Source organism: Bradyrhizobium sp. MI1.10, assembly GCF_055811035.1.
The window spans coordinates 1-55,558 of sequence record NZ_JBVVPN010000048.1 but is presented as its reverse complement, the minus strand read 5'-3'; the positions used below and the strand labels follow the sequence as shown (position 1 = coordinate 55,558).

At 58.3% G+C, this 55,558-nt stretch carries 30 protein-coding genes, 4 pseudogenes and 1 other annotated feature; of the genes and pseudogenes, 17 read left to right on the top strand and 17 right to left on the bottom strand.

Annotated elements, in window-relative coordinates:
- Nucleotides 1-74: 74 nt before the first annotated feature.
- A pseudogene (locus tag AC0L3K_RS33850) lies at nucleotides 75-488 on the top strand (FMN-binding negative transcriptional regulator); the annotation flags it as partial.
- Nucleotides 489-849: 361 nt separating this feature from the next.
- On the opposite strand, the gene AC0L3K_RS33845 reads toward AC0L3K_RS33850, so the two are convergent.
- Complete coding sequence (locus AC0L3K_RS33845; protein WP_473367640.1) at nucleotides 850-6,399, bottom strand: trifunctional serine/threonine-protein kinase/ATP-binding protein/sensor histidine kinase; 5,550 nt, start codon at nucleotides 6,397-6,399, stop codon at nucleotides 850-852.
- A gap of 1,294 nt (nucleotides 6,400-7,693) precedes the next feature.
- Between AC0L3K_RS33845 and AC0L3K_RS33840 the strand changes: the two are divergent.
- From AC0L3K_RS33840 to nolL, 4 genes and pseudogenes are all read left to right on the top strand, one after another.
- Nucleotides 7,694-8,923 (top strand): annotated as a pseudogene (locus AC0L3K_RS33840) (IS3 family transposase).
- Nucleotides 7,977-8,093, top strand: a sequence feature (AL1L pseudoknot). (Overlaps the previous pseudogene by 117 nt.)
- Before the next feature lie 832 nt (nucleotides 8,924-9,755).
- Complete coding sequence (locus AC0L3K_RS33835; RefSeq protein WP_473367639.1) at nucleotides 9,756-10,439, top strand: response regulator transcription factor; 684 nt, start codon at nucleotides 9,756-9,758, stop codon at nucleotides 10,437-10,439.
- A gap of 84 nt (nucleotides 10,440-10,523) precedes the next feature.
- Nucleotides 10,524-10,919, top strand: coding sequence for a response regulator transcription factor (locus AC0L3K_RS33830; protein ID WP_473367638.1), 396 nt, complete (start codon nucleotides 10,524-10,526; stop codon nucleotides 10,917-10,919).
- A 1,607-nt stretch (nucleotides 10,920-12,526) separates the two neighbouring features.
- Nucleotides 12,527-13,648, top strand: a complete 1,122-nt coding sequence (nolL, locus tag AC0L3K_RS33825; protein WP_473367637.1) for a nodulation factor fucose acetyltransferase NolL — start codon at nucleotides 12,527-12,529, stop codon at nucleotides 13,646-13,648.
- A gap of 51 nt (nucleotides 13,649-13,699) precedes the next feature.
- Here the strand turns inward: nolL and bioB are convergent.
- Nucleotides 13,700-14,373, bottom strand: a pseudogene (gene bioB / locus AC0L3K_RS33820) (biotin synthase BioB); the annotation flags it as partial.
- Nucleotides 14,374-14,805: 432 nt separating this feature from the next.
- A complete protein-coding gene (locus AC0L3K_RS33815; protein WP_473367636.1) occupies nucleotides 14,806-15,225 on the bottom strand; it encodes a DUF7694 domain-containing protein in 420 nt (139 codons plus the stop codon).
- A gap of 4,992 nt (nucleotides 15,226-20,217) precedes the next feature.
- Here AC0L3K_RS33815 and gmd point away from each other — a divergent pair.
- The 4 genes from gmd to tcuC all read left to right on the top strand — a co-directional run bounded on the left by gmd (nucleotide 20,218) and on the right by tcuC (nucleotide 25,945).
- Nucleotides 20,218-21,303, top strand: a complete 1,086-nt coding sequence (gmd, locus tag AC0L3K_RS33810) for a GDP-mannose 4,6-dehydratase (protein ID WP_473367635.1) — start codon at nucleotides 20,218-20,220, stop codon at nucleotides 21,301-21,303.
- Nucleotides 21,284-22,246, top strand: coding sequence for a GDP-L-fucose synthase (fcl, locus tag AC0L3K_RS33805; RefSeq protein WP_473367634.1), 963 nt, complete (start codon nucleotides 21,284-21,286; stop codon nucleotides 22,244-22,246). Before gmd ends, fcl begins: the two co-directional genes overlap by 20 nt.
- A 229-nt stretch (nucleotides 22,247-22,475) precedes the next feature.
- Nucleotides 22,476-24,302, top strand: a complete 1,827-nt coding sequence (gene glmS / locus AC0L3K_RS33800; protein ID WP_473367633.1) for a glutamine--fructose-6-phosphate transaminase (isomerizing) — start codon at nucleotides 22,476-22,478, stop codon at nucleotides 24,300-24,302.
- Between the two features lie 326 nt (nucleotides 24,303-24,628).
- A complete protein-coding gene (gene tcuC, locus AC0L3K_RS33795) occupies nucleotides 24,629-25,945 on the top strand; it encodes a tricarballylate/proton symporter TcuC (RefSeq protein WP_473297721.1) in 1,317 nt (438 codons plus the stop codon).
- Nucleotides 25,946-26,564: 619 nt separating this feature from the next.
- Here the strand turns inward: tcuC and AC0L3K_RS33790 are convergent.
- The 13 genes from AC0L3K_RS33790 to AC0L3K_RS33730 all read right to left on the bottom strand — a co-directional run bounded on the left by AC0L3K_RS33790 (nucleotide 26,565) and on the right by AC0L3K_RS33730 (nucleotide 42,013).
- Entirely contained in the window at nucleotides 26,565-27,422 is an 858-nt protein-coding gene (locus tag AC0L3K_RS33790) for an electron transfer flavoprotein subunit beta/FixA family protein (RefSeq protein ID WP_204513574.1), read from the bottom strand.
- A gap of 416 nt (nucleotides 27,423-27,838) precedes the next feature.
- Entirely contained in the window at nucleotides 27,839-29,593 is a 1,755-nt protein-coding gene (gene nifA, locus AC0L3K_RS33785; RefSeq protein WP_473367632.1) for a nif-specific transcriptional activator NifA, read from the bottom strand.
- A gap of 246 nt (nucleotides 29,594-29,839) precedes the next feature.
- The gene (locus AC0L3K_RS33780; protein WP_473367631.1) at nucleotides 29,840-30,676 is read right to left on the bottom strand and encodes an SDR family NAD(P)-dependent oxidoreductase; all 837 of its coding nucleotides are present in this window, start codon (nucleotides 30,674-30,676) and stop codon (nucleotides 29,840-29,842) included.
- An 859-nt stretch (nucleotides 30,677-31,535) separates the two neighbouring features.
- Nucleotides 31,536-32,555 (bottom strand): nodulation protein NodZ, encoded by a 1,020-nt coding sequence (locus tag AC0L3K_RS33775; protein ID WP_473297725.1) that lies wholly within the window; start codon nucleotides 32,553-32,555, stop codon nucleotides 31,536-31,538.
- A gap of 120 nt (nucleotides 32,556-32,675) precedes the next feature.
- A complete protein-coding gene (locus AC0L3K_RS33770) occupies nucleotides 32,676-34,688 on the bottom strand; it encodes a carbamoyltransferase family protein (RefSeq protein WP_473367630.1) in 2,013 nt (670 codons plus the stop codon).
- Nucleotides 34,689-34,886: 198 nt separating this feature from the next.
- Complete coding sequence (locus AC0L3K_RS33765; RefSeq protein WP_204513569.1) at nucleotides 34,887-35,675, bottom strand: ABC transporter permease; 789 nt, start codon at nucleotides 35,673-35,675, stop codon at nucleotides 34,887-34,889.
- A gap of 3 nt (nucleotides 35,676-35,678) precedes the next feature.
- Nucleotides 35,679-36,593 (bottom strand): nodulation factor ABC transporter ATP-binding protein NodI, encoded by a 915-nt coding sequence (gene nodI, locus AC0L3K_RS33760; protein ID WP_259219162.1) that lies wholly within the window; start codon nucleotides 36,591-36,593, stop codon nucleotides 35,679-35,681.
- Nucleotides 36,594-36,597: 4 nt separating this feature from the next.
- On the bottom strand, nucleotides 36,598-38,310 hold the full coding sequence (gene nodU / locus AC0L3K_RS33755) for a nodulation protein NodU (RefSeq protein ID WP_259219161.1): 1,713 nt from the start codon (nucleotides 38,308-38,310) through the stop codon (nucleotides 36,598-36,600).
- An 11-nt stretch (nucleotides 38,311-38,321) separates the two neighbouring features.
- Entirely contained in the window at nucleotides 38,322-38,951 is a 630-nt protein-coding gene (nodS, locus tag AC0L3K_RS33750; RefSeq protein ID WP_204513566.1) for a nodulation methyltransferase NodS, read from the bottom strand.
- Between the two features lie 23 nt (nucleotides 38,952-38,974).
- A complete protein-coding gene (gene nodC, locus AC0L3K_RS33745) occupies nucleotides 38,975-40,333 on the bottom strand; it encodes a chitooligosaccharide synthase NodC (protein ID WP_259219160.1) in 1,359 nt (452 codons plus the stop codon).
- Between the two features lie 14 nt (nucleotides 40,334-40,347).
- Nucleotides 40,348-41,007 (bottom strand): chitooligosaccharide deacetylase NodB, encoded by a 660-nt coding sequence (gene nodB / locus AC0L3K_RS33740; RefSeq protein ID WP_259219159.1) that lies wholly within the window; start codon nucleotides 41,005-41,007, stop codon nucleotides 40,348-40,350.
- Nucleotides 41,004-41,636, bottom strand: a complete 633-nt coding sequence (locus tag AC0L3K_RS33735) for a NodA family N-acyltransferase (RefSeq protein WP_259219158.1) — start codon at nucleotides 41,634-41,636, stop codon at nucleotides 41,004-41,006. Before AC0L3K_RS33735 ends, nodB begins: the two co-directional genes overlap by 4 nt.
- Entirely contained in the window at nucleotides 41,633-42,013 is a 381-nt protein-coding gene (locus tag AC0L3K_RS33730) for a response regulator transcription factor (RefSeq protein WP_473283312.1), read from the bottom strand. The genes AC0L3K_RS33735 and AC0L3K_RS33730 overlap by 4 nt, the downstream gene beginning before the upstream one ends.
- Nucleotides 42,014-42,490: 477 nt before the next feature.
- On the opposite strand from AC0L3K_RS33730, the gene AC0L3K_RS33725 reads away from it, so the two are divergent.
- The 8 genes from AC0L3K_RS33725 (at nucleotide 42,491) to AC0L3K_RS33690 (ending at nucleotide 54,682) form a co-directional block, all read left to right on the top strand.
- Complete coding sequence (locus AC0L3K_RS33725; RefSeq protein WP_259219155.1) at nucleotides 42,491-43,435, top strand: LysR family transcriptional regulator; 945 nt, start codon at nucleotides 42,491-42,493, stop codon at nucleotides 43,433-43,435.
- A 2,291-nt stretch (nucleotides 43,436-45,726) separates the two neighbouring features.
- On the top strand, nucleotides 45,727-45,930 hold the full coding sequence (locus AC0L3K_RS33720; protein WP_204513560.1) for a hypothetical protein: 204 nt from the start codon (nucleotides 45,727-45,729) through the stop codon (nucleotides 45,928-45,930).
- 115 nt (nucleotides 45,931-46,045) lie between these two features.
- A complete protein-coding gene (locus AC0L3K_RS33715; RefSeq protein WP_473367629.1) occupies nucleotides 46,046-46,765 on the top strand; it encodes a MerR family transcriptional regulator in 720 nt (239 codons plus the stop codon).
- Between the two features lie 648 nt (nucleotides 46,766-47,413).
- Entirely contained in the window at nucleotides 47,414-48,526 is a 1,113-nt protein-coding gene (locus AC0L3K_RS33710; protein WP_473367628.1) for a branched-chain amino acid ABC transporter substrate-binding protein, read from the top strand.
- Between the two features lie 674 nt (nucleotides 48,527-49,200).
- Complete coding sequence (gene hisC / locus AC0L3K_RS33705) at nucleotides 49,201-50,277, top strand: histidinol-phosphate transaminase (RefSeq protein WP_473367641.1); 1,077 nt, start codon at nucleotides 49,201-49,203, stop codon at nucleotides 50,275-50,277.
- A 214-nt stretch (nucleotides 50,278-50,491) separates the two neighbouring features.
- Nucleotides 50,492-51,520 (top strand): LLM class flavin-dependent oxidoreductase, encoded by a 1,029-nt coding sequence (locus AC0L3K_RS33700; protein ID WP_473367627.1) that lies wholly within the window; start codon nucleotides 50,492-50,494, stop codon nucleotides 51,518-51,520.
- A 1,239-nt stretch (nucleotides 51,521-52,759) separates the two neighbouring features.
- Entirely contained in the window at nucleotides 52,760-53,083 is a 324-nt protein-coding gene (locus AC0L3K_RS33695; protein WP_473367626.1) for a hypothetical protein, read from the top strand.
- A gap of 1,284 nt (nucleotides 53,084-54,367) precedes the next feature.
- Nucleotides 54,368-54,682: a hypothetical protein gene (locus tag AC0L3K_RS33690; protein ID WP_473367625.1), complete on the top strand. Its 315-nt coding sequence runs from the start codon at nucleotides 54,368-54,370 to the stop codon at nucleotides 54,680-54,682.
- Between the two features lie 696 nt (nucleotides 54,683-55,378).
- Here the strand turns inward: AC0L3K_RS33690 and AC0L3K_RS33685 are convergent.
- Nucleotides 55,379-55,558: pseudogene (locus AC0L3K_RS33685) on the bottom strand (hypothetical protein); the annotation flags it as partial.

The following is a 55,558-nucleotide window of genomic DNA, read 5'->3' as shown; positions in this document are numbered from 1 at the left end:
CCGGTCCATCCGGGCAACCCTCGTCGCAACATCGAGGGTGAGTCGCCTCATTTTGTGGGGGGACATACAGTCTAGCGATGGCTATTTTCACTGGGCCGCGAACCTATATCAGCCCTTCCTGGTACGTGACGAAGCAGGAGAGAGGCGAGGCCGTACCGACCTGGAACTAAGTCGCGGTGCATGCCTACGGGCCGGTCGACTTCTTCGATGATGCCGATCGACTGCTGGAGGTAGTCACGCGAGTGACCGATGCGCATGACCACTCGGCGGGCAAAGACCGCTGGGCCGTCTCCGACGCCCCTGCCGACTTCATCAAAGCGCAGCTTAAGGGGATTGTCGGTCCGCGATTGCAAATTACACGGCTCGAAGGCACGCGGAAGATGACTCAGAACCGCAACGCAGCGGATCGCGCCGGCGTGATTGAGGGCTTGTCCAAGAGCGACCGTGACGAATCTCGTCGAGTGGCTCACCTCATTCGGAAGGGATAACCAACCGCACGACGGGTTGTAAACGATCCCTTATCACTTAGATTTTCTCCATTTCCTCTATGGCCATTGACGTCATTCTCGCGAACACTCCGTCTACTGCCTTCGTCTGATTCCGCTTGACGCCCTGCGAGGCTCACGACGTTTGCAAAGAGCCTCAAACCGTCTTGAATCTGGCCGCTGCGGTCAGATTCAGATTTTCTGACAATTCGCGACAATCTGCGGTCGCTCCCACACTCGCCGACGGGACAGCAAGAAACGCGAATGTTTCACATTACGAACGTCACGCGGCTCGCTTCTGTCACATTGCCTCCCGGAGCACCCCTGCTCGACGTCGAAATCGAGCCTAAGACGTTCAAGACACCTATTCCACCCGATTCACGCCCTCCGGCGCAATGGGCATGCTGAACTGAAAGATCGCCCCGCGAGGATCATTCGGGCCCGCCCACATCCGGCCCCCATGCGCCTCAATAATAGAATGGCAAATGGCCAGTCCCATGCCCATGCCCTCGGATTTGGTGCTGTAAAAAGCCTCGAACACGCGGTCTGCGCTGTTTGGATCGAGCCCTGGACCCGTATCGCGAAAACTGACCAATACGCTATTCGCACCATCCGTCCGGGCACTGATCAGCAATTCGCGGTCGCCTTCCTTGATCACGCTCATGGCCTCGATGGCGTTCGTGATCAGATTGAGGATCACCTGCCGCACCTGAACGCGATCCGCTCGAACGAGCGGCAAAGCCTCAGGCCGTAGGGTCTGCACCCACACATCATTTTTTGCCAGTTCCGCGTGGACTAGGGCCAGCACCTCTACGATCAATTCGTCAATCGCAAGAAGCTCCGTTTGCATAGGAGCTTTATTCATAAGAGCGCGGATCCGACGGATCACGTTTCCTGCGCGCATACTGTCACGGACAATCAAACCGAAGGTCTGCCGAACCTCTTCCAGATTCGGCGGTTGAGCACCGAGCCAATTTAGCCCTGCCCCTGCATTACTGCTGATCGCGGCAATCGGCTGGTTGACCTCGTGGGCGATCGAGGCGGCCAGCTGCCCCATTGTCGTGATCCGATTGGCGTGTGCAAGGCCCATCAGAGTCTCGCGATAACGCCGTTCGCTCTCACGGGCTTCCGCTTCCGCTCTCTTTCGCTCTGTCAGGTCCAGGACGAAGCCAACACCTTGGTCGAGTTGCGCATCGAACGTGGCGAGGCCAATTAGCACTGGCACGCGACTGCCATCTTTGCGGACGTACTCTTTCTCGAACTGCTGAACAGCTCCGGTTCTTTTTGCTTCTGTCCGAGCACCCAATGTGCGCTCGTGCCATTCTGGAGGCGTCAGGTCGAGACCGTTGACTCGGCCTGCGAGGAGATCTTCTTGGTCGTATCCAACCATCGTGAGGAACGCTTGATTTGCCTCGATGATCTCGCCCCCTTCGTGAATGATAAAGATTCCGATGATGTTAGCGTCCAGCAAGCGCCGGATTTTCGCCTCCCGTTGGTGAACTTCGCTGTACAACCGGCTGTTTTCCAGGGCTGTTGCACCTTGAGAGGCAAGCATTTTCTGCAATGACGTTCGGGCAGCCGAGAATATGCGCGGGGCGAGATTATTCTCCAGATAAAGTACGCCGATCAGCTTGCCCTGCGTGATCAGTGGCAGGCAAAGAATAGAACGTGCTTTGCGCTCGCGGATATAAGGATCTTCGGCAAATGAAGGCTGGGCGACAGCATCTTCGAGAACCACGTTTTCGCGGACACGTAGCACGAAATGCAGCACGGATTCGGGAAGAGCCATCGGAGTTACGGGCTGTTCATCCACCTTTACAACGAGGGCATCTGCTACCGTTTTGCCTTCCGCTTCGATCCGTGGCTCGCCGCCATGCAGCAGAATCAACAAACCTCTTTCGGCGCCGGCCTGCTCAATGGTAGTCCGCATAAGCTTGTCAATTAGCTTCTGAAGCACAATCTCGCCGGAGATCGCCTGCGACACTTTGATCACCGTCGCCAGATCAAGATGCTCAACCGGAGCTCCGATCGTCATGCCATTCACGGCGAGAGGGGCCTCCTGATGCATGAGATGCGGATGCAGCTCCTCGAGTTGACGCACCTTACCATCCGCTCCCCAACGAAGGTAGCCGCGCCGCGCGTCCTGCAGGTAAACCCGGGAGATCCTGCCAAAACCGCGTGCAGCATAAAAGCGCGCTGCAAGTTCACAAGCGATCCCCTCGTGGTGGGGGAAACCGTTACGTCCTGCGGTTTGGATTGAGTGTTCGTACAGTCGCATTGCGTCTGCATCCCGGCATTCTAACCTCGCAATTTCAGCGCCGACCAAGGCAGCCCGATTCTCGAAGTTGTCGGGGCAATTCGTCGCCCATGTCTGCAGTTGCCTGTAATGGGCATCAATGATATCTCGGTGCGGCTGTTGTTCGCCTTCGCCCAGCCTGTCGCAATAACACGAGTGAGACAGCGCACCATAAAAGTGAAACTCCGCGGTCAAGGGCTCTGTTGGTATGGTCCATAGTTTGGGCTCGGCCTTCGAGCGAGCCTCAACAGCCGCAGCATAATCGCCGGATAGGAAGCGCGCCTGAAGTTTGCGGATCCAGTAAACGGTTTCGCTAGGTGACTCCGGACTTCCTGCCAACGATCGTTCAACGTCTAGCTCGTCAAATTGTTGGTCGTCGAAGCAACCGAGCGAGCGCGTGAGGCCGCGCATGGTTCTGACGATTGCGAGCTGAGCGGCTACCGCCTCAGCAGCAAATTGTACCTTTCTGTTCCGGATCGTAGCAGCGCTTTTCTCTAACTCGTTCTGTACCTCTTTCAGGTGATCTCCGGCCATCATCATACTTCCGGTTAGATGGACGGAACTGTACGCCTCATAAATGACATCACCGCTACTGACCGCGGCTTCGAGGGCTCGCCGGATCAAAACTCGGCCGTCTCTAAGCGGCTTCGTCCACGGGATCACGGTGCCTCCGACGGCCAAATAGACGTGAGCCCGAAAACGAGAGAACTCACCGCGATCAACCAGGTCGCAAGCAAGACGACCAAATTTATCGGCCGCTTGGTAGTCACCGAAGCGTCCGGCCGAGATTCGGCCTAACCATGCGTAATGGGCGCAGGAAGCATCAGTGTTGCCGTATTCGAGGCTGATGCTGACCGCTCGGCAGATCACTAAAGCGGATAAATTGGCGTCCGTGAAACCTGCAGCCGGAAGAATCCGCGTCAACACGGCGAGCGTGGCAAGCGTGGCCTGTTCTGTCATTCGAGGCAAACCAGCAAGATCCTCGATTGCGTCGGGCAGCTGTGACCACATCCGCTGATATTCGGCCAGCATTTCCTGGTCTGTCGGACGCTGCGACCACTCGATCCCGACGTCGCGAAGATATTCGAGACCTATGAGCACTGCCCGGCCGTGCTGACCTAGCGTCAAGTAAAGATCGACCCGCAAACATGCGACCGTTGCTCGTTGTGGCCCGTTCAAAGCTCGCTTCGACAGTGCGGACAAGAGACGCTCTGCAATCTCCAGCTGGCCTACCAAGAGTTCGCATTCGGCCCGGCTGGTCTCGAGTGCGAACGCGAGCTCGCGGCGCCTTTGCCAAGAATTGGGCGCGAGCAGCGCAGCACCGACGGTGAAATATGTGAGCGCCGAGGCGTAGGCCGCCGACGCCCTGGCACGCTGCCCTGCCATGAAGTTCAACTCGGCGAGCTGCTCTCGCTCCTGACCGGAAGCGATGAGCGCGACGCCTCGATTGAGCTGACTGACAATGTCGAAGATGGCCTCTTCGCGTTTGTGCGCAGGGATGTGTGCCGCGAGCATCCGACCGATCCGCAGATGGGAAGGAGCGCGCGAGGATTCCGGCATCAGCAAGTAGGCCGCCTCTTGAACGCGATCGTGGACAAAGCGGTAGGCTGTCCCATGCCGCACGATCAGTTCCAGCCGGATTGCCGGCCACAGGGTCGCGTGCACCTGTTCCTCTGAAATTTCGAGCACAATCGCAAGCTCCGCCGTTCCGGCGATGTTGCCGAAACAGGCCAGCTGTTGCAGCGCTTCCTGCGTTTCCTTTGGCAGCCGGATGAGCTTGCCGAGCATCAGATCGACGACGTTCTCGGTGTACGCTTTTGCGTGAATTCGCTGCAGATCCCAACGCCAGCGCGCCGACACGTGATCGAACGTCAACAGCTGCTCTCCGGCTAGTTCGGACAAGAATTGAACGGCGAAGAACGGATTGCCCATCGTTTTCTGATGCACCAACTTCGCAAGCGGGGCAGCGCGCTTTGGTCCGCAGCGAAGGGTATCCGCGACCAACTGCCCGACGTCCTCTGCGCTGAGCGGCGATAGCGTGATCTCCTGTAGATTTAGGCCGGCTCTCCCGATGGACTCGAGCTTGCGTTTGAGCGAATGATCTGCATCAACTTCGTTGCTGCGGTAAGCTCCAATAAGCAGCAGGTGCAGATCCGGCTGGGTCAGCAGATCCTCGATCAGGTCGAGTGTTGCGGCGTCATACCACTGCAAATCATCGAGGAAGAGCACCAATGGATGGGTTCGCCGGGCGAACACGCCAATAAAGCGACGAAACACGAGCTGGAAACGGATTTGTGCTTGACGGGCTGGAAGCTCAGCAACCGCGGGCTGCTCGCCGATAACCAGGCTCAGATCGGGGATCAATTCGACGATCAGCCGTCCATTCCCAGCGAGCGCCTCCCGGAACGCTTGCCGCCAGGTCGCGAGTTCGCCCTCACTTTTGCTGAGAAGAGGACGCACAAGGCTCTGAAAGGTCTGCACTAGTGTCGCATAGGGCACATCGCGCTTCACTTGGTCGAATTTGCCTGATGCCAAGAGCCCGCGATAGGGCACGAGTACTTTGTGTAGCTCCTGAACGAGCGAAGTCTTACCGATGCCGGAATAACCGGCAACCAGCACCAACCTCGGCGCGCCGCTCTTCACCGCTCGATCGAAAGAGCCAAGCAAGGTCTCGATCTCGCGGGCTCTCCCATAGAGCTTCTCGGGGACGATCAACCGATCAGGTGTGTCGTCTGCGCCAAGTTCAAAAGGCTCGATGCGACCATGGTTGGCCCATGCTGCCAGACAGTGTTGCAGATCGTGTTCAAGGCCAGCGGCAGTCTGGTAGCGTTCCTCGGCGGTTTTCGCGAGGAGTTTCATCACAATTTGAGAGATTGGCTCCGGGACATTTTGCGATTTCTCGAGGGGCGGTGTTGCTTTTCTTGCAATATGACAATGAATCCACTCCAACGGGTCTGAGCCCGTGAACGGCAGCGCGCCGGTCAGCATCTGGTAGAATATCACGCCAAGTGAATAGAGATCACTGCGAGAGTCGACTGAGCGATTCATTCGTCCGGTCTGTTCGGGCGCCATGTAGGGCAGCGAGCCGGCGATGAACTCGGCAGGCTCAGGCGGCACCCGCTCGCGCGAAAGACGGGAAGCCAGACCAAACCCAGTGAGCCGCACCTGTTCGTCCGGGCAATTGACCAGAATGTGAGCGGGTTTCAGGTCCTTGTGGATCAAGCCGTGCCGGTGAAGCTTGCCCACGGCCGTCGCGATTCCAACGGCGAGGCGCAGGAAGCGCTGGGGCTCCATGCGGGCTCTAACTAAGTTTAGAAGCGGCTCGCCGCATGGATCCTCCAGGACCAGCATGGTACGACCAGATTCCCGGACCAGTTCCAATGGGCGCACCGCCCATGCCTCGTCTAGCTCCTCCCTCAGCTCCCACTCGTGGACGAGGCGGTCGAGCGTCGCTGGGTGTTCCGTGATCGGCCGCACGACAAGCACGACAGTTCTGCTGCCATGGATGAGCTGGCGCCACGCACGGCAGAACGCGCGATCACCATCCTCCCACAGAGGCTGGAAGTCGCTGTCGAGATTTGAGCCGAACAAAGTCCGACTGAGAGGGTCCCGCGGCATTTGGCCACCCAGACTAGGAAGACGCGAGTCAAAATCTGACACATAAGGAACGCAATTGTGAAGGGGCTTCACAAAGAACGCCACAGGTCCGGATCAAGGCCGCCAAAGAATTCGTAGCAGGCAAAATACGACGGACGCACAGAGCCCGATCATGTCGATCGACCGCAATCCTGCCCCCAGGCTGGGGCCCCCAGCATGGGCGGCGGCTCCCGATCACGCAGCGTGTGCGCTCGGAAATATAGACCGGCTCGTGGCCGTTACCTGCCACCAGCGAGCCGCTGCCCGACGTGCAGCAGGGCTCCGGATAGCCGCTCTCGATCAGGCCATGACATGTGAAAGCCGATCGGTTTGCCCATGATCGAGGCAACGCGCGAGTCCAGGCAAGAGAAATGCCGCCGACAGGCGCGGTGCAATTTGCGAGATCGACAATCATTCTAAGCCCATTTCGTTAGGTGCAATGCAGTCATCGAATCTGAACCGCAGCATCAAGCGGCAGATATGCGAGCCAGTTTGAGCCAAACCGTGCCGATAGCTGTTCTGAGGATTCCTGCTTCCATTTTTCGAAAGCAACTGACCCGCGACAAGGCACTCCTTATGCTGATACAGAGCCCGTACAGGCCCTCACTCATCGGAGTGCCGGGCGCCGCCGTTCGCAGGAGGGGATTGCCGGCCATGTCGAAGCCGAGAGAGCAGCGAGAGTTCCCATACTTAAACCGGCGTTCAAGCGCGGCGGAAGCTATCCCACAACGGTCAAGAGAATTGCAACGAAGATGAAGAACAGCGGAACGCCTTCTCCTCGCCACGCGCAACGTAACAACATTTATCGCATTCCCTGCCAATTCCGCACTGCACCTTGTCGGACTTTGCCAACTCGACATCGCACAACGTGACGCTACGTACAATTCAAGCTCGTCGCCCTCGGTGTGGAGTAGCAGCCGGCCACTATTGAGTTTGGCTGCGGAGCGAGCCTCAGTTTTGCCATGTGGATTGCTTCATTGGAGGCAGCATCGCCACGGATGTACTGGCGATGTGGGGCGAACCCTGCGCACTTCTTCTCGAAGGAGTGCGCCGGGCCGCTTTGATGAGCTGCGTGGGAAGATCAATGAGCTAGTGGGGCGAGTGCTTCTAGGCTGACCGCTCGGCTCGCATTCTGTGCTATCTTGCGGGGTTGAGTAGATAAGCTTCGAACAGCCTGTTCGCCACGAACCTATGATGCCGCCAAACCGGTAACAGAACGATACCTTTGAACCGCCCCGGGTTTGCCGGAGGCTCCAACTCCTGAGAGGATGGAGCCATGACAAGCAAGACCACGAACAAGCTTTCGCCTGAAGTCCGCGACCGTGCGGTTCGGATGGTTCTGGATCACGCCGGCGAGCACCCGTCGCGCTGGGCGGCAGTGACCTCGATTGCGGCCAAGATCGGCTGCACACCGCAGACGCTGCATGACTGAGTCAAGAAGGCGAGATCGACAGCGGGCAGCGGGCCGGTGTCCCGACTGAGATGGCCGAGGAGCTGAAGGCCCTGGAACGGGAGAATCGTGAGCTGCGGCAGGCCAACGAGATCCTGCGCAAGGCAAGCGCTTATTTTGCGATGGCGGAGCTCGACCGCCGGTCCAAGCCATGATCGCCTTCATCGACGATCATCGTGGGGCGCATGGGGTCGAGCCGATCTGCAAGGTGTTGCCGATCGCCCCCTCGACCTACCATGCCCATGTGGCCAAGCGGCGCGATCCCGCCAAGCTGTCGGCGCGAGCCAGGCAGGACGCCGCGCTGAAGATCGAGGTTCGGCGCGTCTTCGATCAGAACTTCTCCGTCTATGGCGTGCGCAGGTCTGGCCACAGCTCAAGCGCGAAGGCTTCGATGTTGCCCGTTGCACGGTGTCACGACTGATGCGGGACATGGGCTTGCAAGGGGTAATCCGCGGCAAAACCGTCAAAACCACGATCAGCGACAAGGCCGCGCCATGCCCGCTGGATCACGTCAACCGCCAGTTCAAGGCGCCAAGGCCGAACGTTCTCTGGCTCTCCGACTTCACCTATGTCGCGACCTGGACCGGCTTCGTCTACGTCGCCTTCGTCATCGACGCCTATGCCCGCAGGATCGTGGGCTGGCGGGCCTCGCGCACGGCGCACGCCATCTTCGTTCTCGATGCGCTGGAGCAGGCCCTGCACGATCGCCGACCGGTCCACCGCGGCGGGCTCGTGCATCACAGCGACAGGGGCAGCCCAATACGTCTCGATCAAATACACCGAACGCCTGGCTGAAGCTGGTGTCGAACCTCTGTCGGCAGCGTCGGAGATTCCTATGACAACGCTCTCGCCGAAACCATCAATGGTCTCTACAAGGCTGAGGTGATCCATCGGCGCGGGCCATGGCGCAGCTTCGAGGCCGTCGAGTTCGCGATCCTGGAATGGGTCGACTGGTTCAACAACCGGCGGCTCCTGGAGCCCATCGGCAACATCCCGCCGGCCGAAGCCGAGCGCCGCTACTACGCCATGCTGGAACAACCCGCCATGGCGGCATAACTTAAACCAAATAGCCTCCGGCAAACCCGGGGCGGTTCACCTTTGCTGGACGAGCCATTGTTGAGCTGAGGTAGGAGGGCAATTGCACTGGCTTTGCCGAAGCGGTCGACAGCCGGGCAGCGAATGGGCCTCTCTAGTTAGATTCACCACCCATCTTGGGACAGGCGCTTAGAAGGAAAGGACTTGAATCGCACCTTGCGTGAGGTTGTACGAAGCCGATGCAAGATGCCCCCCCAAGCTCGCTAAAGACGCAACTCACAGGCGCTCTGACGAAGCAAAAGAGTTCATGTGCTGATGCCGCTGCTACTCGTTCTAATTTCCATCTTCCTTAGTACAAGCGCGATAGTCTACGCCGTATGCCGGCGAGCTCGGCGCATGTATAGGCAACATCGCGCGAATTCGCTCAACTCACGGCCGCGTATCCAACTACCAAGACGGCGGGCATTCTAATCCAGCCGCATAGTGAGGGTCCGCCGCCTCATGCAGCCTCCACTCGCGAGTGGCCCGCGGGGACGCGCCCCCATGCAAGAGCGAACGCCTCACTTTCTGGATTCGGTGCTTCTCAAACGGCTGCTGATTGATTATCGATGCCGCGGGCCTGTTCCCACGGAACGGAGGAGAGACCCGAAAGCCAGTTCTCGACCACTCGGGCGCTTTTTGTTAGACTTTCTTGGTAATGCATTACGCGCTGCGAACGGCTGACCCGGTCACATCCCTGGGAAAGTCTCACAGATTTGCAATGCGCGAAAGCTCCTAGGCAGGCCACGGCGATCAACCAGCGGTCGTCCTAGCACGGTATTTCTACTATAATTGCAAAAGTGAGGCTCTTATCGTGACCAAGCGCACTGAACCGCGGACGCAAGCCGCAATTGTCGAAGGGCCGGAGGTGAGACCGAGCGTGTTCGTCGTCGACGACGACCTCTCGATGCGCGAATCGCTGGTCAACCTATTTCGTTCCATCGGTCTAGATGTCGTTGCTTACGGATCCGCCCAGGAACTGCTCCACAGCGAACTTCCTGATGTTCCTAGCTGCCTTGTGCTTGACATCAGACTGCCGGGATTGAGCGGACTTGAGCTCCAGAATGAGTTAGCCAAATTGAAGGTTCATATCCCCATCATTTTCATCACCGCTCATGGCGATATTCCGATGACCGTCAAAGCGATGAAGAGTGGAGCAATCGATTTTCTCAGCAAGCCGTTTCGCGATCAGGAACTGCTCGATGGCGTCATCGCTGCTATCGAACAGGATCGTAAAAGACGAGGTGTAGACAAGGTAGTCAAGAGGCTGCAGTCCTTGTTTGAGGCCCTAAGTCCACGGGAGCAGGATGTGTTGAGACTTGTCGCCACCGGTCTATTGAACAAACAGGTCGCCGCGGAACTCGGGCTCGCGGAGATCACGGTCAAAATCTACCGCGGGCACGTGATGAGGAAGATGGGCGCTCGATCGCTAGCCGATTTGATTAGGATGGCTGAGAGGCTGGGAATTGGGACCGACCGTCTCAAGGTACAAACCTAAGTATGATTTTACAATTTCGTCGTACACGCGCACCCTTCAGCTGGCCGCTATGCTTCGGCCAGTGCCTTCGCCGAACGAGGACGGGTGGTCTTGTCTAAGTATTCAATTATCTCCGTCGTCGACGACGATCCTTCAATTCGTGCCGCACTGAACAATCTTTTAAAATCGCAGGGCCACATCGTTCATACGTTTGCATCGGCTGAGGATTTCTTGCGGTCGTCTCAATTGAACGATACGTCCTGTGTCATTACCGACGTGCAGATGCCCATGATGAGCGGCTTTGAACTTTTGGAACGGATGCGGGCCCAGGGCCACGCTGCGCCATTCATCTTGATTACTGCCTTCGCGGATGATCGCACGCGAGCCCGCGCGTTGAAAGCCGGCGTGACTGGCTTTTTTCCCAAACCCTTTGCCGGTCTGGAGTTGATAGCCTGCCTCGATAAAGCGCTGCACGAGCATCGTGACGGAACGGACGCCTGAAAGATGGGGAAGCAATCCGGACCAAGCCGCAACCTGCACGGCGCTTGCGATGTCTATCAATGGGCGATTACCCGCGCTTACAGCGTGCCAGTGGCAACCAACGCCTTTCCATCTTGCCGCATTCATATCGCTGTTATTCCGCTTTCGAAATCCCGTTGAAGCACTTGCAACATCGGTCTCCTGACAAGAAGCCCCTGTATGATCGCGCAATCCGACGAGGCGATGCCCCCTTCCCTTTCAATGACGGTGCACACCACCCTCGCAGCGGCAGGACGGTTTGCGAAGCGGTCGAACGTTTGCACCGACAGATTCGCCAACCTGTGTCCGACCCCAGCAACCCGAAGCACCCGAAACTTACGCATCCGTTGCGGCTGGCCGATGCGATCTCAAGCCATGCCTTTGTTAGCGAACGCATTCACGCCGCCGACACAACGGTCCGGTCCCCCAAAGCGCTCGGCTTGGACGCGCGATGAGCCCGCGTGCCGGACCGGATCCGCGGCGGCGGTGTCCTTTCTACTCGCCGCGACCGTGAGCGTGAGCATGCAATACACGCTTCCGGCTGGCGGGCTGCGTTGTCGCCGGGAGCGCGTCCGCGCCTCTGGTCACGATGACATTTTTCGGCCTACATCCTTCCCGTTTCCAAAGCTAACCGGGTGGTATGCGCCAATTCTTCGATCGCGCGCGACTGAGCAATCCTGGGGTCGGGAGCGACTCTGCGAGCTGCTTATCTCAGTTCCAGAATGAGGTCCGCCGAAGGTGACCTCGTTGGCGCGGAAACTTGCGCTCTCTGAACATCGCTCACTTGAACGCAATTGGTCATCCGACCAAGTACGATCTAAGTAGGGCCTACGCCGGATGCACACCAATCAACGAGCTTCAGCAAGAGATGGCACTCCACTCGCGCAGGCGGTTGCACGCCTGGTCCTGATGAGCCTGTGCCCATCACACGGGAGCGGAGTTTGTGAGGACCGCAGTTGTGCAGCAGCAATCCAGGCCGAGCCGTTTACAAGGTGCAGCAGGAATCATTCCGGCGGAGCTTTGCGAGGAAAGTCGTCTCGGGACCGGCGGTTCACGGCGTGAGTTACACGAAACCGAACGAGCATCTCAATCACGAAGCGTTCGTTCTCGGCTTTTGCTCTAGAACTGCTGAGCACCGCTATCCGCATGCGCGCATAGCGCCCCATCTTGGCGTGCCCGAGTTCAGTTTTAGAAGCCCCCATTAGCGTAAGCACCTCGTCGTCAAGGAGGTGACGGACCAAACGTCGATTGTTCTGGGCCAACAGAAGAAGCCCGACGCATCTGCCGGGTCTGAGATGCGTCGGGCTGAGTGGGAGGCTGAGCGCGACAGCCTTCCTCCCACAACCGCGCCTGCAAGTAGTATGCCGCGCCCGTTCTGCTACACCGGCATTTCCCAATTCGATATCTTTTCTCTGCCGCAAAGTTCCCTGAGGCAACAGACACGCTCGGCCCACAGCTAATTCTTCAAGGCCTAACACGCTGGGCTTATTCCCCTCCCAAAAGCTCCCGCCATCACCTTTCGCTTGGAACGAAAATGAGGCAGAAGAAGCGAACAATGGGCCGCCGGCTCGTCAACAACAGATATTTAGATGTTTGATACATTGCTATCCGTAACTGGAACGATCGTCCCGAGCTCGCGCGCGACAAAGGCAAGCGATCGAGATCTAAGCTTAGATTTCGCGAAAGGTGCGCTCATTGTTTTGGTGATCGTTGGGCACCTGATCCAGTACGTCATCTATCGAGACGACGGGTTTTGGTATTCGCCCTACTACAAATCGATCTATATGTTTCACATGCCACTCTTCATGGCGATAAGCGGATATCTTTCTTTTCGATCGCTGGTTCAAAAGTCCTTCGTTGGAGCCGTCAGCGACCGTGCGAAGCAGCTTTTGCTGCCGATGCTGTTTTGGTGGGCGTTAATGGAGACAGCTAAGTTAGCGGCATTGTGGCGCGCGACCAGCCTAACGAGCGGACTTTGGGAACTTGTAGACGATCTCGCCGGCACATACTGGTTCATCTGGGCCACGTTATTTTCCTACCTTCTCCTCAAGATTTTTACCAAACTCAGCCACCGATCTTGGGCCGTATCTGGCTCAGCCATACTGGTCGCACTCGCGCCTCTGACGTTCTCCATATCCCCTCTGATCAGATTCACTTACCCGTTCTTCTGCTTGGGATTCTTGCTTGCCGATTCGAGAGAACGATGGACGAGCACATCGCGAAATCACAAGCTGCTCCTGATTTTCTTTCTTTCGATAATGACTTGCGTATCCTTTCTAGCTTGGGGCAAGGACACTTATGTGTACAATAATCTTGGGGTCATTCACGATTTTCGGTCGGCCAAAGACGTGCTTCTGATGTTTGTTGGCGCTGCAGCTGCCTCGGCAATCGCTATCGAACTCCTGCTGCAATGCTGGAGCTTTGGCCATTCAAATCGAATTGCCCGGTTTATCGCTGTGGAGCTGGGTCAGACCACGCTGCTGCTCTATCTCGTCCAGGGTACCGTGTTCCGTCTCATGGATTTCATACAGTTCGGAGACTTTTGGGATCTCACGACGCGGTTGATCATCGCGGGTGTGCTCGGGGCCGCCATCGTTGCGATCGCGCTAACGGTCCGCTCCATCGTTCGCGGCGTTCCATATCTGTCTCAGCTGGTCCTTGGAATGCCACCACGCGCGGGGCTCCCGCAAGCCAAACCTGCAATGAACTAGCTGTACTTTTTTTTGTTTGAGTGCGGCAGAGTGTTGCGACGTCATCGACTAATCCGGATGGTTGCGAAGATTGGCCAGCAGTACAGCATGCCGAAACGGTCCTCGACGTGCTCACCCATACCAATAATGCCGCCGCAGCAGACTTTGGTGCCCTACCCACGCACGCGTGAAAGAGTGTCGCTGCGATCCTGCAAGGTCCGGGTAGTGATGATGCTGCGGTAGAACTCCGGAGAAGTGTCCACGTTGTGATTGTAGAAGTCGAGGCCGGCGTCGGCGAGCCGTTCGGCTTGCTTTGCGTGAGCATGCCGAGCGTTGCGCACTCTCCATATCAACACGTTTAATGGCAGCAATCATGTCGCAGACCTGATCGAGGTCGCGGTCCTTTAGACTGCGCCAGGCCGCAGCCAGCCAGAGGCGAGTCGCGCCGGCGGCCTTGGCGCGCTGCGCGGCGGCGACCACATCAACGCGATCCAGCAAGCGAGTTGCCTTCAGGCCAGTGTCGTAATGCACGCTCTGTGCACAGTAGGCGAAATCTTCAGGACAACCGCCGGTCTTAATGCTAAGCAGGCTTGCGGTTTCGACGTGATTTGGGTGGAAATCGCCGCGATGAACGGTGTGGGCCTGAAATAGGAGGTCAGCAAATAGAAGCGCGTAAACCCTTCCGCCGCGGCACGTTGCCAGGCGGACCGGCGCGCTGTGGTGGCGCTATTGCCTTCGCCTTCCACAGCATCCCCCGAGACTTTCGCTCGATCATACAGACGATACCGTCGTGCGTAGCTCCGCAAAGCAACACTCTTGCCCGGGATTAAACGGGAATAATCGCCGAGTTGCGCCCGGGATGGCGCCCGCATCAGCCTAATAGCCGCCCTCTCATGCAGGACCTCCTCGCAGATCGAGGCACGCGCAACAACATTCCCCGACGCGCCTCACTAAGGCAACCAGCCTATGCGTGGTTGCGCCCCATAGGATCGTTTCCTGATACAAATGTGGTTTGGCCGCGCCACATGTATAACGGAGCGACGGATCTAATTTAATTCGTCACCGACCGTGTGCTCGTCGCCCGCTGCGCACATCCCCCTGGACTCTCCAAGATGATCTGCGGGAAACAGCAGAGTACTTTACCGCCGCTCGACTTTACACCGACGCGGCGAGATCCGTTATGACCCGGCACTCACCTGCCCAAACAGAATTGCCGCTTCAGACGGCCCGAGCCCGACGATGCCCACGAAAGCTGCGGAAGGCATCGGAATAACCTGACGTGTCGGCCTCCAGAGATGCAAGCAATAGCGACTATTGTTCACATACTGCGAACGAGGAGGATGCAGCTGCATCACGCATTCCTCCTGATCCCAAAACAGATCTTTGACGAGGCACATTTCGTCCCAATTTGGAGAACGCCGTGGCGTCGACACTGAGACATGCTCCCATCCCGGACGGACGAAGCCGATGATCTTGAGTTGACAGCCACAAGGCCCCTGCACGTAGAAGAGACCGGAAGGACCAGATCCCGGTGCGGTGGCGAATCGGCCATCGCGTACGCGCCCCGCCTCGAGTCTTTCCGCAATTTGTTTCCTCACGCGTTCTCCTTGTTTCGAGAGACAGAGTTGACTCCGGCACCACACGTGTCGTCCGACACTTCCATCGTGCGGCTGCTACCCGGCATGGCCAGTCCCAGATACTCCTGATCACCTGCACCAACTTACCTGGATGAAGAACATCGGTTCTGTCCGGAATCGTCCACTCAAAGATTTCTGTTGTGTTGGTCTTTCGACCGTAATTATCATTTGTATTTTCACGTCATGCGTGACTTGCTGCGAACTTGCCTGACTCACACGATCCGCGCAGACAATCTACGCCGGTTTGGCTACGCAAGCTGCCAGCAGGAGCTTCCGCTCGCCTCTTCGCCTTAACAAGTCCGTAACGTTATGGCGTTGAGCTAACGGTGTTGGTGCAAGATGCCACAATTCGACTGAAACGCTTCATAGCCAAAATGGCGGCGGAAGCCAATTCGCGTGGCATGATCCGGCCATCCGCTAGTTTGTCACCCAAAGACACGTGGCCGGCTTCAGCAGATGATGCAAGGCGACGTCGATGCTTCGACAGTTCGTCGAGCGAGAGGCTTGCAATTTCGCTCTTGCGACGATCTGACGGTGGGCTTCATCTCATTCCTTCTCATGTCCAGGGTTAGCCGGCTTGTCGCCTGAGACACCGTCAATGCGTCATCTATGTGGCCGACCAACCTTACTCACAATTGATTCACGGCCAGAGGCTCGGACGCGCGGACCGCACTTTTGAACAGCCTCGCTCATCGGCGTTACCGTATGAGGGCGTTTCGAAGTTCAACCCGAGAGCCGTCCCACGGAGAGGCTTCCGCGCCGCGATCGCGACGCATTGACCTTCGATGCAACGATCGCTCCGACGGCGATCAGAACTGCCCGTCAACCCCATTTCTCTGCTGCCCCTCCGCGAGGCGGGCCAACTTATCATATTCCTCAGCGACCTTGAGGAGCCTGCATCTGGATGTGTCGTCCTCGAGCGACTCCGCTTTTACTCGCGTCGCTTCCGCACGCCCTCGCCAATGTTTGGCGTCGGAGAATGGCTTCTTCTGCTTCATGCAAAAGACGATGCAATATTTAGATCAACAAAATGCGACACATGACCTACGTAAGATCCCGTAGGCTGGCTTTCGCAAACGCACCTCATTCGCCTTCATCTACCGTCCGCTCTGTCGATGTCTGAGATGCGACCAAGCCACTCGCAATAACCCCAAGCGAGTCGAGTAATCTTCACTACGGTCTTCTCGGTTGAGAACGCCCACTTGAAAACATCGCGTCAACGCAAAATGATAATGGAGATTGGATTCGCGTCAGGTCCCCGTGCCAAATGGGCGACTCTCAACATAAGGGCTTGAATCGGACGTAGCGTCAGATTGTAAGGTCTTCATGCCGCTGGCGAGCGCGCCTAGCCGTACAACAGCTTCCGGGCGACAAAATTGGTGTGATTTGGAGCTCAGACTTGAGAACGCCCGCGGTGGCCCCAAAACGCCTCAGTTGAGGCGGGCTCGGCGACTCGTTGCAAGATCTCGGGATGAACCGGCAGAACCGGTTTCTAAGATCGAACAGCATCGCCGCGTGGCGATTGCCGATTTGAGATATTGCTCACGGCGGAGGTCGCCGTCCGGAGATCAGCGCCTTGCTGCTCAGAGCGGAATGAAAGTTGGAGACGGCTTTAGCAAGTGGCCGGATGAGCCGGCGCTTCGTGAAGCCGCGGTCAAGATCGCGACGGAGAGCCCTTTGCCGGATGCGCTTGACGATCGTCTCTCAGCGTTCATGTGCCGATGCTCGCCGTGATCCGTCCGACGTCGGTTCCAGAAGCGCACCGAGGCGGCGCGATCGAAGGCATTGTCGCCAGAGATGCGTCAACTGGTCGCTCACGCCGGAACCCCTTCGGGTGCCTGGGCGGCCTCCGGGCCGGTCTCGATCGTGGTTTTCGTTTCGCGGACAGGCGACACGGCCTTCGGAGTATCAATGCTTCTGCAGCAATGGCTACCAAGTAGTCGTTCAAGTGATGACCACGTAGCGCACGAGCTCTGACCTCAAGGGAACTCTCGATCTATGCTTTGCCCGAAATGTCATACAGAAAGCTGGTGCGAGGTCGCAATGCACGATCCCTGGGCGGGCCGACCAGTGATCACCTGCAATGCTTGTGGTGAGCATGCCGAGTACGATTGCCTCCAGCGCAAAACGGCGCACGAGATCATCGCTGCTACGTTGGCCTGTAACGTGAGCGGAGAGGAGCAGCGCGCCCCGCGGGCGGCTGCTAATAGGATTTTGGATGCGCTAGAGAATGCCGGTCTAACAATCGCTCGCGCCTCAAGATGAGGGGCGGGAACGCCGATCGGCGCCCCCTACGAAGGCCTTGGCGGCCCATCAGAGAGGATGGCCAACTACGCTGCTCGTTCCATGAGACGTCTGATTGCCTCCAGAACCGTCGTCTTTCGCTTCGGCCGATCTGACGTTGCAGATCCCAATAGCAACTCTTTGATACCAACCACGATTGTAGCAAACACGCCAATCTGGACCCAAGCCGCGATACTCAACGGGACCAGGGCTGAGCACCGCTTGATGGCCTTTCCAAACGTATGACGGCCAGGCAGATCTTCCCACAGGTATCGAACCCGCAATGATCGTTGACCTGACGTGGCCTGGACCTGGTGGCGCCTTTCGAGGTCGATAGCTCAAAGTTATCGAGAACAGCGAAGTCACTGTTGGTGCCCCAGAATTCGGCTCACTCACGAGAATAGCGCGCTCCCGTCTAATCTTGGTTCCTATTCCGCCCGGCCGCCGCGGCTCCACAAAGTCCCGGGAACAGCCCCATTAGGATCGTGGGAGCGGAAGCTCGGCTGGATAGGCCGAAGCCAATTCGCACACACGCGAGAGAGAGCCTTCTCGCCATGGACGATTGATTCCGGCGGCGAGGCAGCTCCTATCCCATGGACGTTCCAAGAACTTCAGGGACTCGCTGGTCACTCGTCGTCTAGCGATGAGTAGCCTCACAGCTCGGCGTCGCTCTGCGCGCACAACTCAGCGGACCTGAGCTGCGCGATTCCGCAGACCACGAATACCGAAAGCCAGCTGATTTGGTAAAGCGCCTGCCGCCCTCCTCGCTTCGCGGCTGGCTGCCGGCGAACAAATACGAGTTTGACATATTCACGCGATTAGCCCCCAGGGGGATTGAACCGCACGTAGCGTCAGATTGTAGAGTGCGCAGCTAGTTAGCATCAATCTTCGGCCGCTTCAGAATTCCTGTGGGCTAAAGCGGAGCGCGATCGCGTGCGATGAGAGGTCTTCTGCCAAAGCGGCTCGAGGATCGCGCTGAGTGCGAAGGAAGCTATTTCTGTTCTGTCAACGAAACTCGCCGAGCCGTATGAAGACACCATCGCTCACATGTAAGAAGGACCAATCCACCATTGGAGGCTTCGAAAGACGTTTGCGGGCACCGAGTGCCCAACGAGCCGCCGGGAGATTGTGCGCTGTCCCGGAGCGGTAATGTGAGAAGACCCGATAAATCAAACAGGGTCTTGCTCGTCGATCACTGTGAGGGCCAATGCCGGGCCATTGTTGGCTTCAAGAATGGCGATCCTGGAACGGCGTATATGTGCGGCGAACCCGTTGTGAGGGGACCGCGCCAAAAGCTGTCATCATGGTGCGCTTATCACTATGCCCGAATGCACGTCATGCCATGGTCGGACGGACGCGGCGTCCTTGAAAGAAAGCAGACTAGATGACCAAGAGGAGCGCGCGCAGCTGCTGGCCTTCGGCAGCGCCTATTGCGGCAGCAAGAGAGATGCCGGTACTCCGCGAGCTGGATCTGCTCCACATGCAGGCCCGACAATTGCCCCAAGGCCGAGCGCCGCTCCAGGCAATGAGACCTGACGAACGAGTGTTGAGAGCTCATGTGAGCGCCTCCGAAAGGAAATGATGTGCAAGTCTAGACCCCGCGAGCGACCGAAGATTTGATCTCGGCCTTGATTGAGCGCAACGCTGCGTTCGAACTCAATAAACGGGCGATCCACTTCGAGGGTGTGCCTCTAAGCTTACGCTGCTTTTGTCGCATTCGAGCAGGCGGCGCGTGGTCAAATACCCAGCTCGACGCCCTTAGCGCGCAGCTCATTCCAACTCTTTCTCGGAGGGGCTGCAAATCAAGTGCGATAATTGAGATAGAACGCGATTGATCCGTCACTCCGGGTTGGTTTCCCCGAAAGCGGGCTCAAGAACCGGGACCTTGCCGCCGTATCGATAACAGAAGGGGCGCTCGGGATCAGCTAACCGTTTCAATGACACCGGCTGCGCTCAAGCCGCTTTGTTCACGCACATCCGGTCTTCGCCTGTCCATAGTACCGCCGTCGTCCGCGCGCTAGACGCACCATTATTGTCCACTCCGAGACGCACTCGCGCGCAATGAACCGCCAGATTGTTTCCGCAACTGAATTCGTCGTAAGGGGGCAGAGCACACGGCCAGTCGCGATAATCTCCCTTGAGGTTTGGTAAAGCAGGTGCACCTGCCTCATTCATGCATTTGCTATGAACTCAAACCGCACAGAGCCAATATGCGCGCCTTCAGAGAGCGAATTTCTAGGCTTTGTTGGCCCGGCTTGCGCGCAGTTGCACTGGACGAACAGCAAGACTGGTAAGCTCTCAGGTAAGGACAAGAAATGAGGGAAACTCCCTGGCTTGACGCGCGAGCTGAGCACCGAGAGACTGTGGGAGCTTCACGGCCAAACGGTCTGCTTACCCCTTAGCTGCGCCGCAATTCATTGGTCGCACCTAAACGATAGAGAAGCGCCTGACGAAGGCCAAACGAGATCTGCCGGACTACAAACTTTCGTATAGTCCTTCAAAACCCTTTCGCCGTGGAAGGTTTACCTCAGTACAGTTGAGCAATCGACGCAATGCCTGTAGAGGGTCCACACTTCGGCAGATCGAGAGCGTGACGCTTCCGCATTGGAAGAGCCAGACGCGATTGACGCGTCGATCGGGGAACGACATTAACCTGCGCAGAGAGATGACTTGTTAAACCACGAGAGCAAACGGCGGGTCGCTCTGATCACCGGCGTGACCGGCCAGGACGGCGCCTATCTCGCCGAATACCTGCTGTCGCTCGGCTATGTCGTGCACGGCATCAAGCGGCGTTCGTCCTCGTTCAACACCGCGCGGGTCGATCATCTCTACCAGGACCCGCATGTCGGCAACGTGCCGTTCCTGATGCACTACGGCGACATGACGGACTCAAGCAATCTGATCCGCCTGGTGCAGCAGATCCGGCCGACCGAGATCTACAATCTCGCCGCCCAGAGCCACGTCGCCGTCAGCTTCGAGAGCCCGGAATACACGGCCAATGCCGACGGCATCGGCGTACTCCGCCTGCTGGAAGCAATCCGCATCCTCGGCATGGAGAAGGAGACGCGGTTCTACCAGGCTTCGACCTCCGAGCTCTACGGCCTCGTCCAGGAGATCCCGCAGAAGGAGACCACGCCGTTCTATCCGCGCTCGCCCTACGGCGTGGCAAAACTCTACGGCTACTGGATCACGGTGAACTACCGCGAAGCCTATGGCATGTTCGCGAGCAACGGCATCCTGTTCAATCACGAGAGCCCGATCCGCGGTGAGACGTTTGTGACCCGCAAGATCACGCGCGCTGTCGCCCGTATCGAGGTCGGGCTAGAGGAGACGCTCTATCTCGGCAATCTCGAAGCCAAGCGCGACTGGGGCCACGCGCGCGACTACGTCGAGGGCATGCACAAGATCCTGCAAGCCGACAAGCCCGACGATTTCGTGCTCGCCACCGGCGAGATACACTCGGTGCGCGAGATGGTCGAGCTATCGTTCGCCCAGCTCGGCCGCCGCATCGCATGGCGCGGCGCAGGCGTCGAGGAGACCGGCGTGGACGAGACGAGCGGCAAGACGGTGGTGAAAATCGATCCGACCTATTTCCGCCCCACCGAGGTCGATCTGCTCGTCGGCGACGCCAGCAAGGCACGCGAGGTGCTCGGCTGGAAGCCGAAGCGGAGTTTTGCGGAGCTCGTCGCGGAAATGATGGCGAGCGACCTGGCGGACGCCAAACGGGATGGGGCCGGTGGCAAACGCACGGTTTGAGCTGAAGGGCAAAAGCGTCTACGTCGCGGGTCATCGCGGCATGGTCGGCAGTGCGCTTGTGCGCCGGCTCGCACGGGAGGACGTGAATCTCGTGACGGTGGACCGGCGCGAGGTCGATCTCTGCAATCAAGCCGCCGTGTTCGACTGGTTTGCGCGCGTGCGGCCACAGGTGATTTTCCTAGCCGCTGCCAAGGTCGGCGGCATCGTCGCCAACGCCACGCTGCGCGCCGAATTCATCTATGACAACATCGCGATTGCGGCGAACGTGATCCATGCCGCGCATCTGAGTGGCGCCGAGAAGCTGATGTTTCTCGGCTCCTCCTGCATCTATCCGAAGCTGGCTCCGCAGCCCTTGCGCGAGGAGTCGGTGATGTCCGGTCCGCTGGAGCCCACCAACGAGCCCTATGCGATCGCCAAGATTGCCGGCATCAAGATGATCGAGGCCTATCGCGCGCAGTATGGATCCGACTTCATCAGCGTGATGCCGACCAATCTCTACGGCCCTGGCGACAATTATCATCCCGAGTATAGCCACGTGGTCGCCGCCCTGATCCGCCGCTTCCACGAGGCCAAGGTTTCTGGCGCGAAGAATGTCGTCGTCTGGGGCACCGGCACGCCGCGGCGTGAGTTCCTTTATGTCGACGACATGGCGGATGCCTGCGTGCACCTGATGAAGACCTATTCGAGTGCCGAGCTGATGAACATCGGCACCGGTGAGGACATCACTATCACCGAATTCGCGCGTGTCGTTGCCGAAATCGTCGGCTACCAGGGCGAAATCAGTTTCGATACCTCGCGTCCCGACGGCACACCGCGCAAGCTGCTCGATGTCGGCCGTCTCGACAAACTCGGCTGGCGCGCGAGAACATGGCTTGCAGATGGAATGCGGCAGACCTACGAGACCTTCTTGTCGCTATCGGCTACATCGGGACAAACGGAGTAATCATGCGCTGCTAGCCGCTGACGGGGCTCATTGTCCGTCCAGAAAGTTGCTTTAGGATACTCCCGGAGAATTCGACAGGGCTCCACGCTTTTCTTGGAGCTCGCGCGCCTGCTGGTGACGCAGGCCGGATGGAGGGCCGGCACGGCTAGCTTGGCCGATACTAGCGAGTGAATTGGTCAGGCGCGCCTTCCGGCCCGCTCTGTGTTGAACTTGAGGTAAACTGATTAGCATGTGCGGAATTGTTGGCATCTTGGGGCGCGGTCCGGTCGCGGATCGACTCATCGATTCACTAAAACGACTGGAGTATCGCGGCTACGACTCAGCAGGCATCGGAACGCTCAAAGGAAATCATATCGAACTTCGACGCGCCGAGGGGAAGCTGCGGAACCTTGAGACGCGCGTTCGCTGCCATCCACTCTCAGGCCATGTCGGGATCGGGCACACGCGCTGGGCTACTCACGGCAAGCCGACCGAGCACAATGCTCATCCGCATGCAACGGACAATGTTGCGGTCGTCCATAACGGCATAATCGAGAATTTCCGCGAGCTGCGCGCGGAGCTGAAACAGCATGGCGCTTGTTTCGCCTCTGAAACAGACACGGAGGTGGTGGCACATCTCATCGACTCTTATCTGAAGAATGGCTGCTCGCCGCAGGACGCAGTAAAAGCGTCGCTGCCACGGCTAGTGGGCGCGTTTGCGCTTGCAATCCTGTTCAAAGGTCGACACGACCTCATGATCGGTGCGCGCAAGGGCTCACCACTCGCGATCGGGCATGGCGACGGCGAAATGTATCTCGGATCGGATGCTATCGCGCTCGCGCCCCTTACCGACTTGATCACCTACCTTGAGGATGGCGATTGGGCTGTGCTCAACCGCAACTTCAGCGTGGTCTACGACGCACAAGGCACAGTCGTCCGCCGGGATGTGGTGAACTCTGGCGCGTCGTCGGCTCTCGTCGATAAAGCGAACTACCGCCACTTCATGGCGAAGGAAATCCACGAACAGCCAGAGGTGATCGGGCATACGCTTGCCCATTACGTCGATACTGCCACCGAGAGCGTGGTACTGCCGCAGGAGCTTCCGTTCGACTTCAATGAGATCGGACATATCTCGGTCACGGCTTGCGGTACGGCCGGCTACGCCGGCCACATCGCCAAATACTGGTTCGAGCGGCTGGCTCGTATTCCGGTCGAGCTCGATGTCGCCTCCGAATTTCGCTATCGTGAGGCGCCGATGCGCAAGGGAGATCTTGCTATCTTCATCTCGCAGTCCGGCGAGACGGCCGATACGCTGGCTGCGCTCCGCTATGCCAAATCGCAAGGTCTGCATACCCTCTCGATCGTGAACGTACTGAGTTCGACCATTGCGCGCGAAAGCGGGACAGTATTGCAGATACTCGCGGGGCCCGAAATTGGCGTTGCCTCGACCAAGGCGTTCACATGCCAGCTGGTCGTCCTGGCGGCGCTTGCGGTCGCTGCGGGTGAGGCGCGCGGTGAATTGTCGGAGAGCGCCAGCATCGATCTTGTACGCGAGCTGATCGAACTTCCTCGGCTAATTAGCGCGGCGCTTGCCAGCGAGCCACAGATCGAGAAGCTCGCACGCGACATCAGCAAATCGCGTGACGTGCTATATCTTGGTCGCGGCACGTCGTTTCCACTGGCCCTGGAAGGGGCACTCAAGCTTAAGGAGATTTCCTATATTCACGCCGAGGGCTATGCGGCCGGAGAGCTCAAGCACGGCCCGATCGCCTTGGTCGACGAGAGTGTTCCCGTAATCGTCATCGCTCCTTCCGACCGGGTGTTCGAAAAGACCCTCTCGAACATGCAGGAGGTCGCCGCACGCGGTGGCAAGATTATCTTGATAACGGACGTCAGGGGAGCCGCCGAAGTGTCCATGGATTCGCTCGCGACCATTGTGCTGCCGGAGATGGGTGCGACATTTACCTCGATAGTCTATGCGATTCCGGTGCAGCTCCTGGCCTACCACACGGCCATCCTCATGGGCACGGACGTCGACCAACCCCGAAACCTCGCGAAATCGGTAACCGTCGAATAAGGCAAGGTGATGCGACCTGGTCCCATCTCGTCCTTCCCCCCTTTTACTGCATATCGGTGCGCTCGATGAGAACTTCGGCTAGGCCACAGACAACAAGCCTGTCACCGAAACCGCCCCGAGGCTTCAGTAGCTTGAGAGTCACTCCTGCTGCACGAGCGGAAATGGTGAGAGTTTGGCGGCAATTGCCGAAAATATGCCGGAAACGTCAGGCGCTTACGGCTTGGTCGATAGTGCCCTGATGGCCGATTCGCGGCCATGAAACTGCACGCGGCTGCCGTGAGATTTTCTCCGGAAGCGGCCATTTCAAAATCGAGAGGAAACTCGCCATGTCACCAGCGCCCATTGCGCACGCCTCAAATGCCAAATCGCGCATTGGCGCCATATTACGTGCCACGAGCGGCAACTTCCTCGAGCAGTTCGACTTCTTCTTGTTCGGGTTCTACGCCAGTGCGATCGGAAACGCGTTCTTTCCATCAGGAAGCGAAACCGCTTCACTGCTTAACACCTTCGGTGTGTTCTGGTTGGGTGCCTTGATGCGACCTGTTGGTGCGATCGTGCTTGGAGCCTATATTGACCAGATTGGCCGTCGGCAAGGCCTGATCATCACGCTTTCGATCATGGCCATTGGCACCATCATCATCGCCTTTTGTCCGGGCTATGCGACGATCGGCATTGCCGCACCTGCGATCGTGCTGTTCGGACGGCTGTTGCAGGGCTTTTCTGCCGGCGTTGAGGTTGGTGGTGTTTCCGTTTACCTCTCCGAGATTGCCACGCCGGGCAACCGCGGCTTTTACACATCTTTCCAGTCCTCGAGCCAGCAGGTTGCGATCTTTGTCGCGGCTCTTATCGGATATTTTTTGAGCGAAGCACTTCCGGCCGAAATGGTTGCCGCTTGGGGCTGGCGGATCCCCTTCTTCCTTGGCTGCTTGATCGTACCGCTTATCTTCTTCCTGCGCCGGACGCTGGAGGAAACTCCGGAGTTTCTGGTCATGAAGAACCACCCAACGGCCCGCGAGGTCTTTGCCTCCACACTTGCGAACTGGCGCATCGTCATTCTCGGCATGATGATCGCGATGCTGACGACCACGACATTCTATTTCGTGACGGTGTACACGCCTACGTTCGGCAGGCACGTATTGCAGTTGTCCTCGCAGAACACGCTCTTGGTGACGCTTTTGGTCGCGGTGACGAACTTCATCTGGAACCCAATTGGCGGCGCGATTTCCGACAGAATCGGCCGGAAACCGGTCCTGCTGACCATTGCCGGCCTTGCCTTGGTGACTGCATATCCAGCGTTGTCTTGGCTTGTAACGGACCCAAGCTTTGGCAAGATGCTGATCGTTGAGATGATGTTCTCGTTTTACTTTGGCACCTATAGCGGCGCCATGTTGGGCGCTCTGGTCGAAATCGTGCCGAAGCACATTCGCACAACTTGCTTTTCTTTGGCGTTCGCACTCGCCGCGGCTCTGTTTGGCACGTTTACGCCGCTTGCATCGACCTGGCTGATCGACCGGACAGATGACAAGGCGTCGCCCGGTTTCTGGTTGATGTTTGCGGCTTTGCTCGGCATTATCGCCGCGCTCACGATTTATCCAGGAAACACCAAGAGAGTTGCGAAAGCCGTTGCGACCCGAGCGGCCTAACCCGGCGGTAAGCGCGCAATTTACCACGCGTTAGCACGCGCGCCCGCGGGACGTTGGGGGCCCAAGGCTGAACTGAAGTTGGTGCGCGACTATCCCTGCGGTGATTTTCACGATGGTGCGCGGCCGTTCTGCCGATCACCGTTCTTCCTATGTGATCTGGGCAGTATAGGGACGAGCTGGCGGTGATGTTGACCGGGAAAGGCTGAGCTTATCAGCCAACCTCGATTCCGTCCTGTGGTCGGACGGTGCGCTGCCCGCACTTGCAGTCGCGTGAAACACGGCGGATTTCGCGCGAGGACTGGGATCCCTCGTGCGAGCTCCACGCCCTGATATTCTGTGCGGCCGCCACAAAACTCGAACGCGCACATCGTCGGGCTGCGTGAATTCCCCAGCGGACTGGTCGTCTCGCAGGTAGCGACAAACGTTAGCGTAGCGGGCCGTCTTGTATCCTGGTCCGATACCGACCTCTCGGCGCTCGGATACGCAGGTTGAAGGCTCACCTTCTTGTCGCATCTGGCGGGGAGTGGTCGAGAAGTTTGGTCGTGCCTGTACAACGAGCGATGGGCCAATGCGTAACCAGACCCAGGCTGTTGCTCGCTGCGCTCGAGCAACCGTGACTTCACGCACCGCGAGCTTGCGCAGATGAGGCGAGCTGTGCGAGCTCCGTTTCGAGCATAGGGTTGCGCTTGAACATAGCGTCGATCAATGCTTGCGCCGGCTGCTCGGCCGCCTCCACCCACGTGGCTTTCTCCGCTCGCGCGGAGGGCGCGAAAACACGTTTGACGACGGTCGGCGAACCCCTCAGACCGCAATTGGTCATGTCATCCACGCCGGCGCTTTGGGCGCTCCATTTTACGATTGCGGTACGGGCGGCACGCAAAGCATCTGTCATTGCGCCGCGACGAATTTGATTTGTTGCCTCTAACATGCTGACGAGACACGGCAGCTTGGAACGCAACACCTGGACGCCTCCTTCGCAGCGTCGTTCGGCCTCGATGGTGCGTAGCTTGAAGTCTAACGCTTTGATTGTGGAAACATAAGTAAGCTGCTGGACTCCGAGCCGCCTTGCAATGCCAGGTCCCACCTGCGCCGTATCGCCGTCGATCGTCTGCTTGCCAGTGAATATGACGTCCGGTGGGCCATATTCCCTCTCGATGTTGCGAATCGCGCAGGCCAACGCGTAACTCGTCGCCAGCGTATCGGAGCCCGCGAAGCTACGGTCGGTGAGCAGGACAGCGCGATCGGCACCAAATGTTAGTGCCTTTCGGAGAGATTCTTCGGCCGACGGTGGCCCCATTGTCAGGACGGTGATTTCGCCGCCGAATTTATCTCTTAGCTCGAGCGCAGCTTCCAGTGCAAAGAGATCATATGGGTTTATGATTGTAGGCACACCCTGGCGCATAATCGTATTCGTAACGGGGTGCACGCGGATTTGCGCGGAGTCGGGGACCTGTTTGATGCAGACGATGCTGTGCATGTACTTCTCCTAAATGCCGAGCCGACTGCCGATGCAGCAAATGTCATACCACCCCGGGCATTCCAGCAACTAGAAAGCAATGCGATGAATGACGCCTGACGTCGAGCTGGTTGTCGCAACTGCGACAGTTTGCGCACGGGCGTCATCTCAAGCTGATCTGAGTCACGGGCAGCAACGGAACCGCAGTGATCACGCGCCGGTTCGACGCCAATCTATTTTCAGGACGAGCACGCCGCGAACAGAAGATGACGAGGCTGGCCGATGCGAAGACGCCCTACGCTTCGCCGGCGAGGGAATCCCAACCGAAGGCATGAGGCTAGTATCCTCGTCATGCATCCGAGCTGGCGACCGCCCCTTTCCACGCTTTCCTATCTCAGTCGGCCGAGCGAGAGAGAGGAGCGAGCCCGACGCTTTGTTCAGAAGCGTTTGATCTCGATGCCGTGTCTTCGCAAGGCATAGCCAATCTGGCGCGGGGTCAGTCCAAGCAGGCGCGCCGCCTTCGCCTGTACCCATCCGGATCTTTCCATGGCTGCGATCACGCGCTCGCGATCGGTGACTTTCGCGGCCCCCACCACGGGGCGCCCAGGCGGCCCTAGCGGTGTCAGCTCGCTGCTCACCGGCTGAACGGGTGTCGCGGCTTCCGTTGCCGGCGTGCTCAGCCTCGCGCGCGGTGCGATTGTCGGGCTCGGCTGTCGCGCCATTTCCGCCGGTCCACACTTCCATAGCAAGGCCGACAGGCATTGCCCATGGCAGCACGCAAAGTCATCTCTTACGATCGACGATCCTCGCGCTAGCGTCGCGGTCCGCTGCACGCAGTTTTCGAGCTCACGGACGTTGCCGGGAAATCCGCAATTCATGAGGACCTCAATCGCACTTGAATCGAATACCAGGGCACGGCCGTTCTCATTGTTGAAGTTCTTCAAAAAACGAGCGGCGAGAAGCGGAATATCAGTGCGTCTTTCGCGCAGCGGCGGCAATAGCAGAGGAACCACGCTGATGCGGTAATAGAGATCGGCACGAAACTCGTTCCTGGCCACCGCCTCTTCAAGATTCTTGTTCGTGGCCGCAATCACGCGGACGTCGACTTTGATCGTCTGATTGCCGCCCACCCGCTCGAATTCCTGCTCCTGAAGCACGCGCAGGAGCTTCGCCTGGAACGAGCCCGAGATCTCTCCAATCTCATCCAGAAACAACGTTCCCTTGTCGGCGATCTCGAAGCGCCCCTTGCGCGCGTTGAATGCGCCCGTAAACGCCCCCTTCTCGTGTCCGAACAATTCGGATTCCAGCACCGTCTCTGTGAGGGCTGCGCAATTCAGCTTGATAAAGGGGCGTTTGGCGCGCGCTGAACACTCGTGAATAGCCTTCGCGACCAGCTCTTTGCCGGTACCCGATTCGCCACGCAACAAAACCGTGCTATTCGATTTTGAGATCACCTCGATCTTGTCTAGTAGCGCGCGCAGCGCCGGGCTGTCGCCGATAATTCCCTCGACTTGGACCTTCTTACGGTCCCGCCCTTGAGGCTTGAGCTCGGAGAGTTGCTTCTGCAGCCGGAACTCCTCGTCCATAAGGCGCCCGCGATCGCGCACAAACGAGCAATGCAGCTTGGTCGTCTGGCCCAGCAGGCTGGCGACCATCGTCAGAAGGCCGAGGTCGTCCTCGAGCTGCGCACGCGTCCCATTGTCCGCGATGCGGTCGATGCTCAGCGTACCCACAACTTTGCCGTCAACGTCTATGGGAACGCCGATGAACGCAACACGCGTATGACCGCCGGCATTTAGTATATCGACCTCCGAAGAACTGAAGGCCGAATGCAGCGCTACATTCTCCACGATGAGCGGCTGCCCCGAGGCGACGATTTGATCGATTGCTCCTTGCGGCAAGCGCACCCGGCAGCGCGCATCGCGGTCTTCGCTCCTGCCGTCCTCTACGATGATCTCCGGCCCGCCGTCATGCTCGAACAGACATACGATGCCGCGCCGCATCCGCACGAGCGATCCCAGGCGCTCGATGACGCTCGCCAGCTTAGCCTCGAGCCGACATAGGCCAGTGAGCGTGTGCGCAATTTCAACAATCGTGCTTAGCGATTTCTCTTGCGACCGCACAATACAAGCGGAAGCGTCCGCGTCGGAGGTTGAGTTTGGCTTGTCGCGCAGGGAAATGCTGTCTAGCATGCCGACTTCTCCGTTCCTTTCTCGATCCTCCCCATCGGGCTTGTTGGATTCGTGTTGCATGCCGATCTGACATCTAGTTCTCAGGGCGGGACGAGAGATTACCCCTCTTCATGGCACGTCGGCAGCACTTAGAGTGACTAGGTTGCCGCTTTTTTCTTTCCAACTCGCTGCGCGGATTCACCCCAACCAACATGACTTCCAGCGATGAAGCTCAGAACAGCCGGGGCTCCTTAGGGGCGGATTGTACTATAAGTGTTGCCCGCCATTGATCGGCACTTCGGCGCCGGTGACATAACTTGCCGCATCGGAACATAGGAAGAAAATGACCTTGGCGACCTCTTCGGGTGTACCCACTCGGCGGAGTGGGATCTTTGGCACAAGATGCGCTTCCGTGTCAGGCGACAAAATGTCCGTCTTGATTTCGCCGGGCGCGATCGCATTGACGCGAATGCCATGTGCGGCGTAATCGTGCGCCATTTCGCGCGTGAGACAAGCGAGCGCAGCTTTCGAAGTCGCATATGCCGAGCCTGCAAATGGATGCACCCGCGAGCCGGCGATCGAGGTCACGTTGACGATCGAGCCTGACGCCCTTTTTAATTCGTCGAACAGGCCTTGAGCGAGTAGGATCGGTGCGACCAGATTGAGGTGGAACACGCTCATCCAGGTGTCGACTGAGGTCGCCAGCGATGTCAGCCTGGTACCGTTTGCAGCTTTTGGTGAGTTTCCGGCATTGTTTACCAGTCCGTGCAACGGTGCGCCAGCTAGGCGCTCCTTGATCTCGGCAATCACGCGCGGCAGCATCCGATGATCGCCCAGGTCGACTTCGATAAAGCTGTCGCCCTCTGAGTCTGATGGACGACGCGCCGCGTCCAATGGTTGGCGCGCGCAAGAAATGATGCGCCAACCGGCTTTCGAAAACAATTTTCCGGTGGCGCGACCGATACCGCGCGATGCCCCGGTCAATACCAGCGTCTTTCGCTCACGCAGCGGGCGGCCCGCTCGATCGGCGTGAGTTGGACCGCTAGGGTCCGTTTCCGACGATTGAGGTACGACCGCTTTGTCATGTGGTAGATCTAGATTCACGCGCGGCTCCCTTCCGCTCCCATCGGCTGTGCACCTGGTGCAGGATCCGGGCCAAAGCGACGGAGGGCATAAGGGGCGCACTTTTGCGACAAATGGCAGGTTCTGAACATCTGGCCTGTTTGCTTTTCGACAACAGCAACGCCGCGTCAAGCGCCCGGGCGCGTTGACCGCATCGCACTCGAGGCGTGGTCTGTGGCTCATTCGAGTTGGCGGAGATAGTTTAGCTGCCTTGTGCGGAGATCAGGATCGATGGCCAGTTCGTTCAAATTCCTCGGTTGGACGCGCCGCCGCAGATGCGGCTCTGGTTCGACATCGATGGGCTGGGCCTCGTGCCGTTGATCAGCTGTGGTCGAAAGTATTTCGCAACCAGCGCATGAACAAGGCCGTCGTCCAGAAGACGAGCTGACCGCGAAAGGATTAACGCAGAAACGGCGATACGTCTACGCTGACGCGCGTCCTTGCTGCTGGGACATTCTGACGTGACCGTCTGCTACGTCAGATTTCCTCAGCGGCCCGGACCACCATCGCCATCCGATTCACCGCCCGGCCAGCGATGGCGGTTAGGGCCCGGTGATGACAGGACGATCATCTTTTCCGCGCCAGTCGACTTACACGTGGCTGGCCGACGCACTGCGGGACAAGGCCCCGAGGCTCGCCGGCATTGGCCGACGCTTCGCCAGACGTTCGCCGTACCAGCCGCATTGCATCCCGGATAGTGCGCGGGTCAGCGCGCTCGCCTGCGGACAGAACTCGCCATCCACCGCTTCTGCGACACGTTGCGAAACCCGATGCTGTGGAAGCCAGCAGTATCAGGCCGACGATCTAGGCGACGATTGCTCAGGTTCAGATTCGCGGCACCTCATGAAGCCGCGAAATGCTCGTATGGATTATCGACCAGGGTCAACTGCTCCGGATTGCTCAGATCGAATTCAATAATGCGTGGCACGAGCAGACGGGCATAGCGCGTAAAGGCGCTGGTGGGGGGAAAGCGGATCACGGTGGCGCATCGCGCAAGAAGATACATGTCGATGAGCGCGGACGCTCCACCTTCAATTCCCATTTCCGCACTATGCAACGGCCCTGCCAGATCGGCCTGGAACCGTTTTGGTACGGCGAAGATATCGGGAAACAGACCCGATATGTGATCGAGCACCTGTGCGCTATCCGTGCACAGGAAGATCTTAACAGGCTTTGGATATGGCAAAGCCATGGCTTTACGGATTGCCATGCAGACCTGACGAAGAGCGAGCTCCGAATCGGCCCAGTACGGAGCATGCCCCATGATATCTTCGCCATTGCCGTGCCGAACATGAACGCCGATGATACTATGGCCGCTAAAGTGTTGCTCATACAAGTCCTCGATCCGCGCTCGAATCTCAGACCTGAGTTTGATGTTTCGGAAGATCAGTCGTTCGGCTTCCTCACCACAACGCCACATCAGGCAAGCGTCACAGACAATGGTGTTGGCCTCGTTATCGTCTCCTGCTTGGAACAGCTCAGTCAGTTCGTCACGTTCTCGGAAGATCTGCTCGTCCGGACGATTGATACAGTCGATCGATGGCCTATTCCACCACGGCGGGAAGAACGGGCCGGGAAACGAGAGCTGGTTGAGCCTGTCATCGCAAATCACCGGCACGCCAGCGATCTCCTCAACCGGCTCGAAGAACACCGGAAAGGCGTTGCTGAACGGTTGGTCGACATAACAGGAACCGCGCCAGTCAATAACGAGCGTTCGCCCGGTCCGCTGCGCATACGACCAGGCTGATGCCAACGACCAGAGGCAATCACCAAAGCCGGTGCGCCTCCGAGAAACAACAAAGCGTTCCTTCGTCACGTTATCAAACCCTTCTCGTTGCGCGAGTGTGGCGCACCAACTCATCTGCGATGCCGATCCACGCCGGGCGCTGGTCACCTGGACGCAAGTCACCCAACCCGCAAACTCATTCTGCACGGCACTGCGATTGGCAGGTCATGCTAGAGGTGTCACATTACGCACCTTTTACGACGGCCCAGTCTGTGACGGATGCAGCCGAATACGACGCTGATCCCACAGCCCGCGCAGTTCGTTCAGGAGAGCTTCGCGCCTGGTCCTGTCAGAGGTGACCCTGGCGAGAAGATCGGCCAGAACAGCTTCCTTCTCGATTTGCATCAGCATGTCGAATAGGTCATGCGAGACGCGTACGCTGTCATGGCTGGAGTGACCCATGCGGATCTCGCAGATTGTCTCCTGGCGGTCTCGGCCCGCATGAGCGCGAACCCGGTAAAGAGATACATGGGGCGGCAGTGATACAGCGAGCGCGGTCCAATTTTCGAGCGTTGTTGCCCGCTTTTTGATGAGGAATGACCCGACCACAAGGCCATCCAGCTCGGTCGACAAAAACGCCGTAATCGCATCGGCAACGGAATCTACGATCGGTTCGGCATTATTGTTGAACGACGTATTAAGCAGAATCGGGACACCCGTTCGAGCTTTGAACGCATTGATAAGTTCCCAATAGTCGGCATTGCTCGTGCGGGACACCGTTTGCAGCCGAGCCGTACCATCGATATGCGTGATCGCGCCCAGCAATGCACGCATGGATTCGCGCACGCGCACGACGAAATTCATGAAGGGATATTCTGCGCGACCATCTGGCAACTCAAAGAACGCGCCCGCATCCTCCTCGAGAACCGATGGCGCAAACGGTCGATAACTCTCGCGCTTCTTGACCATCGCATTGATCCGGTCCTTGTTTGCCGCGGGCCTCGGGTCCGCAAGAATGCTGCGGTTGCCGAGCGCACGAGGTCCGAACTCGGACCGGCCCTGTACCCACCCGATCACGGCGCCATCAGCGATCCACTCGGCTGCTCTGGCTGCGACATCAGCGGTCCGTTCAATCTCGAGGTGTCCGGCCCATCCCTTCAGTTCCTGTTCAATGCTGTCGTCGCTGCCGACATCGGGCCCCCAATAAACCGCCTGTAGTCGCTCGCGGGGCGGAGCCTGCCCGGCCTCGTTCGATACCATCAGCGCCGCACCCAATGCGCATCCGGCATCATGCGAGGCCGGCTGGACAAAAATGTCTTCGAACAGGCCTGAGTACAGCAGTTTTCCGTTTAGCGTGCAGTTGTGGGCCACCCCGCCAGCCAGGCACAACCGTTTCATTCCGGTCTGCTCACGATAATGCCGAAGAATGTGAAAGACGATCCGCTCCAGCGCCTCCTGCAACGAAGCGCTCACATCTCGGTGCTGTTGCGTGAACGGCATTCCCTTTCGCCGGACCGCGATATTGCGCAGCAATGCCGGGCCGATACGGTCAAGGTGAACGCGGTAGGCACCGTTGGGGGAGAGCTCATAAAATTGGGAAAAAAGCTCGCGATAGCGAGCGGGATCTCCATAAGGAGCCAATCCCATGACCTTATATTCGTCGAACAGGCCGTAGCCGAGGTATCGGATCGTTTCCAGATAGAACAGTCCGAGAGAGTTGGTCTCTGGAAACGTCATGAGCTCGGTCATTTCGGTGCCCGACCCCACCGCCAACAGACCCGAGAGGAAGTCGCCACAGCCGTCGATCGCGAGAACCAGACTCTCTTCAAAGCCGGACATTGCCAAAGCGCTTACGGCATGGGCCTGATGATGGCCTACGAATGACACCCGCGAAGGGTCAACTTGGGTACCGAACTCTGCCGCGAGAAGGTGCCGCAACAGGAGATTCGCATCCAGCGGAATTGAGATCTCAGGCTGTGAGATGAACAACCGTTCGAGCATCGAATTGCAGTAGGCTTCAGTCGCGTAGAACGCAATACGATCGACGTCGCGAAGCTCCACGCCTGCGGCTGCTAGACAGTATTCTATCGCACTACTCGGAAGCTTGTTTGAATGTTTGATTCGGTTGAGACGCTCCTCTTCGACGGCAGCGATCACGCGACCATCCTTGACGAGCACCGCGGCGCCGTCGTGCAGAAACGTGTTCGGTAGTTGCAGGGGGTTTTCATAGACCCTGTCAAGCCCGCCACTCAATCCTAGACACAGCATGTTGTTCTCCGTTCATTCTGAGAGGTCTGTTGACCTATTTCGTATCGCTCGCTTGGCGAGTAGGCCGCACGTCGCCGCGGGGCCGCAGTCATCGCCAACGAAACGAGGCTCATATAAGCGTCGGCCGCGACTCGAACATTCGTTACGTCCGGTATCTGATCTCGCACGCGCGACGCCTCGCTTTAGGTCTTATTCCTCTTACCGCATCAGGCGTTGCCGAAGCAGCGCGGCCGAGACGATGAAGGGCAACGCTGCGCAGATGCAAAGTGCGCCCACATGCAAACCGACGCTGTCGACCGGCCGACCGAGCATTGCTGGACGAATGAGATCGACCGAATGTGTCAGGGGCAACAAGGCCGCTATGCGTTGAAATGAACCCGGTAACTGGCTGATTGGGAAGATCGCGCCACTCAGATACATCATGGGGGTGAGGATAAGTGATTGGTAGAAGATGAAATAGTCGTGGCTCGGTGCAAGAGCTGAAACGACCATTGCGAGGCTCGCGAAAGCAACGCCAGTGAGGGCGATGGCTGGTAACGCATAGGGAATGGACGACCACTCTGCATACCCCAGCGCGACGGCAACAATCGTGATCGCCGTCCCGGCGAGCAAGGCCTTGCTCGCTGCCCACGCCACTTCACCTAGAACAATGTCGCCGAGCGTAAGAGGCGTACAGAGCACCGCCTCCCACGTGCAACCTGTCTGCATGCGAGCGTAAGCCCCATAGATGGTTTCAAAGGTTGAGGAGACCATTGCGCTTGTGGCGACCATCCCAGCTGCCAGAAACGAGATGTATGAAGTCCCCTCAACGCCACCTACGATCATTCCAAGGCCAAAACCAAGACCGAACAGAGAGCTCATCGGCTCGGCCAGATTCCCAAGAATCGATGCCAGAGCGACTTTCCGCCAGACCAGAAAGTTGCGGCGCCATACCGCGATCCAGTTCCATGGATTAGCAGGAAGCGCGGGCGCAAAACGTTGCCACATCGTTCAGTCCTTCATCTCTCGCCCGGTTAGCCGCAAGAAGACATCCTCCAGATTTGGAGGACGCTGCAGAAGGCGGAGATCCGTACGGCTGGCAAGTCGGCGACGCACCTGCTCGGGATCCGTGACATAGCAGAACAGTGTCTCCCCGCTCACCTCGGCGTGCTGCACTGTGGTTCTGACCAGCGGCAGCAGCTCATGGGGATTACCACCGTAGATCTCGATCACCTGGCAGCCGATCTGCTGCTCGATCAGGACATGAGGCTGCCCTTCCGCGATTTTGCGGCCGTGCTCAAGCACGCACAGGCGATCGCACAATCGCTCCGCCTCTTCCATGAAATGGGTGGTCAGAAGGATCGTTTTGCCGCGCGCTAATAGCCAGCGCAAGCGTTCCCAGATGAGATGCCGGCCGTGCGGATCGAGGCCAGTCGTCGGCTCGTCAAGCACCAAGAGCTGCGGGTCGTTAATGAGGGCACGTGCCAGCGTCAGTCGCCGCTTCATGCCGCCGGACAGTTCGGCGACGCGCGCGTCCGCCTTGTTCTCCAGGCGGGCGAATTCGAGCAGTGACGGAGTCACCGTTTTGACCTCGGTCGCGCTCATGCCGAAGTAGCGACCGAAAACGAGCAAGTTTTCGCGCACGGTGAGCTGAAGATCGAGGTTATCGAACTGTGGGACAACCCCGATGCCCCGACGCGCCAAGGGCGCACGTGCCGGCACCGGCTCGCCAAGCACGTGGATCTTACCTGCGTCGGGCGATGCAACACCCAGGATCAATCGCGCAAGCGTGCTTTTACCCGCGCCGTTTGGTCCCAGCAGACCGAAGCACTCTCCGGGCGAGACCGTAAACGAAAGAGCGTCCACGACGGTCCGGTCCTTGTAGGACTTGCTCACCTCGAAAAGGTCGATTGCCGGGGTTGACATTTGCTTACGCGATCGCGACGGACGTTGTTCGCACCGCGTCCTTTGTTGCGTGCTTTTTCGTCCAAAGCAGGCCGTCACACCACACGTGATCGACGCGTCCCCACTGGCAGGCGGCGGCAGCATCCGGGAAAAAGCCGCGTCCATGCAAATTGGCGCTGGTATTGCAAAGCAGCGGAATGGCTGTGAGCTTCTCGTACGCGATGAGAAGCTCGACCACTTTATGCTGAGATGTTCTGGAAACCGTCTGTAGGCGAGCAGATCCATCGAGATGCACGACGGCGGGAATTTTGTCCCGCCATTCCGGTCGCGTCTGGTGATCGAACAGCATGTACGGATCGGGTACTCCAGGGCTAAAAATCTCCGCCGCACGATCCTCCAGGCATATCGGCGCTACCGGCCTGAAATGCTCTCGAAGCTTGACGTCGTTGAGATGGTCTTTCATTCCCTCCCAGCTCGCAGCCGCGAGAATGCTTCTGCCACCCAACGCACGTGGTCCGAGCTCGGCACGCCCGGCAAGGAAGATCACGGGCTGGTCACTCGCGAGGATTGCCGCAAGTTCGCCCATAGTGCAGGGCGCGCCGTCCCATCCGGGCGGGACTTCGCTGGGACGAACGGCCGGTCCACTGTAGACCGTCCATTCCAGAGCTCTAAAGCCTTGCTGTGCCGCCAGTGCAGAGCAAGCAGCACCGATCGCTGAGCCGCTGTCGTTCGGAAAGGGCGGCACCCACACGTCGTCGAACAGACCGGTCGCACGAAATGCACTATTCCACTTGATATTCAGGCCACAGCCGCCGGTTATGCAGAGGTTACGCACCCCCGCAAGATCCGAATGTCGCTGCACAACATCAGCAATTGTGCGAACCAGCAGACGCTCTAGAAAGACGTGAAATGACGCCAGGACGTCTTCGGCCTGCTTGGCCTTCAACCGCAGTGCGCACGCATCGAAGAAGTCGTGCAGAGCTTCAAGTGGCGATTTTGGGCTGTTGATCTGTGCAAGCTTATGGCAAGTGCCATCAGCATCCGTGGCAAAGTGCGCCTGATAAAGCTCCTGAAACGTCGCAATAATCTCCTCGTCGGGAGCTCCGAGAGCGATATAGGCCATCAGCTTGCCGGCGATGCCGAGATCCCAGCTGGTCCGGTCTGCCCGCCTGTAAGGTCCAAAGTGATGTCCTGCCGTCGCATAGGCGTGGCCTATCATCGGAAACAGGCACTCGATGAACCGGATGCCGTGCGGCTCGACATAGTAGAGGCGCGGAAACATGCAGCCGTCCCACACCAAGCAGAAAGCAGATTGTGCGGATTTGGCAAACGAGCTGGTGCAGTATGCGGATGCTACGTGCCCGGTGACATGCGGATAGCTTTGATAGGGATATAGTTTCCCATCAAGCATAAGGCCGATGCGATCGCGGGACGCGAGGGGGCTATCGCCTTGGCGTTCGACATACGGCGCGCCCTTGAGCTTAACGGTCGTCGTCCCACTAAGGACTTCAAACTGGGATTCGAACTCTCCATCCCAGCCATCAATGACGAACTGATCGACATCGCTCGGATCTAGCCCGTGCTCCGCCAAGGCGCTAACAACGGAATCCAGGTTGTCGATGGTTTGATAACGCGGATTATTGTTCAGCTTCTCCTGCTCGACGCAGAACACCACTTGCCCGTCCTCAATCAGAGCGACGGCCCCGTCATGCGTCAACTTGATACCGCAGATACGCATAGTGGCTCCTCTCAGCCTCGGCCGTTGGGTGGGATCGAAGATGGCTCCGGATTCCGAAAGCGGACCAAAAGGCAGTCTTCGTCAGCCGACTGCCCCTGGCACTGCACGCGTTCGACCTCAATGAGCGCTTCAGTCAAAATCGTGATGACCGTCTCGGCGCCAGCGACATGCCCCCATCGCTTGCAGGTCGCATCACGTGCAGATCCGAAGACCAGATGACCACCCGGAGCAAGCATCTTGACCATGTTGTCGACTGCAGTACGCATTTGTGTCATGTCTTCGAGATAATAGAGAACTTCGGCGACCACGATCAGATCGAACCGCTCTGCGGCCGAGAACTGCAGAATGTCAGTCGCCGCCCAGCTGATATGCGACCACCTCTTGGTCCGCTGGACCGCTCGACCGATCGCTCGCGGCATAACATCGATGACCGTGAGCCGTTTGCAGTGAGGAGCAAGCTTCTCTGTAAACGCACCGGCCGCGCACCCGATTTCGAGGCCATTTGAGACGGCGCTGTTCGACAGCGACAGCCGCAGCAATTGGGTGTGACGCTCACGTTCGAACGGATTGTCGTCGAGCCGCCACGGATCCTCATTAGACAGCTCCCGTTCCAACGATTGATATGTCTGATGCACGTTCACGACCTAATCTCCTACAAAGCTGCTCACTCAGTCTCGGCCGCAATGCCATCCGGCGCGATCAGCTGCGATGGAGCGCGCGAAAGACCTGCCCTGCGAATTGCGCCAGGCATTTCCGATCCGGGGTTAAGGCTTGGTCCAGTTGTCGCGTCTTCGGTCGAGCCCTTCGATTCATCAACGTCTGGTGATTTCGCTACTTTGCGAGAGAGCCAATCGCTGTTGCTCAAGGTACAGAGCGCATAGGCTTTCATCGGGAGCAGTAGGAAGATGTTGATGGGGGTGTGCAGCGAGAAGCCGAGAAATCGAAGCTCACCGGCACGAACGGCTGCCACGCTGCATCTTATCATCGTCATCGCAATGATGGTCAGACCGGTCCACCAGGGCACGGTGCCAGTGAGCGCAAGCTGAGCGAGCGCGGCAATCGATGAGATTGCGAGCAGCAGCGGCCCTAGGTTCTGTCCAACCACGTCCAGCGTGAGGTACCGGTCGAGGCCGGGCAGCAGGTGCAAACCGAGCAGGGTGTCGCGGTAGGTGCTGCGTGCCCAACGGAGCTGCTGGCGCAGATACGGCAAGAGCGTGTCCGGGACCACCGTGGCGGCGATGGCGTCCGGAACGTACTCGGTTCGGAACCCTGCCTTGAGCATGAGGATGGTCAGATGACGGTCCTCACCGAAGTCGCTAGGTTTTCCCCGGAAGAACTGCGTCTCGTATTGCTCGAGCAGCAGCAGCAGCGCGGAGCGGCGGTACATGGCGCACGGCCCGCAGCAGCACATGACGGCGCCAAAGCGCGTCTGTGCCGCACGCTCCTCGTTGCAAGCCAACCAGTACTCCATGTCGATCAATCGGGTCAGCCAGCTGTCGTTTCGGTTGCTGGCCTTCAATTGGCCCATGGCCGCGCCGACGGCAGGATTCTGCATCTTGCGCACGAGCTTGCTGACCACGTCGCTGTCGATTTCCGTGTCGGAGTCGACGTTGAGCACGAGATCGCCGAATGAGCGGCGAATCGCTGCGATCTGCGCCTTGCGTTTTCCAACATTGCTTGGCAGCAGAATGATGGTGAATCTCGGGTCATACGCGTAGCTCGCGTGGACCGCGGCCACTGCGCCGACATTTGCAGAGCCGTCGTCGACCACGTAGACCTGCAATCGCCCTGGGTAATCCTGACTTGCGATAGACTTCAGGCAGGCCGCCAGCGTGCGCGGGTCCTCGTTGAAGCAGGGCACGATGACATCGACGCTGGGCAGAGCATCGGCGTCGACCGGGTCGCACGGTGGCAGTGGAGCGTCGCTTCGCAGCGCATAAAGCGCCTGCGCGCTCTTGTGGACGCTGGAGAGCAACGCGTAGGAGGCAACAGCAGCGGTGCTGATGGTGGCAAGCAGGCTCATGAGAATCGATCTATTCAGTGAGGTTGAGGAAGCGACCGGATTGCAAATCCACGGTCATGCAGTGCTGGAATGAGTTGGGCGAGCGCCGTCACAGTCTGGTCGCGCTGACCGGAATGAGGGCAGCGTCCCAACTCGTCGGGAGGGCAGCCGTCGTGCAGGAGCACGATTGCGCCTGGCCTGACCGAGGCCAACACTGCGGCAACAATCGCCTCGACGCCGGGACGAGCCCAATCTTGCGGATCGACTGACCAGTGCAGGGCTGCCAGTTCGGCCTTCACCGACGCGGCGAAGGCTTCCTTGCTCCAGATCCCGTACGGCGCACGCATGTGCCGCACAGAGGCTCCGGGGCAGGCCATTCCGATGACCTTATTCGTCGTGAGGATCTCGTATTCCACCTCATCCGCTATGCAATTGGCCAAGTCCGGGTGCGTCATTGTGTGGTTTGCGACCTCGTGCCCTTCTGCAATGATGCGCTGGATCAGCTGCGGCTGGGCCGCCGCGTATGCACCGATCACGCAGAAGGTGGCGGGCGTCCGATGCTGCGCCAGCACATCCAGGATAGCCGGCGTGCAAAGCGGGTTGGGACCATCATCAAAGCTCAGATAGACGCAGGGCTCTCCGCCGGCCTCGGTGTAGTCGCTCCGCGCTTCAGTCAAGTCGTTTGAGGAGCTCACAGTTCTGGCCCGTTCCGTTCGATCGTGTCACCCGCCGGCCATTCGCTCATGGGCCTCGCAATCGGCAGAACGAGGCCGACCACGTCCTCCACGCGCGTCGGAGGCACAGTAAGGTAGATGTCCGGACGAGCGGACCGGACGCGGAGCCCTGGCAGAACAGTCGCCAATCCCTGTCGCCCGAGCAGCCTGGTAATATGTTTCTGCAGGGCAGCACGGACCGTGCCAAAGCCGAACGGCACGCCAAGATCTCGCAATACGGGATACATCACTCGGATGGAGTGGGTTATTCCAAGCCCCTCCAGATCCGGGCGAACCCCGTACAATCCGAGTTCAGCCACGAGCAGATCGCTCTGACCAACTTTTATGAAGCGGCGTAGTGCCGCGATGTGAATCGCAACGCCACGATCATCGTAGCCGATAGCCCGAATCTCAGGCCGTGCGCCGGCCCAGCTTCGATGACCTTCAAAGGGCTTTGCATTGAATTCCCCGGTCGGACCATAGGTCTTCCGGAAGAAGTCGGATAATTCGATATGGTCAGCAAGTTCAAGGTCATTCTCCCAGCACAACCTCCAACGGACTGGAGGGCGCGCCGAAACACCTCGTGTGGATTCGGGCGCGATAATGTTCATAGGGCGTCATTCCTGTTCGTTATCTGGCTCCTGACGCAGGCCAGCAGTTCGCTACCTTCGAAAGGCTTGCTCGAGAACTCGAGTCCAGGGCCTCGCCTCACATCATGTTCGGAGTGGCCTGTGAGCAGAACGGTGGGGATCGCGCCTCCGGATGCAACCAGATGATCGAAGAGCGCGAGGCCACTCATCGGGCTCAACTGCATGTCCGCGATCAAGCGCGGCGTGATCGAACGGCGGCCTGATTTCAAGAACCCCTCTGCGCTCTCGAATGGTTCAGGCACGTAACCTGCGGAAAACACCATATCCGTCAGAGCTTCACGCACTGACTGATCTGCATTCACAATCGCGACCACGTCGAGCGTGCGCGCAACTTTCATCAGATTCGCCAAGGACGCCTTCGCTTGCATGTTCCGCACGATTTCACCGTCGCAAGGACGCAATCCAATTGGATGCGACCAAGGCACATTTGGCACCCGCAACCGGAGGGGTGCGACCGGACGGCAATCTACGGCCAGGTTGAGGGTTCGCTCAATTCTACGGCGGTACACGGTGGATATAGAATGGGTTGGCGAAGCCATACGATGGTTTGCTCGTCGTATACGCCCACTCAACTTTGCGGATTCCGATCGTGCTAGCTCACGGCGATATGGCTTGCGCAACACGCGCGAAACTGCGACCCCACGATCGAGACGTCTTGATTGATACCTAGCGCGGGGCTGAGACGCGCAACGATTTCTAACCATTCTGATGGATCTGACATCTCGCTAAACTATCGTTTGCTATCCTCATTCGGTACAAATGGTAAAATCGATTATATCGATAGAACACATTCACAGCGTGGATCGCTCAGGATTATGCGTTTCAAGGGCCTTGATCTGAATCTCCTCGTCGCGTTCGACGCCCTGGTGACGCAAGGCAATCTCACTACGGCGGCAAGAAGCATCAACCTCAGTCAACCTGCCATGAGTGCCGCCGTCGCGCGGCTTCGCACTTACTTTCGCGATGAGCTATTCACCATGAAAGGACGGAAGCTTGTCCCAACGCCGCGGGCTGAAGCGCTCGCAGCCCCGGTTCGCGAGGCTCTCGCTCACATTCAGCTCTCCATTATTTCTCCAGACGGCTTCGATCCGTCTCAATCGAATCGGCGATTCAGGATCATCCTGTCCGACTTCATGACTGTCGTGTTTCTTCGAGGGGTCGTGGACCGCGTCGCGCGGGAAGCACCAACAATCAGCTTCGAGTTGCTGCCGCCCGCAGAGGAACCTGATGAGCTTCTCCGGCGCGGTGAAGTCGATTTTCTCATGTATCCGCAGATGTTCATGTCGAGCGCGCATCCGAAGGCGGCTCTGTTCGAGGACACTTTCGTCTGCGTGGGCTGCCCCATGAACAAGCAGCTCACTTCGCGTCTCACGTTCGAGAAATACATCTCGATCGGGCACGTGGAAGCCCAGTTCGGGCGCTCCCTGAGGCCCTCCTTCCACGAATGGCTCTTGCTCGAGCATGGTTTCAAGATACGCACCGAGGTCGCGGTGCAGGGTTTTGGCATGATTCCGCCTATGTTATTGGGCACCAACCGTATAGCGAGCATGCCCTCAAGATTGGTCAGCCATTTCGCACAGACGATGCCGCTGCGGGTTGTCGAACCTCCCCTGCGACTTCTCACATTCACAGAGGCCGTCCAATGGCCCGCCATTCATAATACTGATCCTGCAAGCATGTGGTTGCGCAACATATTCTTGCAGCAGGCATCCACGATGGTCTCTCCGTCCGAGATCAGCCAATGTCACGGCCCGTCCTAGGACTGTTCGGGCCGGTTGCGGCCAGCTCTCGCTGACCGGACCTACGCCAGGCTCGAAGCCCCGGTCCTCTGAGGGACGTTTGGCATAGTGCACAAAAGCGCGCTTAAGCGTAGTTTGGTCGGGTCGCAGCCGATTGACTCGCGGTGCCGTGACGATCCTGCGCATCACACAGCTCGCTTGGCGGCTAAGGACTTTCCGCTGATTCGGACGGGACCGCATCACAGGTGCATGCGCCAGCTTCAGAGTACGCAAAAATTATGTGGCCTGTACGGCGAACAATGTTCGGCCTCAGCACCAAACTCGCTTGAATCGCACGCCCCGTCAGGTTCAAGGCCAGCACCTACGATCGAAGTTGCAGGCTTCACCTGGTAGCGAACCCGCATCGCTGTTTGCCTGAACTGGTGGATCTCATTGCCTTCAACAGCGATGGAGTTAGTCCCGAAGCGCGCCACTAGATACAAATGGCTGATGACCGGCAGAGGCGCTTCCTGCTCGTGCGGGTCGAATCAACATAAAAGCTGAACGCAAACGCCGCCCACGATCGCGCACCCCAAAGCCAACCGCCAGCTCGCGCAAACCCGGATGGGCGGGGAAGACTGCGTGTCTTTGCACAATGTCACAATTGAAATTCGGAACACTTCCTCTCTCGACGGCACTTATCTTCCTCTCGATGCGCGCGATGCCGCGTGATCGAGTGCAACTGCAAGCTTGCAGACCGCAGGATCAACCCGGATCAAGTGGCATCAGCTCATCAGCTGGCGGCACTTTTTCCAGCTGCGCGCGTGTTGCGGTGAGGAGTGTTCATGATGAGAGGACCGCAACTGAGCCAAGGTGCGGCCGCGTAAGCGCTCGCCGCTCCCACTCGCCAAGCCTGCTCCTCCTCCAGCTTTCGATCATTTCGGACGACATCCCCAGCCAAATCGGATGATCGGTGCCGGGTCCTTCTTTCCGATGTCGCGACAATCGCGTTTTTCGAAAGATCGCGGCGTGACTCACACCGCGCCACCGCCGTCCATCTCGAGCTGCTGCCTCGCACCGCTGACCCCGAAGGGCTCCTTTGCTGCGGCAAGATAATTTGCCTATCTTACCCGAAGCATCTATGTCCAGCGCGCATGCCAAAGCGATACTGTTAGAGGCTGGAATTGAGGTGTGAGCGGTCGCACGAGCAAGCCAATACCGTGACAGATCGCGCTCGAGCCTTGTGTTCGATGGGATATTTGCTGCGACTCCGCCAGACAGTGGCCCCCCAGATTTTGGAGTAGCTTCGACTTGAGCATGGCCTTAAGACGTGCATCAAACTCTCAACCACACTGTAGCATCGTCTCTTGCTATTGCGGACCCGTATAGCGAGGCGGCCAGCGGTTCGCCAAGTGATTGTACAGAGGCAAAGCCGCTACGGATCTTTGCACTTCGAGTGCATTGCATCTCCCGACGCTGTCCGATGTACGCGCTCCGCGACACTGATCCGGCGCACGCCTAAACATGCAAGTTATTGCTGCACGAGTTATGTCAGGTGTTTGCGCGAGCGCGTGGCGCCTGGGGCGCCCCTAGACGCGTTTGAGTGCCGCCACATGCAACGGATATGGCACGATCGTTCGAGACCCGGTCCTTAATTGCGAGCAACGTTTCGCCAGACGCTTGAGGTGCACCTGCGTTGAGATGATGCCTTCAGGAATGGCTTGAGCTCGCCTTCCGTCATACTCCCGACGTTCACGGCGGCGGACCTGCGCCGTTGAAGAGCAGCCGTCATTCTTCCGGCACTCAAAACCCGGGCAGCGATCACGCGAGCAACGCCTTTGAGCCCACAGTGCCACAACAGGACTAGCGGACGATCGAAAAAGCTGTTAGGCGCCAAGCCCGCCACTGCGCCACGACTGGTGGTGCGACTGATCCGCGATGATCAACCCAATCAACCGCACCGCGCGCCGAGGTGATAGACGTCACGGCAAGGATTGCGACTGAAAGAGAGCCATCCGATGAGATCAGTGCTGTGTCTGGGTTCGCCGTTTCGGGAGGCAGTGTCTCAGCGGGCTGTCACGCACATGCTTTCGCTTTCCTGATGATCAGGCGGCAGAATAGCCACCGCTGCTGCAGGATCAGGAGACATTGCACACTTTGGGTTAGCGCACTGTCGGGCAGAGGAAGCAAACGCCATGTTGCACAACGGCATCACGTGGACGCACCTGTCACATTCTTTCACGCACGTCGCCGCTCCGTCTCCTTTTTGCCCCACCACAGCCAAACGGCTTCGTCACGTGCGGCGCGAGTGCAATCACCAAAGGAGGTTTCTGTTGGAAACGCCGAGCGGAGTCTACGATCCGGATGATCTCGCGAGCTTGGGAAGGCTGTTCGATCAAGCGATCGCGTCTTTACCGTCATGCATGCGAACCAGCGAGAATCGCGTGGCGATCGCCAGACTGGTGATGCAACGCGCGGCGAGGGACGAATTGGCGTCGCTCGCGCACTTGATGCTTGCACTTGTCTCGGCCGCTTGAGCACCGGCATGCACTGTAACCTTCTGGGGCCTGCAGCAAGAGACGCATCATCTAGATCATTGAAATAACTTGATTCTCACGTGACGTCAGGTTGTAGGCTTGCAAATTGAGGATCATGACAAACGCCATACCACGACGGCGCCGATGGCGCATTGGAGAACTTGCAGAGGCGACCGGTGTAACCGTACGCACTCTGCATCATTACGAACATACCGGGTTATTGACGGTGTCGGAACGTACCTGTGGCGGTCACCGCATGTACGATCGGGAAAGCCTACAACGCGTCTCCCAGATTCGCGCTCTACGTGAGCTCGGCTTCTCGCTTCCTGAGATCCGCAAGGCGATCGAGGGGCGGACATCTCTCACGGACCTGTTGCGAAACCATCTGGAGCGGATTGAGCTTCAAGTCGCGCGCGCGACATTATTACGGGATCGATTGCGCACTATGACGACGCAAGGTGAGACAGAAGTCAGTGTCGACGAGCTGCCGGCGACGCTAGATGCCATGTCGCGGATTGAGGAGCGTACCCCCTCTGCCATCTGCACGTGCGCCTCTAACGCTAGCCGCGAAGATCGGTGGCGAAAGATCCGGGACGAGCTGCGAAGCTGCATGGACCAGCGTGAGCCTCCGTGCTGCGAGCGGGCAAATGCAATCGCGCGTCAGGCCCGTTCGCTGCTGACTGAGATCGCAGGAGTTGATTCGACTGTCTCGATGATACTTAAGGTGCTAACGCGATTGACCGAACCACACAATCTCGCCGGCTGGGATGCGAGCCTCATGCGATACCTCGATCTCGCCCTCGCCGCGCTGGAGGACCAGCTGGGAACGAGTTGAGCGCACCCGTTGCGACGCCCTATTACTGAAATGTCTCTAAACCGGATGAGGTGATGGTGATCCTGTCTGACCGCGGATGGTTTGTCCCTAGCAGTCGCCTCGGACTCTGCGTTGTCGGTTGGGTCTTTCGCTCTGTCGATCTTGGCAATCAACCCCAACGAGCACGCTTCGAAGTACTTGATTCGTACGTAGCGTCACATTGTACCTTCTAAAGCATCGACGCAGCGACGGGGCGACAGACAGAGAGCCGGTTAAACCGAGGGAGACTCCAATGATCGGCATTAGTTTCGGAAGTTCTCGGTGAGAGTTCTCGACGAGAACAAGTCGATGGATGGTCTTACGCGCCTTCCAAGCGCCTCCTCGGCACACGCCTGTCGAGCACGGGAAACTGGCGAATCTACCGGGTATCAGCAGAATGTTCGATATTGGTCCTGTCAGCCCCTAGACGACCGCTTCTCCTGACCAGTGTCGGAACGTCTGCTCGTCCGTGCCCGCCCGAAGCTTATGGCCTAACCTGGCAACAACCTGAGCCTATTCGTACGCAACCTGAGTTCGATCCAAACATCATTGCGCCAGATTGTTGGCCGCCGCGTCATACCAGAATGGCGAAGCAGACCAAGTCGTCTCGCGAGACACCGGGAGTCATATATGACGATCCTTCGCATTCACAGGCTTGGAGCTGCCGCGCTCCTTTCCGCGGCCCTGAGCTCGAGCGCCAGGGCAAAAGATGTTTACATTGCCATAGCGGGTCCGATGACGGGAAGCACTGCGGCGCTCGGCGCGCAGATACGCGATGGAGCGGCCGCAGCTGTGGATTCGATAAATGCTTCGGGTCTGCTGCCTGACACAAGGCTCATACTGAGAATCGCCGACGACGCATGCGATCCCAAGCAGGCTGTAGCTGTTGCCAATCGCCTGACAACTGACGGAATCAAGCTCGTCGTTGGTCACTTCTGTTCATCTTCGTCGATTCCGGCTTCAGACATATACGCCGGAGCCGAGGTAATTCAGATTTCACCTGGGTCCACCAATCCCCGTTTGACAGAGCGTGGCCTAACGACCCTGTTTCGGATTTGCGGCCGCGATGACCAGCAAGGCAGAGTTGCCGCCGAATACATCGCGCGGCATCACCAAGGTGCAAAGCTCGCAGTCCTCGACGACAAGAGCACAGCAGGCAGGGGTATCGCCGATATCGTTGAATCGCGCCTTCGTGCAGCCGGCGAGCATCCCGTTCGACAAAGCTACGTTGCAGGCGAGAAGGATTATACCGCTCTCGTTTCGCGACTGAAGCGAGAGGGAATCCAGCTCGTCTATATCGGCGGCTATTACAACGAGATCGGCCTGATCGTACGTCAAGCCGCGGAGGCGGGCGCACGTCTGACCGTGATCGCCAACGATCCGCTGATGACAACCGACTTTTGGGCCATTGCCGGCGAGGCCGCGAACGGCACGCTCTTTACCTTTATGCCGGACCCGACGAAGAATGCTGCAGGCGCAGCTGCTGTCGCCAAGCTCAAGGGTTCGAGCCTAACCGCCGCAGGTTACACGCTCTACGCTTATGCCGCGGTTCAAGCATGGGCCGACTCCGTCAAACGGGCCGGCACCTTCGATGCTATGCGGGTCGCTGCGGCCCTCCGCTCCGAGTCAATCGACACGGCTATTGGCACTGTTAGATTCGACTCCAAGGGAGACAATGCCGCTCCAGGCTTCATCGTTTACCGCTGGCGCGACAATACCGTCGAAGCGGTCGAGCAGAACTGACCGCCCGTGCCAACACCGTACGAAGCGTTCGAATGATGAACCATCCTCGATATATCGATTACGCGCTCCTCACGTGCCTCGCAATCGCCGCAGTCGCAGCATTTCTCACCCTCGGAGCAATGCTATCACAGCTATCGTGCGCGCCCGCAGGGCCGCCCGAAGAGTACGTTCCCATTCGTCTGGTGCCACTGCAGTGAGCATCACTTCCACATTCGTAATGCCGACGAATATCGGTGTCTTCTTCCAGCTAGTGAAATTGATGCGCGCCTCGCTGTCGGGAGTGAGCTGTCAGGGCCTCTTTAGAACGAACGTACGTCGTGAAACGATGTCAGTCACGCGCAGTCCGTCTGCGGATTGCGCGTGTTCCAGCCAATCGTTAGATGCGGTGTTCGGTCGAGGGACGTGGCCTTCCATCCCCTTCCTGGAAACAGGTATTGGTTCGGAACACGCGGTGCGAGGCCTGATCCCTGCTGATCACTGTCGGACCTTGAGACGGAGTTTGATCCGGTACGGCCCTTAGAGCCAAGTCCGCCTCCCAACACTCACATTCACGCGGGCCTCGCGCTTCTCGGGTCCGAACAAAGCGCACGCACCCACGTAGGCTCGCCGAACGCCCTCAACTACTGTCGTCGACAAAAAGGGAGAACACCACTTTGGATGCAAAGTTGCAGACTATGCTTTCCTCGCTCTCGCCGGTGGCTCGCGAATTGGATGCTCTACCGTCCGGGCGACCCACCACCGACAACAATTGCGTGAAACTAAACACGAATGAGAACCCCTTTCCTTTGCCAGGCGTCGTGATGCGAAGCGCAATTGCAGCTCTCGAGCTGCAATACCGCTATCCAGAAGACGACAATGTCAGCTTGAGGCAAGCGGCCGCAGCTGCCTACGGCATTGCAACTGATCGCGTGATGGCTGGCAATGGATCGTCTGAACTGCTCAGCCTCATTTACAGAGCCTTTCTTGCCCCGGGCGACCACGTTGCAATGATGTCGCCGGGTTTTTCATTCAATCGCAAGCTTGCCATGTTGCAAGGGGCCCGCTTCATTGAAATTCCCTGGTCTGAACCGGACTGCTTGCCGATGGACGAGCTGCTTTTCGGTTCGGCTAAACATGCCAAGTTCATTCTGCTGGCCAATCCGAACAATCCGACCGGGACTTTTGTTCCGCTCGCCGAGATCGAACGCCTCGTTACACGATCTGACCGATTGATCGTACTGGACGAAGCTTACGTCGATTTCGCACCTGAGGACGGCCTACGCCTCGTTGAGCAACATTCCAATCTTGTGGTCCTGCGCACATTTTCCAAGAGTTATTCCGCCGCTGGCATCCGCGTCGGATTCGGTTTCGGCCATCCCGAGCTGATCGGGAGGCTTCGCAACATCCAGAATGTCTTCAATATGAATGTGGTCGCTCACGCCGTGGGGATGAGCGTCCTTGCGCATCGCGACGCTTATGAGGAGAACCATCGCCACGTCAGGCTTGAGCGCCAGCGCGTAACCGCCGCCCTCACTGAATTTGGGTTCTCTGTAACGCCTTCCCACGCGAACTTCCTCCTCGCCCGTGTGCCGATAGGCCAGGGTGGCAGATGGTGGCAGGCGGCGTTGCAAGACCAGAGAGTCCTTGTTGCCTTCTTTCCGGATGCCGGCCTGGAAGAGTGCATTCGGGTTAGCATCGGCACAAAGCGTCAGATGGATGCGTTTCTTGCGGCCGTCGGCAGCATTCTCAGGAAAGTGGGATGTCGTGGCTAGTGGTCCCTTCCACTCATCTCACAGATCTCCGTCGTAATCGATCCGGACCCACACATGATGCAGCTTCGCGACGCAGCCCTGAGTCAGTTTTTCTCCAGTCGCCGCATTGCGACCTTTGTGAACGGCTTCGCAATAATACAGCGGATTGCCAGCGAGCGCCTCTTGCACTCCCGACCCGGCGGACTCCGGTCCTGTCTAAATAGGAGATAACTGAGTGAGAAACGTTGTTCCCTCAAACCTGACCTGCGGCATCTTTGATCATCTTGACGAGGACGGCCGCGATATCACCCGGCAGTACGCTGACCGCCTTACCCTAGCGGAGGCCTACGACCGGCTCGGTTTCTATGCCTATCATCTGGCGGAGCATCACTGCACTCCGCATGGACTGGGTCCGTCGCCGAATTTGTTTCTGTCAAGCGTCATACAGCGCACACGGCGACTTCGCGTCGGTCCTTTGGTCATGCTGCTCAACCTCTATCACCCGCTGCGTGCATTCGAGGAGATCTGCATGTTGGATCACCTGAGCGGCGGCAGGGTTGAGGTCGGCCTTGGTCGCGGCTCTCTGCCGATCGAACTGAGCTATTTTGGCGTTGGAGCCGATGTCGCCTCGAGCCGTTACGAGGAAGCTTCTCAAATCTTCGTTGGCGCGATGAATGGCGGCCCGCTCACATACGAAGGGCAGCATTTTGCGCTGAGCGACGTCCCTTTGACGCTTTCACCTCACCAGCATCCTTGTCCCCCGACGTGGATTGCGACAAATCGGCCAGATTCAGCCCGCTGGGCTGCGACAATTGGCGCCAATCTCGCGTGCATGGGCCCCTCTTCTGCCGTTCGCAAGATAACCGATGTCTATCGCGCTAATCGAGAGGCGAAGGGTGTTGCCAGCGGCGCAGCATCATTTCTCGCATTGCTCCGCATGGTCGTAGTTTCCAGCTCTGAAGCAGTCGCCCGCTCCCTCGCGGCGCCAGCCTACGAAACATGGCTCAAGAGCTTTAAGTTCCTGTACGACCTCAATGACATCCCGCCTCCGTCCAACCTGCCCCTGACATTGGATGCCGCAATTGAGAGTGAACTGTGCGTTGTCGGCACGCGCGCTTCGGTGCGCCAAACTCTTCTCGATCATGTGGAAGAAGCAGGCGCCAACTATCTCCTTTGTCAGGTCGCCTTCGGATCTCTGTCACTGGATGCCTGCCTCAACACAGCAACTGCAATTCACTCCGAGCTCATAGCGGCCGAGCACTGATGGTGACCCCAACTACATTCCATAGGTTCGCTCTTGACCTAGCAACAAATGGCAACACCAAGGCCGATGAGTCCCGCAGCTGGATGCATCGGTCAGGCCACTCTTACGGTTCAAGTGTCTTTGACGCGCATGAGACCCTTTCAACTACATCACCGGACAGGACGCTTAACGGCAGTAAATGGCCTGACTCTCATGTTGCGCACGTTGGCATTGCCCGAACAGCGGCGGGCTTGGACAGGTGAGTTAGCTCACGCTGATCCCGCTTTGGCGCGCCAGTTCGTCGATCGCGTTCGACACGAATCCAGGGTGTGGCTTGCCGGCCCAGCGAGCCGCTCGTGACGAGGTCCCGGCAGCGCTCCGACCAGACGGAGGAGATCGCGCGTAAACTTGAGATCGTGCTCGCGGAGTTGGCTTCGCTGCGCATTCTGCTGGCTGCGCACGGCATTAGCACCCCTCCACTTCTGCATACGGACTACCTCTCTGTTCAGCGGTTCGCAGCGATGAACCACATAAGCCCCGAAGCTGTGCTCTCTCGGATTCGCCGCGGCAAGTTGCGCGCGGAGAAGCGCGGTGGCCGCTGGTGGGTGAAATGCACGGTTTGCACAGCATAGCCGTGCAGTGATGAGAAGAGTAAGAGAGACGGAATCCGAGATACGGATCCGGCACAAGGAAACGGCATGTGCGTTTAAGCAGCCGATGGAGAGGCAACAATCGATCGAGCTCAAGGTAGCGCGCGACCGACACACCATCGCGCCAGATCGGGAGGCTCGATCTCGATGCACTCATGCAATCACAAGCGCGCGGGCGCGCCGAGCGGCGGGAGATCGAATGACCACCTTTGCGTGACCGGGTTCAGTCACTCAATTTCGCCTGGTTAACAGAGCGATCCCAGTGAACAAGCGGAGCAGCATAGAGCCTGGCGGGAGACGTCCAACTCCGATGCGCGCTGGCCGCATTGTGGTAATCAGAACCAGCCTCGATGTCGGTCTTGGAGGTGAGCCCGCGCATGCGCGCGAATGCGGCCTGGGGAGCAGGGGAAAAATAAATGCCTTTGCTCGCAAATCGCACGGTTTGCGAGCTCCCCTGAGCAGGCGGCGTCACACGCCCGCGAGGCGTAGCAGGAAAATTGTATCCCAGTCACTGCGTTTCAGCGGGCGGCTGGCGCGACGGTGCCAAGCGGAGGCACATCTGATTTCGCTGGGATGGTCGCGAGAATATGGGCGGAGAAGGAGATGGTCCATGATGTCGCCAAGACTGATGTCAGTCCTCGGGTCGTTGGTAGCAGCCGAGCGCATGTTTTGGAAACTGCGAGAATTGATCGATGGCGACAGCTTGATCTTACCTGATGTTCGAGAGACGCTTCATGTAATGCTAGACGCGAAGCTTGTTTTCGCAAAGCATAAGATTATGAGCGACGCGCGCGCCGCGATCGACGCGACTCCTGATTTGTCGCAGGCGGTCCGCGACCGAGCATACAGGTCGCTCGATTCTGCAACGAAAATGTTCATGACCAGCGAACCGCGCCGCACTCAGGATCCTCTTGGCCGAGATCTCAGAGGATGAATGCGGCATCCCTTGCACTGCGATGCGGCCGCCTGCGGCTGCACCGACGCAAATAGTCCAGGCGTCGTAACAGCACGCCGACTGCGCAGTGAGATCTCTAGTCTCGTCCACATTTACAGTTCCGACGGAAGGTCTTCTCCGTTGCGGCCCGGAGCGGTGGGGCAATGCCGCCGACAGAAACTAAGCTCTCTGACTAACCACAGGTATCAGCACTAACGAACAGCGTTTCCTGCAACGATCACGGCGTGGGCTGTTCCGCGCATCGACAGATGTGCCGGGCTCGCGCACACTGCTGCTGCAGGCCACCTCGAGTAAGACTCCATGACTTGAATCGGACGTAGCGTCACGTTGTAGGAACGAGGAAGAAGCCGCCTAGCGGCGGCCAACTAGTCAACCATCGATGGCGGGGGTGGGACGTACCACATCAAAGCATCCTCTGGTTTACGAATCGAGATGACAACTGCACTCCTTTTTCTCACTATCATCTTCTGCGGCGGCTTTGGATTGGGCTACGCTGCGCGCAGCTGGCGTTCTCGCAAAGGACGTGAACGCGCCCGGCTTTATGGTGCTCTCCGTCATTCCGGAACTTCTGCTCCGCCGCCGCTCCGAGCTCCCGCACGCCGTGGTTCCTAACGCTGCATTCGGCCTTGCTCAAACAAGGAAACTGCCGATCCGCCGGGCGAGCGCGAAGGCCCTCCATCGCCAGCTTGGTGCACATTCGCACGATAGAGCAAAGGCACGCGCGCTCCCGTGGAAACAGCCTCAAGAACACCGTGGAACGTGAGATTGATCGCCGATTCCACCCGCGACTTCTGCGCCGACGATCGCGAGTCGGCCATTCCCCGATCATCGGATCGGCGGCGGAGGATTCGCAACCGGCAGCGACGGACAAGCACATCTGTGTGATCTTAACATATGCGCGGAAGCTACTGCCCAACCGAATTCCAATCAGCGCCGGCGCAAACCGCGGAGAAGATCGGCACACCCACTTGAACTGAATGCGGCGACGAGCATGATCGCGGCAGCGCCGAAAGGAGCCCCTTCCACTTTCCTTCGGCATTTACAGCGCTTCGATGCTCGCCCTCCGCACTGGACGAGAAGAGGGCCCCAGAACCCTTGCATGACCTCGACTTTCATCTCGCGTGCAACGCCGCGTTGGCCGTGACGGATGCTTTTTTGGCCGGGCTCGCTTCGCTGAACTCGCCTACCTAACCTGAGAGGTTTCGAAGGTGAGGCTTCCTTTGTAGAACTCGATCCGCGAGTTGACAGTACAGCGGATGCATCATGAAGCGTGACGAGCGCCTCGCCGAAGTCCTTGAGAATAGCGCGTGTTTTGATGATGAGGCATGGGAGGTTTGGGCACAGTGCCTCTCACCCACTGAGCGGCTGGCGTATATTCGCAAGCATCGCTCTCACTTCCGGTTTTCAGATTACAAAGAAGTAATAGCTGTTGTACGTGGTCGGCGCTTCACCGGTTGCTCATCGCAACTCCTTCAATGGCGTCACAAAATACGAGCGACGACGTTGCAAAGCGCTTTGCTCTTCTGCATTGCGGTGTGGCTGGGCATCATCTGCCTTGCGCTGTCCTTTATCCGCTGAGATCAGCAGCCCACTTTTCGTCCACATGTCGGGTGGCTATGCCCGCATCCGACCGAGCATTGGGGCTTAGTTGGAGATGACCTGAAAAGGCGACAGTTTGCGCAGCGTTCTGTTCGAACATTGCTTTATGCGCAACTGTTTCGAAGCTCGTACAGCAATTCACACGGACGTTGTTCAGACGCACGAGGGTCGGGGCACTCCAGGCATGAGGCCAGAAACGAACAAGGAGTTGCTTGCCTGAGCATTGTGACGCTTCACGCGGTGGCCCCCGCAATCGGCGCGGATGTGCCTGGGCTGGCTGTCCAGCGTCTCTACACCAAACCTCCGCAGCCCGTCACGGCTGCGATCTACGAATAGAGGAGCTACTATGTCGAAATGGACGCGGGCTTCGGCTCAAGCTCGAACTGCTGGGATTACTTGGCGGCACACCCGAGGGCTGCCATGATGCGGTAGCTGGAAGCGTGGGGCCAGATCCGTTATCGATGGCACAAGGGCTAGATCGTGCTGGGTATGGAAGGCCAGGGACGTGGGCTGAATTGAGCGGTTCAATCACAGCATCGCGTTTACCGCAATCAGATCAAGATTGATGCGTTCGGTCACGTCACGGGGCAGATTGGCGATGCTTTCCAGAACGTACTACTTTACGTTAGAGGCGGGACCGCATTCACGAGCAACACCTATCAGATCAGATCGACCCTAATAGGCGCGCAGGTTACGAAGAGTGATGTTCTTTGGGGCGGCGTGTTGGGGGGGCATCGAGTACGGCATCGCACCTAACTGGTCGCTTGGCTTCGAGTACAGAGCCGGCTCCGGAAATCTGAACAGGGCGATAAGTGGAGTTTCTGCCTGACGGCGGGCAAGATTGGCCCGCGAATC

Coding starts and splice junctions, on each gene's coding strand:
- tcuC (WP_473297721.1), top strand. CDS start 24,629: ATGTCACCAGCGCCCATTGCGCACGCCTCAAATGCCAAATCGCGCATT.
- nolL (WP_473367637.1), top strand. CDS start 12,527: ATGTTTGATACATTGCTATCCGTAACTGGAACGATCGTCCCGAGCTCG.
- nodI (WP_259219162.1), bottom strand. CDS start 36,593: ATGTCAACCCCGGCAATCGACCTTTTCGAGGTGAGCAAGTCCTACAAG.
- AC0L3K_RS33690 (WP_473367625.1), top strand. CDS start 54,368: ATGAAGCGTGACGAGCGCCTCGCCGAAGTCCTTGAGAATAGCGCGTGT.
- AC0L3K_RS33845 (WP_473367640.1), bottom strand. CDS start 6,399: ATGCCGCGGGACCCTCTCAGTCGGACTTTGTTCGGCTCAAATCTCGAC.
- AC0L3K_RS33710 (WP_473367628.1), top strand. CDS start 47,414: ATGACGATCCTTCGCATTCACAGGCTTGGAGCTGCCGCGCTCCTTTCC.
- AC0L3K_RS33775 (WP_473297725.1), bottom strand. CDS start 32,555: ATGAGTTGGTGCGCCACACTCGCGCAACGAGAAGGGTTTGATAACGTG.
- AC0L3K_RS33770 (WP_473367630.1), bottom strand. CDS start 34,688: ATGCTGTGTCTAGGATTGAGTGGCGGGCTTGACAGGGTCTATGAAAAC.
- AC0L3K_RS33730 (WP_473283312.1), bottom strand. CDS start 42,013: ATGAAAGTTGCGCGCACGCTCGACGTGGTCGCGATTGTGAATGCAGAT.
- AC0L3K_RS33790 (WP_204513574.1), bottom strand. CDS start 27,422: ATGCACAGCATCGTCTGCATCAAACAGGTCCCCGACTCCGCGCAAATC.
- nodC (WP_259219160.1), bottom strand. CDS start 40,333: ATGAGCCTGCTTGCCACCATCAGCACCGCTGCTGTTGCCTCCTACGCG.
- glmS (WP_473367633.1), top strand. CDS start 22,476: ATGTGCGGAATTGTTGGCATCTTGGGGCGCGGTCCGGTCGCGGATCGA.
- AC0L3K_RS33725 (WP_259219155.1), top strand. CDS start 42,491: ATGCGTTTCAAGGGCCTTGATCTGAATCTCCTCGTCGCGTTCGACGCC.
- AC0L3K_RS33765 (WP_204513569.1), bottom strand. CDS start 35,675: ATGTGGCAACGTTTTGCGCCCGCGCTTCCTGCTAATCCATGGAACTGG.
- hisC (WP_473367641.1), top strand. CDS start 49,201: ATGCTTTCCTCGCTCTCGCCGGTGGCTCGCGAATTGGATGCTCTACCG.
- AC0L3K_RS33735 (WP_259219158.1), bottom strand. CDS start 41,636: ATGAACATTATCGCGCCCGAATCCACACGAGGTGTTTCGGCGCGCCCT.
- nodU (WP_259219161.1), bottom strand. CDS start 38,310: ATGCGTATCTGCGGTATCAAGTTGACGCATGACGGGGCCGTCGCTCTG.
- nifA (WP_473367632.1), bottom strand. CDS start 29,593: ATGCTAGACAGCATTTCCCTGCGCGACAAGCCAAACTCAACCTCCGAC.
- AC0L3K_RS33695 (WP_473367626.1), top strand. CDS start 52,760: ATGATGTCGCCAAGACTGATGTCAGTCCTCGGGTCGTTGGTAGCAGCC.
- AC0L3K_RS33715 (WP_473367629.1), top strand. CDS start 46,046: ATGACAAACGCCATACCACGACGGCGCCGATGGCGCATTGGAGAACTT.